The 55,576-nt window shown below is 64.9% G+C and carries 54 protein-coding genes (2 of these 54 running past the window's edge); 26 read left to right on the top strand and 28 right to left on the bottom strand.

What is annotated here, in order from left to right:
* The 5 genes from ACOYW5_RS18955 to ACOYW5_RS18935 form a co-directional block, all read right to left on the bottom strand.
* On the bottom strand, nucleotides 1-162 hold the 5' portion of the coding sequence (locus tag ACOYW5_RS18955; RefSeq protein ID WP_423066446.1) for a Flp family type IVb pilin. 42 nt of this gene lie to the left of the window's left edge; the window shows 162 of its 204 coding nt (coding positions 1-162); its start codon is at nucleotides 160-162; its stop codon lies off the left edge, out of view.
* 55 nt (nucleotides 163-217) lie between these two features.
* Nucleotides 218-616, bottom strand: coding sequence for a (deoxy)nucleoside triphosphate pyrophosphohydrolase (locus tag ACOYW5_RS18950; protein ID WP_423066445.1), 399 nt, complete (start codon nucleotides 614-616; stop codon nucleotides 218-220).
* Complete coding sequence (locus tag ACOYW5_RS18945; protein ID WP_423066444.1) at nucleotides 613-1,377, bottom strand: GNAT family N-acetyltransferase; 765 nt, start codon at nucleotides 1,375-1,377, stop codon at nucleotides 613-615. The genes ACOYW5_RS18950 and ACOYW5_RS18945 overlap by 4 nt, the downstream gene beginning before the upstream one ends.
* A complete protein-coding gene (argJ, locus tag ACOYW5_RS18940) occupies nucleotides 1,377-2,609 on the bottom strand; it encodes a bifunctional glutamate N-acetyltransferase/amino-acid acetyltransferase ArgJ (protein ID WP_423066443.1) in 1,233 nt (410 codons plus the stop codon). Before argJ ends, ACOYW5_RS18945 begins: the two co-directional genes overlap by 1 nt.
* Nucleotides 2,610-2,693: 84 nt before the next feature.
* Entirely contained in the window at nucleotides 2,694-2,984 is a 291-nt protein-coding gene (locus ACOYW5_RS18935; RefSeq protein ID WP_423066442.1) for a hypothetical protein, read from the bottom strand.
* Between the two features lie 119 nt (nucleotides 2,985-3,103).
* Between ACOYW5_RS18935 and ACOYW5_RS18930 the strand changes: the two genes are divergently transcribed.
* Nucleotides 3,104-3,706 carry a TetR/AcrR family transcriptional regulator gene (locus ACOYW5_RS18930; RefSeq protein WP_423066441.1) on the top strand — a complete coding sequence of 201 codons (603 nt, stop codon included), beginning with the start codon at nucleotides 3,104-3,106 and terminating at the stop codon, nucleotides 3,704-3,706.
* 46 nt (nucleotides 3,707-3,752) lie between these two features.
* Here ACOYW5_RS18930 and ACOYW5_RS18925 read toward each other — a convergent pair whose 3' ends face one another.
* Nucleotides 3,753-4,703 (bottom strand): peptidylprolyl isomerase, encoded by a 951-nt coding sequence (locus ACOYW5_RS18925; RefSeq protein WP_423066440.1) that lies wholly within the window; start codon nucleotides 4,701-4,703, stop codon nucleotides 3,753-3,755.
* A gap of 204 nt (nucleotides 4,704-4,907) precedes the next feature.
* On the opposite strand from ACOYW5_RS18925, the gene secA reads away from it, so the two are divergent.
* The 4 genes from secA to ACOYW5_RS18905 all read left to right on the top strand — a co-directional run bounded on the left by secA (nucleotide 4,908) and on the right by ACOYW5_RS18905 (nucleotide 9,638).
* Nucleotides 4,908-7,685: a preprotein translocase subunit SecA gene (secA, locus tag ACOYW5_RS18920; protein ID WP_423066439.1), complete on the top strand. Its 2,778-nt coding sequence runs from the start codon at nucleotides 4,908-4,910 to the stop codon at nucleotides 7,683-7,685.
* Between the two features lie 120 nt (nucleotides 7,686-7,805).
* Complete coding sequence (locus ACOYW5_RS18915; RefSeq protein ID WP_423066438.1) at nucleotides 7,806-8,108, top strand: ArsR/SmtB family transcription factor; 303 nt, start codon at nucleotides 7,806-7,808, stop codon at nucleotides 8,106-8,108.
* A 2-nt stretch (nucleotides 8,109-8,110) separates the two neighbouring features.
* Entirely contained in the window at nucleotides 8,111-8,617 is a 507-nt protein-coding gene (locus ACOYW5_RS18910) for an SRPBCC family protein (protein WP_423066437.1), read from the top strand.
* Between the two features lie 97 nt (nucleotides 8,618-8,714).
* Complete coding sequence (locus ACOYW5_RS18905; protein WP_423066436.1) at nucleotides 8,715-9,638, top strand: SRPBCC family protein; 924 nt, start codon at nucleotides 8,715-8,717, stop codon at nucleotides 9,636-9,638.
* On the opposite strand, the gene ACOYW5_RS18900 is transcribed toward ACOYW5_RS18905, so the two are convergent.
* On the bottom strand, nucleotides 9,635-10,489 hold the full coding sequence (locus ACOYW5_RS18900) for a DMT family transporter (RefSeq protein WP_423066435.1): 855 nt from the start codon (nucleotides 10,487-10,489) through the stop codon (nucleotides 9,635-9,637). The genes ACOYW5_RS18905 and ACOYW5_RS18900 overlap by 4 nt on opposite strands.
* A 177-nt stretch (nucleotides 10,490-10,666) precedes the next feature.
* On the opposite strand from ACOYW5_RS18900, the gene ACOYW5_RS18895 reads away from it, so the two are divergent.
* Nucleotides 10,667-12,238, top strand: a complete 1,572-nt coding sequence (locus ACOYW5_RS18895) for an ArnT family glycosyltransferase (RefSeq protein WP_423066434.1) — start codon at nucleotides 10,667-10,669, stop codon at nucleotides 12,236-12,238.
* Here ACOYW5_RS18895 and ACOYW5_RS18890 read toward each other — a convergent pair.
* The 6 genes from ACOYW5_RS18890 to ACOYW5_RS18865 all read right to left on the bottom strand — a co-directional run bounded on the left by ACOYW5_RS18890 (nucleotide 12,179) and on the right by ACOYW5_RS18865 (nucleotide 18,628).
* Nucleotides 12,179-13,090, bottom strand: a complete 912-nt coding sequence (locus ACOYW5_RS18890; protein ID WP_423066433.1) for a lysylphosphatidylglycerol synthase transmembrane domain-containing protein — start codon at nucleotides 13,088-13,090, stop codon at nucleotides 12,179-12,181. The genes ACOYW5_RS18895 and ACOYW5_RS18890 overlap by 60 nt on opposite strands.
* A complete protein-coding gene (locus ACOYW5_RS18885) occupies nucleotides 13,087-14,742 on the bottom strand; it encodes a hypothetical protein (RefSeq protein ID WP_423066432.1) in 1,656 nt (551 codons plus the stop codon). Before ACOYW5_RS18885 ends, ACOYW5_RS18890 begins: the two co-directional genes overlap by 4 nt.
* Nucleotides 14,743-15,759 carry a glycosyltransferase family 2 protein gene (locus tag ACOYW5_RS18880; RefSeq protein WP_423066431.1) on the bottom strand — a complete coding sequence of 339 codons (1,017 nt, stop codon included), beginning with the start codon at nucleotides 15,757-15,759 and terminating at the stop codon, nucleotides 14,743-14,745.
* A 63-nt stretch (nucleotides 15,760-15,822) separates the two neighbouring features.
* Entirely contained in the window at nucleotides 15,823-16,428 is a 606-nt protein-coding gene (locus ACOYW5_RS18875) for a hypothetical protein (protein WP_423066430.1), read from the bottom strand.
* 80 nt (nucleotides 16,429-16,508) lie between these two features.
* The gene (locus tag ACOYW5_RS18870) at nucleotides 16,509-17,543 is read right to left on the bottom strand and encodes a L,D-transpeptidase family protein (RefSeq protein WP_423066429.1); all 1,035 of its coding nucleotides are present in this window, start codon (nucleotides 17,541-17,543) and stop codon (nucleotides 16,509-16,511) included.
* A 125-nt stretch (nucleotides 17,544-17,668) separates the two neighbouring features.
* Complete coding sequence (locus tag ACOYW5_RS18865; RefSeq protein WP_423066428.1) at nucleotides 17,669-18,628, bottom strand: acetyl-CoA carboxylase carboxyltransferase subunit alpha; 960 nt, start codon at nucleotides 18,626-18,628, stop codon at nucleotides 17,669-17,671.
* A 199-nt stretch (nucleotides 18,629-18,827) separates the two neighbouring features.
* Between ACOYW5_RS18865 and ACOYW5_RS18860 the strand changes: the two genes are divergently transcribed.
* Nucleotides 18,828-19,154 (top strand): hypothetical protein, encoded by a 327-nt coding sequence (locus tag ACOYW5_RS18860; protein WP_423066427.1) that lies wholly within the window; start codon nucleotides 18,828-18,830, stop codon nucleotides 19,152-19,154.
* A gap of 17 nt (nucleotides 19,155-19,171) precedes the next feature.
* Here ACOYW5_RS18860 and ACOYW5_RS18855 read toward each other — a convergent pair whose 3' ends face one another.
* Together ACOYW5_RS18855 and ACOYW5_RS18850 are read right to left on the bottom strand one after the other, a co-directional pair.
* Nucleotides 19,172-20,083 carry a site-specific tyrosine recombinase XerD gene (locus ACOYW5_RS18855; protein WP_423066426.1) on the bottom strand — a complete coding sequence of 304 codons (912 nt, stop codon included), beginning with the start codon at nucleotides 20,081-20,083 and terminating at the stop codon, nucleotides 19,172-19,174.
* Nucleotides 20,080-20,382 carry a hypothetical protein gene (locus ACOYW5_RS18850; protein WP_423066425.1) on the bottom strand — a complete coding sequence of 101 codons (303 nt, stop codon included), beginning with the start codon at nucleotides 20,380-20,382 and terminating at the stop codon, nucleotides 20,080-20,082. The genes ACOYW5_RS18855 and ACOYW5_RS18850 overlap by 4 nt, the downstream gene beginning before the upstream one ends.
* Before the next feature lie 129 nt (nucleotides 20,383-20,511).
* On the opposite strand from ACOYW5_RS18850, the gene ACOYW5_RS18845 reads away from it, so the two are divergent.
* Nucleotides 20,512-21,105 carry a shikimate kinase gene (locus ACOYW5_RS18845; RefSeq protein ID WP_423066424.1) on the top strand — a complete coding sequence of 198 codons (594 nt, stop codon included), beginning with the start codon at nucleotides 20,512-20,514 and terminating at the stop codon, nucleotides 21,103-21,105.
* Nucleotides 21,098-22,213 (top strand): 3-dehydroquinate synthase, encoded by a 1,116-nt coding sequence (gene aroB / locus ACOYW5_RS18840; RefSeq protein WP_423066423.1) that lies wholly within the window; start codon nucleotides 21,098-21,100, stop codon nucleotides 22,211-22,213. The genes ACOYW5_RS18845 and aroB overlap by 8 nt, the downstream gene beginning before the upstream one ends.
* Before the next feature lie 89 nt (nucleotides 22,214-22,302).
* Here aroB and ACOYW5_RS18835 read toward each other — a convergent pair whose 3' ends face one another.
* Together ACOYW5_RS18835 and ACOYW5_RS18830 are read right to left on the bottom strand one after the other, a co-directional pair.
* Complete coding sequence (locus ACOYW5_RS18835) at nucleotides 22,303-23,349, bottom strand: OmpA family protein (protein WP_423066422.1); 1,047 nt, start codon at nucleotides 23,347-23,349, stop codon at nucleotides 22,303-22,305.
* Nucleotides 23,350-23,596: 247 nt separating this feature from the next.
* Nucleotides 23,597-23,857, bottom strand: a complete 261-nt coding sequence (locus ACOYW5_RS18830) for a BolA family protein (RefSeq protein WP_423066421.1) — start codon at nucleotides 23,855-23,857, stop codon at nucleotides 23,597-23,599.
* 50 nt (nucleotides 23,858-23,907) lie between these two features.
* Between ACOYW5_RS18830 and ACOYW5_RS18825 the strand changes: the two genes are divergently transcribed.
* From ACOYW5_RS18825 to ACOYW5_RS18790, 8 genes are all read left to right on the top strand, one after another.
* Nucleotides 23,908-24,549, top strand: coding sequence for a J domain-containing protein (locus ACOYW5_RS18825; protein WP_423066420.1), 642 nt, complete (start codon nucleotides 23,908-23,910; stop codon nucleotides 24,547-24,549).
* A 116-nt stretch (nucleotides 24,550-24,665) separates the two neighbouring features.
* A complete protein-coding gene (locus ACOYW5_RS18820) occupies nucleotides 24,666-25,223 on the top strand; it encodes a hypothetical protein (protein WP_423066419.1) in 558 nt (185 codons plus the stop codon).
* Between the two features lie 124 nt (nucleotides 25,224-25,347).
* Nucleotides 25,348-26,184 (top strand): hypothetical protein, encoded by an 837-nt coding sequence (locus ACOYW5_RS18815; protein ID WP_423066418.1) that lies wholly within the window; start codon nucleotides 25,348-25,350, stop codon nucleotides 26,182-26,184.
* Nucleotides 26,185-26,412: 228 nt separating this feature from the next.
* The gene (cobS, locus tag ACOYW5_RS18810; protein WP_423066417.1) at nucleotides 26,413-27,390 is read left to right on the top strand and encodes a cobaltochelatase subunit CobS; all 978 of its coding nucleotides are present in this window, start codon (nucleotides 26,413-26,415) and stop codon (nucleotides 27,388-27,390) included.
* 13 nt (nucleotides 27,391-27,403) lie between these two features.
* Entirely contained in the window at nucleotides 27,404-28,147 is a 744-nt protein-coding gene (locus tag ACOYW5_RS18805) for a class I SAM-dependent methyltransferase (protein ID WP_423066416.1), read from the top strand.
* 21 nt (nucleotides 28,148-28,168) lie between these two features.
* Complete coding sequence (gene cobT, locus ACOYW5_RS18800) at nucleotides 28,169-30,061, top strand: cobaltochelatase subunit CobT (RefSeq protein ID WP_423066415.1); 1,893 nt, start codon at nucleotides 28,169-28,171, stop codon at nucleotides 30,059-30,061.
* Nucleotides 30,058-31,086, top strand: a complete 1,029-nt coding sequence (locus tag ACOYW5_RS18795) for an esterase-like activity of phytase family protein (protein WP_423066414.1) — start codon at nucleotides 30,058-30,060, stop codon at nucleotides 31,084-31,086. Before cobT ends, ACOYW5_RS18795 begins: the two co-directional genes overlap by 4 nt.
* 12 nt (nucleotides 31,087-31,098) lie before the next feature.
* Entirely contained in the window at nucleotides 31,099-31,470 is a 372-nt protein-coding gene (locus tag ACOYW5_RS18790) for a YybH family protein (protein ID WP_423066413.1), read from the top strand.
* Here ACOYW5_RS18790 and ACOYW5_RS18785 read toward each other — a convergent pair.
* Nucleotides 31,467-32,153, bottom strand: coding sequence for a queuosine precursor transporter (locus ACOYW5_RS18785; protein ID WP_423066412.1), 687 nt, complete (start codon nucleotides 32,151-32,153; stop codon nucleotides 31,467-31,469). The two genes, ACOYW5_RS18790 and ACOYW5_RS18785, sit on opposite strands and share 4 nt — an antisense overlap.
* Nucleotides 32,154-32,260: 107 nt before the next feature.
* A complete protein-coding gene (gene rpmB, locus ACOYW5_RS18780; protein ID WP_423066411.1) occupies nucleotides 32,261-32,545 on the bottom strand; it encodes a 50S ribosomal protein L28 in 285 nt (94 codons plus the stop codon).
* Nucleotides 32,546-32,741: 196 nt separating this feature from the next.
* Here rpmB and ACOYW5_RS18775 point away from each other — a divergent pair, with 196 nt between their 5' ends.
* From ACOYW5_RS18775 to ACOYW5_RS18745, 7 genes are all read left to right on the top strand, one after another.
* Nucleotides 32,742-33,536 carry a DUF3108 domain-containing protein gene (locus ACOYW5_RS18775; RefSeq protein ID WP_423066410.1) on the top strand — a complete coding sequence of 265 codons (795 nt, stop codon included), beginning with the start codon at nucleotides 32,742-32,744 and terminating at the stop codon, nucleotides 33,534-33,536.
* 653 nt (nucleotides 33,537-34,189) lie between these two features.
* Nucleotides 34,190-37,309: a helicase-related protein gene (locus ACOYW5_RS18770; RefSeq protein WP_423066409.1), complete on the top strand. Its 3,120-nt coding sequence runs from the start codon at nucleotides 34,190-34,192 to the stop codon at nucleotides 37,307-37,309.
* Nucleotides 37,310-37,471: 162 nt separating this feature from the next.
* A complete protein-coding gene (locus ACOYW5_RS18765) occupies nucleotides 37,472-38,347 on the top strand; it encodes a hypothetical protein (RefSeq protein WP_423066408.1) in 876 nt (291 codons plus the stop codon).
* A 78-nt stretch (nucleotides 38,348-38,425) separates the two neighbouring features.
* The gene (locus tag ACOYW5_RS18760) at nucleotides 38,426-38,815 is read left to right on the top strand and encodes an RNA-binding S4 domain-containing protein (protein WP_423066407.1); all 390 of its coding nucleotides are present in this window, start codon (nucleotides 38,426-38,428) and stop codon (nucleotides 38,813-38,815) included.
* A 211-nt stretch (nucleotides 38,816-39,026) separates the two neighbouring features.
* A complete protein-coding gene (fdxA, locus tag ACOYW5_RS18755) occupies nucleotides 39,027-39,365 on the top strand; it encodes a ferredoxin FdxA (protein ID WP_423066406.1) in 339 nt (112 codons plus the stop codon).
* A gap of 363 nt (nucleotides 39,366-39,728) precedes the next feature.
* On the top strand, nucleotides 39,729-40,292 hold the full coding sequence (locus tag ACOYW5_RS18750) for a CarD family transcriptional regulator (protein WP_423066405.1): 564 nt from the start codon (nucleotides 39,729-39,731) through the stop codon (nucleotides 40,290-40,292).
* Between the two features lie 138 nt (nucleotides 40,293-40,430).
* Nucleotides 40,431-41,228 (top strand): class I SAM-dependent methyltransferase, encoded by a 798-nt coding sequence (locus ACOYW5_RS18745; RefSeq protein ID WP_423066404.1) that lies wholly within the window; start codon nucleotides 40,431-40,433, stop codon nucleotides 41,226-41,228.
* Nucleotides 41,229-41,303: 75 nt separating this feature from the next.
* Here ACOYW5_RS18745 and ACOYW5_RS18740 read toward each other — a convergent pair whose 3' ends face one another.
* The 7 genes from ACOYW5_RS18740 to ACOYW5_RS18710 form a co-directional block, all read right to left on the bottom strand.
* Entirely contained in the window at nucleotides 41,304-42,128 is an 825-nt protein-coding gene (locus ACOYW5_RS18740) for an ABC transporter ATP-binding protein (RefSeq protein ID WP_423066403.1), read from the bottom strand.
* Between the two features lie 4 nt (nucleotides 42,129-42,132).
* Entirely contained in the window at nucleotides 42,133-42,960 is an 828-nt protein-coding gene (locus ACOYW5_RS18735) for an ABC transporter permease subunit (RefSeq protein ID WP_423066402.1), read from the bottom strand.
* Nucleotides 42,961-43,009: 49 nt separating this feature from the next.
* On the bottom strand, nucleotides 43,010-43,975 hold the full coding sequence (locus ACOYW5_RS18730) for an aliphatic sulfonate ABC transporter substrate-binding protein (protein ID WP_423066401.1): 966 nt from the start codon (nucleotides 43,973-43,975) through the stop codon (nucleotides 43,010-43,012).
* Between the two features lie 26 nt (nucleotides 43,976-44,001).
* Nucleotides 44,002-44,574: an FMN reductase gene (gene msuE, locus ACOYW5_RS18725; protein WP_423066400.1), complete on the bottom strand. Its 573-nt coding sequence runs from the start codon at nucleotides 44,572-44,574 to the stop codon at nucleotides 44,002-44,004.
* Complete coding sequence (locus tag ACOYW5_RS18720; RefSeq protein WP_423066399.1) at nucleotides 44,574-45,941, bottom strand: LLM class flavin-dependent oxidoreductase; 1,368 nt, start codon at nucleotides 45,939-45,941, stop codon at nucleotides 44,574-44,576. Before ACOYW5_RS18720 ends, msuE begins: the two co-directional genes overlap by 1 nt.
* Nucleotides 45,942-46,178: 237 nt before the next feature.
* On the bottom strand, nucleotides 46,179-47,651 hold the full coding sequence (locus tag ACOYW5_RS18715) for a M48 family metalloprotease (protein ID WP_423066398.1): 1,473 nt from the start codon (nucleotides 47,649-47,651) through the stop codon (nucleotides 46,179-46,181).
* Nucleotides 47,648-48,433, bottom strand: a complete 786-nt coding sequence (locus ACOYW5_RS18710; protein WP_423066397.1) for a thermonuclease family protein — start codon at nucleotides 48,431-48,433, stop codon at nucleotides 47,648-47,650. The genes ACOYW5_RS18715 and ACOYW5_RS18710 overlap by 4 nt, the downstream gene beginning before the upstream one ends.
* Before the next feature lie 166 nt (nucleotides 48,434-48,599).
* Here ACOYW5_RS18710 and ACOYW5_RS18705 point away from each other — a divergent pair, with 166 nt between their 5' ends.
* The gene (locus tag ACOYW5_RS18705) at nucleotides 48,600-49,319 is read left to right on the top strand and encodes a hypothetical protein (protein ID WP_423066396.1); all 720 of its coding nucleotides are present in this window, start codon (nucleotides 48,600-48,602) and stop codon (nucleotides 49,317-49,319) included.
* Between the two features lie 133 nt (nucleotides 49,320-49,452).
* On the opposite strand, the gene ACOYW5_RS18700 is transcribed toward ACOYW5_RS18705, so the two are convergent.
* Both ACOYW5_RS18700 and trhA read right to left on the bottom strand, forming a co-directional pair.
* On the bottom strand, nucleotides 49,453-49,878 hold the full coding sequence (locus ACOYW5_RS18700) for an OsmC family protein (RefSeq protein ID WP_423066395.1): 426 nt from the start codon (nucleotides 49,876-49,878) through the stop codon (nucleotides 49,453-49,455).
* A gap of 119 nt (nucleotides 49,879-49,997) precedes the next feature.
* The gene (gene trhA, locus ACOYW5_RS18695) at nucleotides 49,998-50,678 is read right to left on the bottom strand and encodes a PAQR family membrane homeostasis protein TrhA (RefSeq protein ID WP_423066394.1); all 681 of its coding nucleotides are present in this window, start codon (nucleotides 50,676-50,678) and stop codon (nucleotides 49,998-50,000) included.
* Between the two features lie 648 nt (nucleotides 50,679-51,326).
* On the opposite strand from trhA, the gene ACOYW5_RS18690 reads away from it, so the two are divergent.
* On the top strand, nucleotides 51,327-55,576 hold the 5' portion of the coding sequence (locus ACOYW5_RS18690) for a DUF5801 repeats-in-toxin domain-containing protein (RefSeq protein WP_423066393.1). The gene runs 265 nt beyond the window's last position; only the first 4,250 of its 4,515 coding nucleotides appear in the window; it begins with the start codon at nucleotides 51,327-51,329; the stop codon falls past the right edge of the window.

Below are 55,576 nucleotides of genomic sequence, written 5' to 3'. Positions count from 1 at the left end.
GCTCGAGATGAAGTCGAACATGGTGCTAACGCCGCCACCCAGTGCGGTCATCGCCACGAGGATACCCACGGCGATGAGGCCGGCGATCAGGCCGTATTCGATGGCCGTGGCGCCACCCTCGTCGGCAGCAAACCGCGACAACTGGACCTGAAGAACGCTCATCCGCAACCCCCTGGCAGCACTGCGATCTGCAGCCTGTTCCGCCGTACCGCTCGCGCTACAGCAGATCGCAGAGCGGGGCGATCAGCGGCAGGTCGGCGGGTGGCATAGGGTAGTCGCGCAAGGATTGCGGGCGCACCCACTTCAGGGCGGCATGTTCGCGAGCCTGCGGCACTCCTTGCCACTTACGACAGACGTAAAGTGGCATCAGAAGATGAAAGCTTTCGTAAGAGTGCGACGCAAAAGTTAACGGTGCAAGGCACGCCGTCTGGGTGGAAATGCCTAGCTCCTCCTCGAGTTCGCGGATCAGCGCTACCTCGGGCGTTTCGCCTGCTTCAAGCTTGCCGCCGGGGAACTCCCACAGCCCCGCCAGCTGTTTGCCTTCGGGGCGCTGGGCGATCAGCACGCGCCGGTCGGCATCGATCAGGGCGCAAGCGACGACGAACAGGATCTTCACCCGCGGCCCCAGTCCGGCGCCCGCCGGTAGACATACGGGTAGACCTCGCCGAAGCCGAAGGACGAGTACATGTTGAGCGCCGGCGTGTTGCTGGCCAGCACCTGCAGCGCCGCATGCGTCGCTCCGGTCGAGCGCACCCAGTTGAGCGCGGCGCCCATCACTGCCCGTCCGTAGCCCATGCCGCGCGCGCTCGGATGGGTGACGACGTTGAGGAACACCCCGACCCCGCCCGACGCCGCCGCGAGCGTCGCTGCCACCGGCAGGCCGGCCTTGTGGTAGACGAGCACGCCCTGCGCCGGGCAGGCGATGGCGCCGACGATCTGCGCGACGACCTCGGTCGTCGTCTGGTCGTAGCCCGACATCTGCGCCTGCGCACGATACCAGGCCGGATCGGACGGATCGAAATAGCGGGCCTGGTAGTCGACCGGGAAATCCTGGTCGGGCATTTCCATTGCCATCACGAGGCTCGGCTCGAACTCCTCCCACTGCAGCCCATCGAGCACGTCGATGATTTCAGGGGCGGTGAGCGGGGTGACGCGGAACACGGGCGGAATGCCGTGCAGCCGGCTGAGTTCGGCCATCTGCCTGAGCCGCAACTCGGCATAGGCGCCGTCGGACGGATCTAGGCAGTGGATCGAGTTGCCGCGCTTGGTGTAGCCGCGCGCATAGCGCCACAGCCACAGCCCATCATGCGCCTGCCGCAGCGCGGGCCAGGCGGTGAGGGTCGCCCCCTCAATCTGGCTGACGTTGAGCGGAACCATCAGGACCGGTAGTCCCCGTTGATGGTGATGTAGCCGTGCGTCAGATCGCAGGTATAGACCGTCGCCGTACCCGAACCGAGCCCGAGGCCAACGCGGACGTCGATATCCTCGTTCTTCATGTACGCGCTGGTCTTGCTCTCATCGTAGGCCGGGTCGCGCTCGCCCTCGGTGGCGACGCGGATTTCGCCGAAGCTGATCTCGAGCTTGTCGCGATCGGCCGGCTCGCCGGCCTTGCCCACCGCCATAACGATACGGCCCCAGTTGGCGTCCTCGCCGGCGATGGCGGTCTTGACCAGCGGAGAATTGGCGATCGACTGGGCGATCCGGAAGGCGCTCTTGTCGCTCTCGGCGCCCTCGACGGTGACGGTCACCATCTTGGTGGCGCCCTCGCCGTCGCGAACGACATGGATGGCGAGCTCGTGCAGCACGTCCGTCAGCGCCTCGGCGAACACGGCAGCGCGCGGGTCGTCGGCCGAGGTGATCGGCTCGACTGCCGCCTTGCCGGTGGCGAAGACGAGGCAGGTGTCGGAGGTCGAGGTGTCGCTGTCGACGGTCACGGCGTTGAAGCTCGTATCGATCGCCGGCTGCAACAAGCCCTTGAGCACGCCGGACGCGATCGGCGCGTCGGTGAACACGAAGCTCAGCATCGTCGCCATATCGGGCGCGATCATGCCCGAGCCCTTGGCGATGCCCGAGATCACCACCGGCACGCCGTCGAACTCGACACTTGCCGTCGCGACCTTGGCGAAGGTGTCCGTGGTCATGATCGCCTTGGCCGCATCCATCCACGGACCGGGCGCGACTCGCCTGGCAAGGTCATCGGCGACGGCGGCGAATTTCTCGGCCGGCAGCGGTTCGCCGATCACGCCGGTGGAGGCAAGGAAGATTTCCGACGGCTTTACGCCGAGCGCCTTGGAGACGATGTCGGCCGAGAGCGCAACGGCCGCCTTGCCCTTCTTGCCGGTGAAGGCATTGGCGTTGCCCGAATTGACCAGCAGGGCACGAGCCTTGCCGCCCGGCAGGTTGTCGCGGCACCAGTCGACGGCCGCCGACGGACATTTCGAGCGGGTGAGAACCCCGGCAACGACGGTCCCCTCGTCCATCGAGACGAGCAGCACGTCGGTGCGGTTCTTGTATTTGATCCCGGCTTCCGCAGTCGCAAATCGCACCCCGGCCACTTCGGGCAGTTCCGGATAAGACTTGGGCGCGAGCGGGGAGACGGGATGGGCCATTTTACGTCCTCATGGCGACTTTTTAGGCCCATCCGTTTGCCTCAAGCCTCGATCACAAGCAAGCCGCAAACCTTAACGTCTGGTTCAGAACTTGCCTGTGGCGACGAAGCGGCCGAAGCGCGCCTGAATGGTCGGGATGATGAAGTAGACCATGGCCACGACCATCAGCGGCGCGACGATGAGATTTCGCTCCCACACCGGCCAGTCGGCAGTGATCGGAGCAACCAGATAGATGAGCCCGGTGATCACCGGATAGACCGCGACGAGGACAAGCAGCGCCATCCGGGTGCGGACGATGAAGGGAACACCGGCCGGACGGGCTGGTGCGGAGGCAGTGGCGGCCGGAGCGGCTGCGGTGGCGGATTGAACGGTCATTTCGAAACCCCATATGAACGGTACGGCTCGTTACATAACGAAACGGTACGTAACGTTCAAGTGGATTCACGCACCGTTTTGGTGTACCAGCCATGCATTGCCCTGAGGGCTCACGAACCATGTCCAGCACCGAGAACCTGTCCCGCAAATCGATCGGCTCCGCCCGCAATCCCGAAAGCCACGAGGCCATACTCGAGGCGGCCGAGGATGTGTTCTGCGAAGCCGGCTATGCGGGTTTCTCGATCGAAGCCGTGGCGCGTCGTGCGCGCGCCGGCAAGCCCACCATCTATCGCTGGTGGCCGAGCAAGGCGCACCTGCTGCTCGACGTCTATACCCGCCTTAAGGCCTCCCGCATGCCCGAACCCGATACCGGAACGCTCGAAGGCGATATCCGCACCTTCCTGACCGCACTGGCGCGGTTCTGGATCGGCAATACCGGCAACACCGGTGGCGTCTATAAGTCGCTGATCGCCGAGGCGCAGGCCGACGCCAGGGCCGCCGAGGCACTGCAGGCCTATTCGAAGGAGCGGACCGAGCACACCGCCAATATGTTCGATCGTGCCAAGGCCCGCGGCGAGATGCGCGCCGACGCCGACAGCCTAGCCGCCTCGGACCTGCTCTCGGCCTACGCCTGGAAGCTGCTCCTGACCGACCGGCTCGAGAACTCCGCGGACGCGATCGACAAGGTCACCACGATCCTGGTGCGCGGGCTCCTCAAATGAAAACCCCGGCCGGAGCCGGGGTTCGTATTTCGATCGCAATGGCAGCTTACTGGCCGGCAGCCTCGCCTTCGGCCTGCTTCTGAACTGCCGCGGCGAGCGTCGCGTCCGGAATGTTGACCGGCAGGTCCTTCTTCAGCGTGGCCATCGTGTCGTCGAAGGCCTTCATCATCACCTGCTGGCTGAGCTGCTGAGCAACCTGCTCCATCGGCGGCGGCGCGCTCATGCGCTTTTCCTCGACCTTGATGATGTGCCAGCCGAACTGGCTCTGCACCGGATCGGAAATCTTGCCGGGCTCGAGCGTGAAGGCCACGGCCTCGAACTCGGGAACCATCATGCCCTTCTGGAAGAAGCCGAGGTCGCCCCCGTTCTGCTTGCCCGAGGGATCGGTGGTCTTTTCCATGGCCAGCACCTCGAACGGCTTGCCGCCGTCCAGTTCGGCCTTGATCGCCTTGGCTTCTTCTTCAGTAGCGACGAGGATGTGGCGCGCATGCACCTCTTCGACCGGCACGAAGTTCTTCACCATCTCGTCATAGGCGGCCTTCACCGACGCTTCGGTGATGGCTGCAGCGACCTTGTCGGTAAAATAGTCGCGACGAAGCGTACGATCCTCGAGATAGCTGAGGCGACGCTTGAAGATGTCGTCATTGGCCATGCCGGCATCGCGGGCGGCCTTGGCCATCACCTTCATGTCGATCAGCACGTTGACGAGGAAGGCGCGACGCTCTTCGACCGGGATTTGCTGGAGCTGCTGCTGCAGATCCTCGGCGGCAAAGCCGAGGTCAGCCTCGGTGATCTGCATGTCGCCGACGGTCGCAACGACTGCAGCCGGATCGATCGGCGCGGGCGCTGCCGGGGTCGCCGGAGCTGCGGCGGCCGGGGCGGCGGCATCCTGGGCCTGCGCGGCAAACGGCAGGACGCTGAGGGCGGTCCCGAGCACGAGCATGCCGGCAAGGGTCTTGATGGTATTGCGGAAACCCTGCTTGGCAAGGTGGGTCATTAGGGAATTCTCCTCGATGGCGCTGAGCCCCCGGCCCGCGGCCGCGCGGAGCTTTGCCCCATTGGGGTTCCGTTGACAAGCAAAACACCCGCTCTTACATGTCGCACCACTTCAAAGAGTGTTGACGGGTGAGGACCCGCCGCCTGCCGGACGACATGAGGCGCCTTGCGCCGCCCGGCTCTGAACAATCAAAGGACGACACGAATGGTATTGGCTGCAATCGCCAAGGCGATCTTCGGTTCGGCGAACGATCGGCAGGTGAAGAAATACCTCCCGCGCGTCGCGGCGATCAACGCTCTCGAACCCGAGTTCGAAAAGCTCAGCGACGACGAGCTGCGCGCCAAGACCCAGGAATTCCGGGACCAGCTCGCCCAGGGCAAGGAGCTCGACGACATTCTCGAGCCCGCCTTCGCGGTGGTGCGCGAGGGTGCCAAGCGCTCCCTGGGCATGCGCCACTTCGACGTGCAGCTGATCGGCGGCATGGTGCTGAACAACCGCTCCATCGCCGAAATGAAGACCGGCGAAGGCAAGACCCTGGTCGCGACGCTCGCGGTCTACCTCAACGCCCTGCCGGGCAAGGGTGTCCACCTCGTCACCGTCAACGATTACCTCGCCCGCCGCGACGCGGCCTGGATGGGCAAGCTCTACAATTTCCTTGGGCTGTCGATCGGCGTCATCGTGCATGGTCTCGACGACGCCGAGCGCAAGGCCGCCTACGACGCCGACATCACTTACGGCACGAACAACGAGTTCGGCTTCGACTATCTGCGCGACAATATGAAATACAGCCGCGACCAGATGGTGCAGCGCGGCCATGAATACGCGATCGTCGACGAAGTGGACTCGATCCTCGTCGACGAGGCCCGCACCCCGCTGATCATTTCCGGCCCCTCGGCCGACCGTTCATCGCTCTATGAGATGGCCGACAAGCTGATCCCGCTGCTTGGCGAAGGCGACTTCGAGATCGACGAGAAGCAGCGCTCGGCCACCTTCACCGACGCCGGCATTGAAAAGCTGGAACTGGCGCTGAACGAAAACGGCCAGATGAAGGGCGGCGATCTCTACGACATCGAAAATGTCGCGCTCGTCCACCATCTCAATTCGGCGCTTCGTGCCCACAAGATGTTCCAGCGCGAGAAGGACTACATCGTACGCAATGACGAAGTGGTGATCATCGATGAGTTCACCGGCCGCATGATGCCGGGCCGCCGCTATTCGGAAGGCCTGCACCAGGCGCTGGAAGCCAAGGAACACGTCAAGATCCAGGCCGAGAACCAGACGCTCGCCTCGATCACCTTCCAGAACTACTTCCGCCTCTACAAGAAGCTGAACGGCATGACCGGTACGGCGGCGACGGAGGCCGAGGAATTCGGCGATATCTACGGCCTCAACGTCGTCACCATCCCGACCAACGTGCCGGTGAAGCGTATCGACGAAGACGACGCCATCTTCCGCACCGCCGCCGAGAAGTTCGACGAGATCGCCAACCTGATCGCCGAAGCCCGCGGTCGCGGCCAGCCGGTGCTGGTCGGCACCACCTCGATCGAAAAGTCCGAGATGCTGGCCGAAATCCTGCGCAAGAAGGGCATCGAGAACATCGCAGTCCTGAACGCCCGCTACCATGAGCAGGAAGCCTTCATCGTCGCCGATGCCGGTGTTTCCGGCGCCGTAACGATCGCCACCAACATGGCCGGCCGCGGTACCGACATCCAGCTCGGCGGCAACCTCGACATGCGCATCCAGCGCGAGACCGAAGGGCTAGAAGGCGCCGAGCGCGAGGCCGCGATCGAGGAAATCAAGCGCACCATCGCGGTCGACAAGGCCAAGGTGCTCGCCGCCGGCGGCCTGATGATCATCGGCACCGAGCGGCACGAGAGCCGCCGCATCGACAACCAGCTGCGCGGCCGCGCCGGCCGCCAGGGCGACCCCGGGCATTCCAAGTTCTTCCTGTCGCTGCAGGACGACCTGATGCGCATCTTCCCCGTCGAATCGATGGATTCGATGCTGTCGAAGCTCGGCCTCGAGCAGGGCGAGTCGATCACCCATCCATGGGTCACCAAGGCCATCGAGCGTGCCCAGGCCCGCGTGGAAGCTCGCAACTTCGACATCCGCAAGAACATTCTGAAATACGACGACGTGATGAACGACCAGCGCAAGGTGATCTTCGCCGAGCGCCTCGAACTGATGGACGCAGACGACGTCTCCGAGACCGTCAATTCGATGCGGCGCGAGGTTGCCGAGGACATCGTCGCCAAATCGGTCCCCCACGGCTCCTACCCCGAGCAGTGGAACGTCGAGCAGCTGACTGCTGCTGCCAAGACCTATCTCAACGTCGACGTCGACGTCGAAGCCTGGACCCACGAGGAAGGCATCGATCCCGAGATCGTGCTCGAGCGCATCACCAATGCCGCCGACGAGTTCGCCGCTGCCAAGGTCGCCCGCTACACCCCGGACATCATGCGCCAGGTCGAAAAGTCGATCCTCCTGCAGTCGATCGACGGCCTCTGGCGCGAGCACCTCGTGACGCTCGATCACCTCAGCAAGGTCATCGGCTGGCGCGGCCTCGCCCAGCGCGATCCGCTGACCGAGTACAAGCGAGAGGCCTTCGAGCTGTTCGAGCAGTTGCTGGCCCAGCTACGCGAGCTGGTGACCACCCAGCTCAGCCATGTCGAGATCCAGATGCGGCAGCCGTCCCCGCCGCCGGGGCTCGACCTCAGCGCGCTCCAGGATATCCACATCGATCCCACCACGGGCGAGAATGACGCTGAGAGCGACGTGACCGGCACCCTGCCGCGCAACCTCGGCCCCGCCCCGGCCCTTTCTGCCTTCGCCGCTGCCGGCGCAGCCGCTGGTGCCGGCGTGATCGAGGCGGACCCGGCGCTCCGCCCGATCGACCCCAAGCTGCTGGTCGGCGTCTCCCGCAACGCCCCCTGCCCCTGCGGCTCGGGCAGGAAGTTCAAGCACTGCCACGGCGCGTTCTGACGACTGACGCATTGCAGCCAATTCGAGAAGGCAGGGAGCAATCCCTGCCTTCTTCCATTTCATATGGCCGAACTGTTATATTCCTTGACATGCATATGATCGTAACGGCATATTCTCTCCATGACGATCTTCAATGCCATATCGGACCCCATCCGCCGCGATATTCTGGCCCTGCTGAGAGCGGGCGAGGTTCCGGCCGGCTCGCTGGTCGAGGCTCTCGACCTGCCCCAGCCCAATGTCTCCAAGCACCTGAAGGCGCTGCGCGAGGCCGGGCTGGTGCGCATCCGGGTCGATGGACCCAAGCGCTTCTACAGCCTCGACCCCGGCCCGCTGCTCGAACTCGACGCCTGGCTGCAGCCCTATCGGGAGTTCTGGGCAAACAAGCTCGACGCCCTCGGCGACCACTTGAGCCGGAGCGACTGACCATGCGCGACCTCGGCACCTACGAACGCCATGGCGACCATATCGACGTGCGCTTTGAGCGGCATTATCCGCGCCCGCCCGAAAAGGTCTGGCGCGCCCTTACCGACCCTGAACGGCTCGCCGACTGGATGGGCCTCTCGCATGTCGAGCCACATGTCGGCGGCCGGTTCGAGACCATGCTCGACGGCATCAAGCCGATGCGGGGGGAGGTGCTGGTCTGGGACCCGCCCAAGGCTCTGGAATTGCACTGGTCGAACGAGCACGCGCCCGATTCCACCGTGCGCTACGAGCTGACGCCCGAGGCGGACGGTACCCGGCTGATCTTTACCCACCGGCACATGCCGCATGCCACCTGCGCCCTCATGCTGCCGGGCTGGCACGTGTTCTTTGCCCGGCTGGGGCAGGCGCTGGAGGACGAAGAGCCGCCTGACTGGGTTACCCGATGGCGGCAAATGCAGACCGTCTACATTGAGCACTATGGCCTCGGCCACCTGCAGCTAGACCCCTAGACCCACCGACCCACGACCAATCCCCGACGCCAGACCGGCTGCGATGTGCGCTGCCGGCGACGGCACTGCCTTGCCCGATTTTCAACGGAGAAAGACCATGACCAACAGGAGCTACACCACCAGTTTTACCGTACCCCAGCCGCCCGAAGCGGTATTCGCCGCTATCAACAACCCACGCGCCTGGTGGTCCGATAGCATCGAGGGGACGACCGACAAGGTCGGCGCCGTCTGGCACTACCACTTCCGCGACATCCATCGCTGCACCATCAAGGTGACCGAGATGGCCCCGGGCCGCGTCGTCTGGCACGTGCTCGAGAACGACTTCAACTTCATCGCCGACAAGCGCGAGTGGGTCGACACCCACATCGTCTTCGACGTGACGCCGAAGGACGATGGTACGGAAGTCCGCTTCATCCATGTCGGCCTCGTGCCCGACTACGAGTGCTACGACATCTGCGAGAACGCCTGGGGCACTTATGTCGGCAGCCTCAGGAGCCTGATCACCACGGGCACGGGGTTCCCCAATATCGGCGAGCCGGTGACCGACGCCGAGGAGGAACTGGCGGCCAGCGGCAGCTTCACCCGCACGATCGTTGTCTCCGCCTCGCCGGCCGAGGCGTTTGCCGCCGTCAATGATCCGCGCGCCTGGTGGAGCGGCGCCTTCGAAGGTGGGACCGACAAGCTCGGCGACGTCTTCACCTACCGCTACAAGGACATCCACTATTCGAAGCAACAGGTGACCGAGCTCGTCCCCGGCAAGCGCGTCGCCTGGAAGGTGCTCGACAGCCAGCTGAACTTCATCGCGGACAAGACCGAATGGACCGGCACCACCATCACCTTCGACATCGCCCAGCGTGATGGAAAGACCGAAGTCGTCTTCACCCATGTCGGCCTGAAGCCTGCGGTCGAGTGCTACGACACCTGCTCGGATGCCTGGACGTCGCTGATCACGGGCAGCCTCAAGCAGTTGATCGACACTGGCAAGGGCATGTTGCCAATCCTGGATGCCTCGGTCGCCTAGGGCGCATCGACCAAACGGCTGCGCCCGCGATGCTCGCTCCAGGCGAGCAGCAGCCCAGCTGAAATCACCAGCGCCGCGCCGACGAACACCACGCCGGCCGGTTGCTCGCCCCAGAACAGGAAGCCGAAGACGAAGCTCCAGACGAGGGCAAAATACTCGACTGTGCCGAGCACGCTTGCCGGCACGAGGCGCGCCGCCTCGACGAGGATGTACTGCGCGGACCCTCCGACGGCGCCGACGGCGACGATGATCAGCAGCTGCAGCGGATCCATCGCCGTCCACAGCGGGATCGACGCGATGCCCATGGCGAGCGTGTAGAACAGGTTGAGTGAGAAGATCAGCACCATCGAGCTCTCGGATTTCGAGATCGAGCGCATCAGGATCATCGCGACCGACCAGAAGAACGCCGCGCCGAGCACCATCAGCGCAGGCACGCCGACGGTGAGCCCCGCGGGGTTGCAGGCGATCACCACACCGAAGAAACCGATCGCCGCTGCCCCGACGCGCGCCAGCGTCAGCCGCTCCTTGAGGAAGATCACCGCGAGGATGATCGTCAGCACCGGTGCGAAATAGTAGAGCGTCGTCATCTCGGCGAGTTTGAGCTCGCGCCCCGCCGAATAGTACATGCACCAGGCCGCCAGCGTCAGGATGGCACGGAGCAGCAGCATCGGCTTGTTGGGCGAACGCACCAGATTCAGCACCAGCTTCCGCTTGCCGATCACGAGGCAGATCAGCGTGACCACGAGGCTGCGCACGAACAGAATCTGCACCACCGGCAGCGCGTGGATGACCGACTTCACCAGCACGTCGTGCACCGAGAACAGCGTGTAGGCGAGGACGCCCAGCGCCATGCCCCGGAGCACGGCAGATTGAGGCAGGGCAAGGGGAGCGGACACGAGCGACCTGGAGGCAATAGGGTGAGGCAGTCGCCCGATTCTCTAGTTCGCCGCGCACCGCAATGCACCCTTAAACTTCAATGGACGAGCCCGGCGGGGATATGCCAAATCTATCGCCGCTTGGGGGCGACAATGACGAATGACCAGACTTCGGGTGGGAGATTACTCCGGCATGCTCCGGAGCTGGCAGTCTTCATAATCATACTGGCGCTGCTGGTATTGTGCGCACTGACCTTCAACAGCTACGGCTTCACGACCGACGAGCAGAACGGGTTGTGGCGGGCCAGTAACATCATCGACTTCTACATGAGCGGCGGTGAGGACTCGGCAGAGCTTACCGCCATCCGGCCGGAGAACTTCTATGGCGCCATGGCCGATGTGTTGGCGCTGTGGCTGCAGCGGCTGTTTCCCGCACTGGGCCTCGACAGCCGCCACCTCGTCTCGGGGCTCTTCGGCGTCATCGGCGTCTACTACACCTACCGGTTGGGCGAGCATCTCGGCGGCCGCTGGGTCGGCGTGGCGGCTGCGGCCTTTCTGGCCCTTTCGCCCATGTGGCTCGGCTACAGCTACATGAACCTCAAGGATGTGCCCTTCGGCACGGCGCTCATCGCGTCGAGCTTTTACGGGCTGCGGGTCATGGGCGAAGCCTCACCACCACGCTGGACCATTCTGCTGGGCCTCGGCATCTGGTGTGGAGCACTCGGCACCTCGAAGCTGACCGGCATCCTGCTGCTGGGCTTCTGTGTGCTGGTCCTGCTTGTCTTCTGGCTCATCCAGAATGGCTGGCTGTCGATCCGGACTCTGGTGCAACGCGCGTTCCTATGCGCCGGCGTTGGCCTGGTCGGCATCATCATCTTTTCGATCGCATTCTGGCCCCAGCTCTACCTCTATTCGCCGGTGCAGACCTTCCGGGCCGTGCTGCAGTTCCTGAATTACGATCCCTGGCGCGGCAGCGTGCTGCTCAACGGGGCCTTCTTCGATCAGGATAATGTGCCGAGGACCTACCTCGCGACCTACGTGCTGATCACCACGCCGCTGCTGGCGCTGGCGCTCTACATCTTCAGCATCCCTGCCTCCCTGCTCGACAGGCGCTATGCGATGCTGGGGGCCATCGCGCTGCCGCCGGCCTTCCTGGCCATCCAGTGGGCCACCGAGGCGCAGGTCTACAACGGCTCCCGCCAGTTCCTGTTCATCATCCCGTTCCTCTGCGTCGGCGCGGGTTACGGCCTCGTAGCCCTGAGCCGCATCGGCAACTCCATGTTGGCGAGATACGGGACACTGGCCGTGTTCGCCGTGTTTGCTGCATGGTCCGTCTACACCATCGCCTCGCTGTTCCCGTACCAGTACTCCGCCTACAACCTGCTCGTCGGCGGCACCAAGGGGGCGGAGAACCGCTACTACATCGATGTCTGGCGCTCGGCGGAGCGCGAGGGCCTGCGCGCCATCGACGCCCTGCTGCCCGACGACGGCAAGCGCTACCGCGTCTATGCCTGCGGCTCGCAGCTCAATTTCGAACGCTTCCCCCGGCTGCAGCCGGTGCTCGATCCCAACCAGCCGTGGGACTATGCGCTGCGTCTACCCCGCTGTTCGCTGACCAATCCGCCGGGGCTCGAGGTCATCGGCGAAATCCGCCGGCAGGGCATCCTATTCGCCGCGCTGCTGAAGCCGGAAAGAGCGGGTAAGGTTCCACCCGATCCCCAGTAGACCGGGGACCAGCCTCGTCCAGAAAAAGCTCAGGAAGAAGGCGGCGGCCGCGACTTCGGGCAGCACTCCCCCAGCTGGACCGAGGAGCGCCGCGAGCCCCTCGCGCAGGCCCAGCCCGCCAATGGTGATGGTGACGAGGTTGGAGAGGGTTACTGGCGGCAGGAGCAGCAGGGCGAGCGCGCTGTCGATTGGCTGTGATCCGGCGATGAAGGCAGCCACCGAGGCATAGGTGATGAGGTAGGTGACGAGCGAGATCAGCCAGTATGCAGCTGGCACCGCGATCACCGAACCGAGCACCTCGCGCAGCCGCGCCGGAGTTCGCTGCGGCAGCCGGGCCGCAATCTGACGGCGCAGCCACGGCACCTGCACCGCAAGCACGATCCCGACTGAGCAGGCACAGAGCCCAAGGCCGATCAATAGCCCCCAACCGGGCAGGAACACGAAAGCGGTCGGCGCGCAGAACAGCAGCACCGTCGCGAGTTCGCCGATCCGGTCGAAGACATAGGCGAGGATGGCGCGCGGCCGGTCCGCCGGAGTGAACGGGGCAATGGCGGCCACCTCGCCCACGCGTCCCGGTGTTACGATCCCGAGCGCCAGGGCAAACATCATCGCCCGGACCAGCTCGAGCGGCGGGGCCTGAAGACCGTTGGCACGGGCGAGGAATATCCACTTCAGCATGCGCGCCGCGACGAAGAGGAAGCAGAGCGCGATGCCGAGCAACATCCAGCCTGGATCGACCTGGAATATCGCCGCGGCGAAGCGCGACACATCGAGCGAGAACAGCAGCGCCGCGAGCAGCGCAACGGTCAGGGCGATCTTGAGATAGCGCTTGGCGTTGGGCGTCAGCTTCATGCCGTCTCGACCTCCACCTGGCCGCTCGCGAGGTCAACGACCTTGCGTACCGTCATGGGACCCGCGGCAGCGATCTCGTCGCCAGCGCCTGCAGCAAGGCCACTTCCTGCGAGCCGCAGGCGTATGCGCAACCCCGTCGAATCGATCCAGTCGCTGATCGTCACCCGTCCTTCAGCGATCTCGATATTTCTCTCGAGCCCGATATCGTGGCCGCCCTTCCCCACCGACGTCCCGGACTGGTTGATGGCGGTCCGCTTGCGCTGCCGGTACCAGTCGATCGCCTCCCGCAGGCGGCGCGACGACCAGCTGGTGGTCGAACCGAGCCTAAGGACCAGGCGCTGCAGGAATGAGGGATAGAAATACCCGGCAGGGGCGAGCTCGAACCGGGCGGTCATACCGTCGGACGTAGTGCTGGCCTTGCGGTCGGCGTCGTAGGTCATCGAGGTCACTGAGGCTCCATGGGCCTCTCCGTCGACACCAAGGTCGGCCAGTACCAGCCTGTCACCGTGGAAAACGCGCGTCACCGGTCCTCCGGCATAGGGGACGTGGATGTGGAGCGACCCCGAATGGAAAGCTGCCACGCCGGCCCTCGCGTTGACGGTCCAGCCCTGCGCCACTGACAGCGGTGCTGCCGCGCTGACATCGGGCATACGCTGGAACGCCAAGGCTCCGAGCAACGGCAATATCGACCACCGCGCAAGACGAAGGTCATCGGCGAGGTAGGCCAGGATACGGGCGCGGCTGGCCTCCGGACCCAACGCCGCCAGCCGGCCTGCAACCGCCGCCGCGCCCTCGATATGCGGTGCGAACAGCACGTAGCCAGCCTGCCCGGCATAAGGGTTGCGGCAAGTCCCGCCCTCGGCCGACAGCGTCAGGTCGGGATGGAAATGAGGCAGCAGGAAGTTCACGAGCCGCCCTACCGGCGCGACGACCTGATCCATCCCCACTAGCCGCCCATAGTGGCCGAGATAGTCGACGACCAGTGCCGAGTAGCCGAAATCCATGCCGCGCAGCTCGGGGAACCAGCCCTCCTCGGTCTGCGTCGCAAGGCTGCGGGCAAGCTTGTCGCGTGCGCCGGCTAGCGATGGGGCATCGCTGCAGAGCGTCCCGTAGGCCGCCAGCGCTGCGGCCGCGGCCACTTCGTGGTTGACCTTGACCAGATCCTCGCGTCCGAGCAGCCAGCGGGCGGCCGGGGCGAGCGTCTCCCTGAGAAGCCCGTGAATGTCGGCCGGGAGGACGTCCCCAAGCTCGATGGCGGCCGCGGCATAGGCAAAGGTCGTGAACGTCGTCGCCGCGAAGCCGCGTTCGCCCTTGTACCACTCGTCGTAGCTGCCCTCGGCATATTGCAGCCGCCTGAGGTTGGTGAGGCCGGCGCGGTAGGCCCTCAGCAGCTCCTCCGGCCCAGGCCACCCGCGGTCCCGGCCGATCTCCCGAAATGCCGGATGGGCCAAGAGCCCCAGCGCGGCGCCCGCCTCCTGGAAGCGCGCATCGGCAAACTCCGACGTTTTGTCGCGCCAATAGGGGTAGTGGAAGCTCCCGAACGAGGGCGACAGCGCGTCACCGTCCTGCATGGCGAGCAGGCGCCGGGCCGCATCGCCGACATACTGGAGCTGGTAGAGGTAATCGCCCGAGAGAGCAGGCCTATCGGGCATCTATGGATCTTTCCTCTCGGCCGCCGGCCTGACAATGGACCGCAACCGATAGTCAGCACTATCCGGTCCGAGGCTCTTGACCAACTCGCCGAGCAGCCCCGTCGCGATGAGGATGACCGAGGTGAAGATCATGGTGATCGAGGCATAGAGCATCGGCCGTGGCCGCAGCGGATCGATCTCGAAGAACGATAGGACGAACAGGTAGGCAAGTCCCAGTCCACCTAAAGCGCCCAGCACGACCGCTATATAGCCGAAGAAGTGCAGCGGCCGGCTGCGGAATTTCGAGGTCAGGATGACTGTCATCAGGTCGAACGCGCCATTCAGCAGCCGGCGGGCGCCGAACTTCGATTTGCCGGCAAAGCGCGGGCGGTGTGCCACGTCTATTTCGCCGACCTTGAAGCCTTCCCAATGCAACAGCACCGGAATGTAGCGATGCAGCTCGCCATAGAGCCTCAGGTCTGCCAGCGCCTCGCGACGATAGGCCTTGAAGCCCGAATTGAAGTCATGCAGCTCAAGACCGGAGACCTTCCGGGTAAACCAGTTGAACACCAGCGAGGGCAGCGTCTTGTCGATCGGATCGTGCCTGAGCTTCTTCCAGCCGCTGACCACGTCGCTACCGGCGTCGAGGGCCGCGAGGAACCGGGGAATCTCCACCGGATCGTCCTGCAGGTCCGCATCGAGCGTGAAGACGATCGCGCCCGCGGCCATCCGAAAGCCCAGGTCGAGCGCGGCTGATTTGCCGTAGTTGCGGCGCATATGCGCGACCACCACCCGGGCATCAGTCGCAGCAACGGAATCGAGCAGGGCCGAAGTCCCGTCGGTCGAACCATCGTCGATGTAAATGATCTCAGCCGATCGATCGAGTTGCGACAGCACTGCCGTCAGCTGAGCGTGGAACTCGGCGATGCACTCGACTTCATTGTAGGCTGGAATGACAAACGACAGGAGACCGGCTGGCCCGCTGCCCTCCGGCACCAAAGTCTCGCCGCCATAAACCGCACTCAAAACCTGATGCATCTAGCCCCCGCACAGCAACAGCGGCGACGCTATTGCACAACGGGCGACCCTGCCTAGTGCATCTCAGGTACAGGTGACGCGGACTTCACCGAATCCTGCTTCGTCGGCCTGGAATACCATGACCGTGCAGCTTGTGCCGGGGAGGCTGCCGAAGCCGGTCTCGACCACGGCGCCGGCACCGTCGAAATAGATCGTGTCGGCAGTGATCGCCCCGGTCTTGATCACGGCCTTCGACTGGCAGATCGGGTAGCTGTCATCCGGCAACACCATGAAACGGGTGCCGAGCGGAATGCAGTCGGTGGTGGGGAGGTTCGGGTCGATCTCGGCAGTTGTGGTGGTCGCGGCCGCAGCCGCGGGTGCCGCAACCGGCGTTGCCGCAAGAGCCGTCTTCTGGGCGTCCCATTCGCCCTGCAACTTGGTCATCCGGTCCTGGAGGGCCAGAAGGCCCGCCGCCGTGCCGTCATCGGCCGGGACGGCGAGGGCGGCCGTCTGCTGGCCCAACGCATCGACCGAACTGCGCAGCTCGGCCACAGCCGCGGTCACCGCTGCGGTCTTGGCATCGGTGCTGAGCTGCACCGACACGGCGCCGGCGAGCGCCACCAGCCCGACCACGGCGGCAAGAAACGGGATGATGCGGTCGATCAGGACCAGGCGGCGATAGCGGCGCATCCGGCCTCCTCAGCAAGCGTGCCGATCAATATCACGACCGTGCCCAAATGGTGGCAGGCAGCTCGCAACGCAAGGAGGGCTTAAGCAGCCCGATGGATGCGCGGCAGCGGCATCGGCGGCTTGATCGAGGGATCGATGACGCCCGTAACCTGCTCACCGCCGCCGAACAGCCCGCCGATAAAGCTGCCGATCGCCTCGCCACGTGCCTTGGCAGCAGCCTCGGCCTCAGCGGCCTTCTGCGCCTCGGCAGCCGCCTTGGCCGCCTTGTCGGCGAGATTGGCGACTTCCGTAGCCACGGCGGCCTCGTCGGCGGCCATCTTGGCCTTGACCGAGGCCGGAACGTTCTGCGCCACGGTCACCGGGCAAGCGCCCAGCGCGTCGAGTGCTGTGCCACCCGGCACGTCGAACACGTATTCCTTGTTGCACACGTCCCAGTTGACCGGCGCCTTGGAAATCTCGAACCGGTCGTAGCCTTCCTTGATGTCTTTCCAGAAGCTCATGTTCGGGCTGGCCGAGTGCTTGGCGAGGTTCGCCACCGTCATGCGGAACGGGTAGATCTGGAGCTGGAAGGACGGGTTGCCGCCTTTGAAGGTCTCGCGCGCCAGGGCGTAGATCTCTGCGATCGACTCATCGGTCATCGAATAGCAGCCGCGCGACGAGCAATCGCCGTGGACCATGAGGTCTGACCCGGTACGACCATAGGCGCGGTCGAACTTGTTCGGGAAGCCGGTGTTGAACGCCAGGTAGTAGTTCGAGTTCGGGTTCATCAGCCCGGGGGTGATCGTATAGAAACCCTCGGGCGATTGCCGGTCGCCTTCCTTGACCTTGGGGCCGAGTTCACCCGACCAGGCGCAGATTTCGTAGCTCTTGTAGAGCTTGTAGCCACCCGCCGTCTGCTTCCAGACCTCGAGTTCCGAGCTTTCCTTGAAGATGCGCACCATCATGCCGGCGCCGGGCGACGACCCCATGCTGGCGAGGCGCGACACCGTCTCCTGCTTCAGCGGCTGGTTGGCCTTGGCGTTGCTGGCCGGCTTGAACCCGCCGCAGCCCGCGAGCATGCCCGCGACCGCAAGACTGGCGCCGAGAAGAAGGATGGAGCGGAGTGTTCTGCCCAAAGTCATTACCCGAAAATCAATATCTGCCCGGGACCCGAGTTACGAGCGGACGGTTACCACAGCGTATCCGCACATGGTTAACCCGTCCCTTCCTCGGTTGTCTTGCGCTGAGCCGCCCTTGCGGATCAACTCAAATTGGTGCCGATGGCGAGGAATTTGTCGCGCCTGTGTTCCCGGATCTCCAGCCTTCCCCGGTTGCCGGGGAAATCAGTGAGGAACTGGCTGAGCGCGCGAGAAGTGGACGCCATCACCTCTTCGTGATGCCGGTGCGCTCCGCCGGCCGGCTCCGGGATGATGCCGTCGATGATGCCAAGCGACATCAGGTCGGTCGCGGTAATCTTCATGTTGTTGGCCGCGTCCTGCGCCTTGGCCGCATCGCGCCACAGGATCGAGGCGCCAGCCTCCGGCGAGATCACCGAGTAGATGGCGTTCTCGAGCATCAGCACGCGGTTGGCTGTGGCGATAGCGATGGCGCCACCCGAGCCGCCCTCGCCGATGATGATGGCGATGTTCGGCACGCCGAGCTCGAGCGACCGCTCCGTCGAGCGGGCGATGGCCTCTGCCTGCCCGCGTTCCTCGGCGCCGATGCCTGGATAGGCGCCGGCGGTATCGACGAACGAAATCATCGGAATGTCGAAGCGGTCGGCCATGTCCATGATGCGGACGGCCTTGCGATAGCCCTCGGGCCGCGCCATGCCGAAATTGTGCCGGAGCCGGCTTTCGGTATTGGAGCCCTTCTCCTGCCCCAGGATCGCGACGGGCTGGCCGTTGAAGCGGCCAAAGCCGGCCTGTAGCGCCGCATCCTCGGCGAACTTGCGGTCACCGGCGAGCGGCGTCCATTCGGTGATCAGCGTCTTGATGTAGTCGGAGAAGTGCGGGCGCTGCGGATGGCGCGCCACCTGCGTCTTCTGCCAGGGAGTCAGCCTCTTGTAGATGTCGACCAGCGCCTCGTCGGCCCGGGCACTCAGCCGGCTCACTTCCTCGTCGATGGACACGGCCTGGTCCGAAGTGGCGAGTGACTTGAGCTCGGCGATCTTGCCTTCGAGATCGGCGACCGGCTTTTCGAAATCGAGATAGGACTGCATCCAACCCGCCAGTTACATGGGGAAGGCGCGTCAGTCGCGCCCCAAAGTGGCCGGAAAGTGGCGATGGCACGCGCCCGAGTCAAGCATGGGCGTGAAGGCTGGTGAAACCGGTCTTTCTCTCGCCGTCACGGCGGATTAACCAATAGATGACGCTTCGATGACAAGCATTGTCCAACGGTGTTCGGAACTTGCGTCGACCATGACTGCCTATGCCCTGGTGAGTGTCGCCTGCCCCAATTGCCGCGGCCAGTTCCAGGAACGCGCCAAGCTGATCCGGCCCGGTGGCCAGGCCTGGTGCCCGCACTGCGAAGCACTGTTCCTGCTTGATGAAACCAGTGGCCCTATCCGCCGCACCCTTGCCGAGGCCAGGGACGCCCGCCGCCGGCGCAAGGAGCGCATCACCGAGCTCAGGTCCCGCTGGTCGGATGTGCCGGCGCCGCCAAAGCCGATGCTGATGAGCGATGTATTGCGCCGGCTCGACGAACTGCTGGAGCGCATGGACGGGCTGAACCAGAAGCCCGGCTAGCCAGGACGCGCGCCGGTCTATTCCTCAGCCAGTGGATGGTGGCCTTCCACCAGCGAGCGCAGCTTCTCGTCGAGGACATGCGTGTAGATTTGCGTGGTCGAGATGTCGGAATGGCCGAGCAGCGTCTGAACGACGCGCAGATCGGCACCGCCCGCCAGCAAATGGCTCGCAAAGGCGTGCCGTAGCACGTGCGGCGACACCCGCGCCGGGCTGATGCCGGCCCGTGCCGCGATACCCTTGAGCTCACGGGCGAAAACCTGCCGGCTCAGATGTCCCGACTCGCCGCCCGCCGGAAACAGCCACGCCCCCGGCTCGAGCTTGCCCAGATACGCTTTCACCGCATCCCGCGCCCGGTCGGTCAACGGCACGATCCGCTCCTTGCCCCCCTTGCCGCGCACCGTGAGGAATCCCGCGTCGCGCATCACCGCCGCGCGCTTCAGTTCCACCAGTTCGGAGACGCGCATGCCGGTGGCGTAGAGCAGTTCGAGCAGCAGGTAGAGTCGCCCCGACAGGGCCCGCTCGGCATCGGTGGCTTCGGGCCGCTCCACTTCTGCCTCGGCGGTGGTCAGCAGCCGGTCGATCTCGGCGATCGACAGCACTTTGGGCAGGCCGCGCCGCGCCTTGGGCGAAGCGACGATGCGGGTGGGATCATCCCCACGCACCGCGTCGGCGGCGAGGAATTTGTGGAACTGGCGGATGGCGGAGAGTTTTCGCGCGCTCGATGAGGCAGCGATCCCTTGGGCATCGAGGAAAGCTAGATACGCCGTCACTTCCTCGCGGCCGGCGCTGGTTGGGGACGCGTTCCGCCGCTCGAGGAAATCCTGGTAGTCGCGCAGGTCGCGCCGATAGGCCGCGATGGTGTTGCGTGCCGCGCCGCGCTCGGCGCTCATCATCTCGAGAAAGGCTTCGACCAGGTGGCCGGAGCTCATTCGGTCCCCGGCTGCAGCGTGACGACGCCGTCCTCACCGGCCGGCTCACCCTGAGGAGCCGGCGCCGCTTCGACAGGTGCGGGCTCGGCGGGAGGCGCCGGAGTCGTCGGCCGCGTCGTGTCGATTTCGCGACGGACCAGCGGATCGCGTTCTACCTGCGGCACCAGATCGCGCGCCGGAATGCGAATCGTCACGTCCTTCTCGCGCGGCTCGACGAACACCGTGAGGGCGAACATGGCACCGTAGCCGATACCGACAAGGACCAGCAGGATGACGATCAGGCGTATAAGGGTCGGCATGGCAATCCGCTTTTGTCACGCAATGTGCAGTGTCCCCTGTTTGGCAATGCCGATCAAGGGCGGCGAACTTTAGCAGCCATTGACTTTATGCTGCCCTAACGGTTCAAACCCGCCGAACGGGGAAAAGCCATGTCGCGCGACGGCAACAGCGGCCAGATCGACCGGCGCGAGGAATTGCTGCGGCGCCTCGGCCACCGCCCGATCGTCCTGATCGGCATGATGGGGGCCGGCAAGACCACTGTCGGACGCCGGCTGGCTGCCAAGCTCGGACGCCACTTCGTCGACAGCGACGAAGAGGTGGAGAAGGCGGCCGGCATGACCATCGAGGACATTTTCCGCACCCATGGCGAAGCCGACTTCCGCGCCGGCGAGGTCAAGGTCATCGCCCGGCTGCTCAAGGACGAAGGGATCGTGCTCGGCACAGGGGGTGGCGCCTTCATCAACCCCGAGACCCGCGCGCTGGTGAAGGCCTCGGCGATTTCGGTATGGATCAAGGCCGATTTCGACCTGCTGTTCCAGCGCGTATCGCGCCGGTCCAACCGGCCGCTGCTCAAGACCGCCAATCCGCGCGAGACGCTGCAGAAGCTGATCGACGTGCGCTACCCGACCTATGCCGAGGCGCACGTAACCGTGGTGTCGCGCGACGTCCCGCAGGACCAAGTGGCGGCCGAAGTCATCGACGCCGTACTCGAGTATCTCCAGAAGGCATCGATCGATGGCTGAGCCGATTACTGTCCACGTCCCCCTGCCGGGGCGCGAATACGACATCATCATCGGCGAAGGCCTGCTCGACGGCGCCGGCGCGCGCCTCGCGCAGATGTTTCCAGGCCGACGCTTCGGCATCGTGACCGATACCGAGGTGGCCCGCACCCAGCTGCCGCGCCTCCTCGCTTCGCTGGACACGGCCGGCATCGGCCATGCCGAGATCGTGCTGTCCAACGGCGAGAAGACCAAGTCGTTCGACAAGCTCGGCGAGGTGGTCGATGCGCTGCTCGCGGCGCGGCTGGAACGCGGCGACCTCGTCATTGCGCTCGGTGGCGGCGTAATCGGCGATCTCGCCGGCTTTGCCGCCGCGATCACCCGGCGCGGCATGGATTTCGTTCAGATCCCGACTTCGCTCCTGGCGCAGGTGGATTCCTCCGTCGGCGGCAAGACCGGCATCAATTCACCGCACGGCAAGAACCTGATCGGCGCCTTCCATCAGCCCAAGCTCGTTTTGGCCGATCTCGACGCGCTCAACACCCTGCCCGAACGGGAATTCGCCGCCGGCTACGCCGAGGTGGTGAAGTACGGCCTGCTCGGCGATGCCGAGTTCTATTTCTGGCTTGAAGAACACCGTCGCGCCATCTTTGCCGGCGACGCGGCCCTGCGCGCCGAAATGGTCGGCCGCTGCTGCGCCGCCAAGACCCGCTTCGTGCTCGAGGACGAGAAGGAGACCGGCGTCCGCGCCCTGCTCAATCTCGGTCACACCTTCGGCCACGCGCTCGAAAAGGCGACCGGCTATTCCGACCGGCTGCTGCATGGCGAGGGTGTCGCCATCGGCATGGTGCTGGCGCATGGCTTCTCGGCCAGGCTCGGCCTCGCCCCGAGCCAGGACACGGGCCGCATAGCCCAGCACCTGAGCGCTGCCGGCCTGCCGACCCGCATCGCCGATATTCCGGGCGAATTGCAGGACACCGACTATCTCATGAACGCGATCGCCCAGGACAAGAAGGTCGTACGCGGCGCGCTGACCTTTATCCTCACCCGCGGCATCGGCCAGGCCTTCATCGAGAAGAACGTCGATCCGGCTGCCGTCCGGGCCTATATCGAGGACATGCGCAGCGCGTAGAGCCCAGCGGGAACAGGAGAGGGGGTGATGCTTGCGCACCGTGGCCTCTAACCCCCTCTCCCCGCCCTCCCTGGGGAGAACGCGGCGCCCTAGGGCGCGACTGAAATGACCACCCGCCTGTTGGCCGAGAACGCGTTGCCGAACTGCTCGGTCGCGCCACCGCCCGTTGCGGTGGCCCGCTCGAAGCTGAGCCCGGCCTGCTTGAGATAAACCAGCACATTCTGCGCCCGCTCGATGGCGAACAGCGCATTGGTGGCGTGGTTGCCCTGCTTGCTCGAATAGCCGGTGACTAGCACCTTGCATTTCTGCTCGCCGATATCGGCGACGATCTGGTCGAGCCGTGCCTGCAGCCGGGGCGTCAGGTCGTTGGAATTCTCGTTGAAACCGATGACGTTGTAGAGTTCGTCGCGCGTGCAGATGCTCGCGGGGCTGCCCTCGGGATCCTGGTCGAGGCTGGCGGTCTGCACAGCCTCCCCGGTTTCCGCCGGCAGCCGCAGCGCCTGTACGGCCACGGGCGGCTTCACTGGCTTAGCCGACAGCTGGGCGGTCGCCGCAACCTCGGTGGTCACCGGTTTCTCGGTCGTCGGGGACGCAGCCGCGATGGTCACATCCGGCAGCGGCCAGCCGCCGGCCGGGGCCTTCGAGACGCCCTCCACATTGCCGTCACGCAGCACCAGAAACTCGCCCAGCACCTCGTTGCCGGTATCGGCCTTGGTGCCTTGGGTCGAAAGGCCGGAGACCGTCACTGCTCGCCCGTTCACCGACACGGCGGCGAGATAGAGATTCCGGTCGCGGTCGGAGCCGTCCCCGCCATAAGCCTCGTTGACCAGCCGCACGCGCACTTCGGCGCCCGGCTTGAACATCTCCTCGGGCACGTCGAACGAGAAGCTCTCGACATAGGCCGCCTTATCGGCCGCATCGGCGAAACGCCCTGCCGTAGCCGTATCGATCGCGGCGTTCACCGCGCCTTCGCCCAGCACCTTGCCGTCGAACGTCACCTCGAACTTGGGCGGCCCGTCATAGGCCTCGCCGCCGAGGATAAGCTGCAGCGTGCTCGACGCCGCCAATGCACTGCCGGGCAGCGCACACAGCAACAAGGCGGCCATCACGGCCGCGCGGCTTTTCTTCGCTGACATGGGTGCCCTCCGTGTCTGTCTGCTATGCAAACAGCTAGGGAAGAGCTGAGGCGATAATTCGGAGAGAACAGGGCCGACCCGCCATGCCTTCGCCGGGCTTTCGCCGCAAATCGCCGGTCGCATCGCCGATCCCGGCAGATTGCGCCATGCCGACGCGGACTTGCGGCCGTCACGGGATCGCCCAAGTTGCAGTCAGCGGCGCTCTGCCCCATATCCGAGACATCCGGCAACCAACAGAATCTTCGGCCTAGCGGCTCGTCACTTCGATGGCGAGTGCGTGGACGCCGCCTTTGAGCTCTGCGTCGAGCGTCTCCATGACGGCCCGATGCTGGGCGACGCGAGGCATTCCAATGAACTGCGGGGAGGCGATGCGGACGCGGAAATGGGTCTCACCCCCCTCGCGATAACCGCCGTGTCCCCTATGTTTCTCGCTCTCGTCGATCACTTCAAGGTGGCTTGGCGTGAATTTGACCGAAAGTTTTTCTGCAATCTGGTCGCGAACGGACATATGCATACCGGTTCAGTTTGGGGCGGGCGGCGAACCCGTAACTAGGATTGATGAAGCTGGATTCCAAGTATTTTGACCGCATCCGGATCAAGAACCGTCATCCGGAGCCAGAACCGAAGGCCAAGATCGAGGCCTGCGGGTGGGAGGGTTGCGACCAACCCGGCATCTACAAGGCGCCCAAGGGCAACCGTGCGATCGGCGAGTACCACCATTTCTGCCTCGAGCATGTCCGCCACTACAATCAGGTGTTCAACTTCTTCGAGGGCATGAAGCCCGAGGAGATGGCGTCCACCCTCAATGCCGAGCGCGAGACCGACGGCCGCCCCAGTTGGGGCTTTGGTGCCAAGCCCGGCGCCGGCCAGGGCCCGCACATGCCGCGCGGCGCGCCGCGTAGCCCCAACGCCAAACGCGTCAACGATCCGTTCGGCGTTTTTGCCCGCTACGCCCGGCATCAGAACAAGCAGCCTGCCGCCGAACGCGTTAAACCGCTGCACGAGCCGGACCGCCGCGCGTTCGAGACGCTCGGCTTCGTGGGTTTCGCCAAGGCCGACGACATCCGCGTCGCCTACAAGAAGCTGGTCAAGCTCCACCACCCCGACGCCAATGGCGGCGACAAAAGCTCCGAAGATCGCCTCCGCGCCATCATCGCCGCCTACTCACACCTCAAATCCAAGGGCTTCGTCGGGCGCTGATCCCACCGCGTAGGGATTATTGCTGAGCGTACGACACCGCACTGACCAACACCGGCGGCAACGCTCCATAGTCCCCCGAGAGGTTGGGGGACCGAACGATGAATCTGGGGAAGTTGATGCTGGCCGGCACGCTGCTGCTGGTCCTCGCAGGGTGTGCAAGCGCGAGTTTCAAGCCCTACGATAAATATGACACGACCACCGCGGGCATCCGAATCCCGGAGCGCAAGCCGCTCGTCGTACTGATGGGCAACACCGTGAGCATCCAGTGGGTCTGCAATAACGATCGCGGGCAGGCGCTGCAGTTCGGGTCGTTCCTCGCCAAGCACCATATGAAGATCGACTTCGATGGCTGCGGCGGCATCGATACTCTCGACAGCGAGCAGGACTCGACCGAAGTTCCGCTCAAGCTGATCGAGGTCATAAACGAGGCCGCCAAGGCGGCCTTTACTCCGGGCACCGGCACCTCGGGGACAACCGGAACGAACAACGAAGGCAAGCTAGCCTTCCAGATCTTCGATGTTCGGTTCGGCTATGAGGGAACGGTGACACTTCAGCCACTGGTCAAGCCCGGCGACGTGCTGCGCATCGATACCGGCACGGGCGTGGTCAGCGGCCAGGTCCCCGTCGGGAATGCCGGGAGTGATCCAACGACGCTTCCTATCAATGGCAACTGAGTTGGCAGGGCACACTCCCCGGATCGTGTTCGCGCGAAACCGTCCTGACGATACCGGGCGCCAAGTGGAAGAACTACGCCGATCCACGCGCCGGGCTGCGGCACGGGTTGCGCGAAAGCCCAACGTGGTCTCGGTCACAATCGGTGAGAAGCTCACCGCCGGGCAACCAACTGGAGAGTTGTCGCTTGTCGCCCATGTCACGCGCAAGGGCGACGTGGAGGCCGGAGACATGGTCCCGGCCACCATCGAAATCGCGATGGACAGTGGTAACTCACATCTGCGCACGGATGTCTGCGAGCTGCTCGGCCTGCCTCGCGCCCTCGCCGCACGTGCCGGCGACACGATCTGGAGCGCAGATGGCGATTTTGGAACGACCTGTCTCACGTTCGTCAAGAACGGCAATGGGTATGTCGCGACCAACGCCCACGTCGTCGCCAACATTGCGCAGGGCCGCTTCTTCCTGCCCAACGTCATGCGTCCAGCCGGCAGTGTCAGCCCGCTGACGCTTGGCGACATCGCCTACATGAGTCCATTTGGACCCGGGCGAACGGCCCGCGAAGACTTGGCCATCATCCAGACGACCCAAGGGAACGTGCAGCATCTCGGGATGGTTGGGCAGGCAGCACCCATAGCCCGGATCGACAGCTTCACTTCCCACCTCGGTGCGCCTTACTGGTACAACGTCAACGGGATGCGAGTGACGCTGAGATCGCCGCAGCCGTCACCGGTCGGCCTTCCGACTCCGATGCTCATCGATGGAATCTGGTACCCGTATGGCGGCTTTTGGATGCTGAACGTGACCGCCGGACAAGTGGAGCACGGCCACTCGGGCGCCGTGATCTGCAGGGGTGAAGGCAACGACATCTCCGCCTGCGGCATCCTGTTCGGCGGCGTCTTGCCCAACATCGCCTATGCCTTCCCGCTACAGCCAACCTTTCGCCGGGCCTACGACCAGATCTGACCCACGCGCTGCCGCGCGGTCATGAACTTTCGTTATGGGCCTATCGCCCGGCGCGATTGGCACGGCAAAGGCCGCGCGCTGCAGCGGTTTGCGGCCATGACAACACCGTCACACCGGTGACCCTGCCCCCACATCCGGCCCTACCCCCGCGCCCCCGATGCTGCTATAGAGCCCGCAATCCCCAAGGCAGCCGTCTTGACCTATTTTCACTCGAGAGCCTCGTGAAAGATGCCTGAATACACCAATTTGCCGAACAAGGAATTTTCCGTCCGCGAGACCTTCGGCATCGACAGCGACATGAAGGTGATGGGCTACGCGGAGACAGATCCGCATGTGCCGCCCGCCGACCCGGACTACCTGTTCGATCGCAACACCACGCTCGCCATTCTCGCCGGCTTCGCCTTCAACCGCCGCGTCATGGTTCAGGGCTACCACGGCACCGGTAAGTCGACCCATATCGAGCAGGTCGCGGCGCGCCTCAACTGGCCGCTGGTCCGCGTTAATCTCGACGCCCATGTCAGCCGCATCGATCTTGTCGGCAAGGACGCGATCGTCCTGAAGGACGGGAAGCAAATCACGGAATTCCGTGACGGCATCCTGCCCTGGGCCGTGCAGAACAACATTGCGCTCGTCTTCGACGAATACGATGCCGGCCGCCCGGACGTGATGTTCGTGATCCAGCGCGTGCTGGAGACCCAGGGCCGGCTGACGCTGCTCGACCAGAACCGCGTCATCACCCCGCACCCGGCCTTCCGGCTGTTCGCGACGACCAACACCATCGGTCTCGGCGATACCTCGGGCCTTTATCACGGCACCCAGCAGATCAATCAGGGCCAGATGGACCGCTGGTCGATCGTGACGACGCTGAACTATCTGCCGCACGACAAGGAAGTCGGAATCGTCCTCGCCAAGGCCAAGACCTATACCGGCGAGAAGGGCAAGAAGACCGTCAACAACATGGTCCGCCTCGCCGATCTCACCCGCCAGGCCTTCATCAACGGCGACCTGTCGACAGTGATGAGCCCGCGTACGGTGATCACCTGGGCCGAAAACGCCGAGATCTTCGGCGATGTCGGCTTCGCCTTCCGGCTGACCTTCCTCAACAAGTGCGACGAGCTCGAACGCCCAGTGGTGGCCGAGTTCTACCAGCGCGTGTTCGGCGAGGACCTGCCCGAGAGCGCCGCCAACCTCGCGGTGATTGCCTGATCCGGAGGCCACGTTGGCCCAGAATATCTACGATGATCCGGCATTCTTCGAAGGCTACAGCCAGTTCGCCCGCTCCAAGGACGGCCTGGCTGGCGCAGCAGAATGGCCGTCGCTCAAGGCAATGCTGCCGCCCCTGAAAGGCGCGCAGGTGCTTGATCTCGGCTGCGGTTTCGGCCCCTTCTGCCGCTATGCGGTGGAGCAGGGTGCCGCCGGCGTGCTGGGCGTCGATCTTTCAGCCAAGATGCTGGAGGACGCGCAGCGCCGCGGCCCCGGTCTGCCCATCCGTTACGAGCGCGCCGACCTCGAGACCTACCAGCCGCCGCAGGCCGCGTTCGACTTGGTGTTCAGCTCGCTGGCCGTGCACTACCTCGCCGATTTCGATGCCTTCGCGGCGCGGGTGCGCTCGGCGCTGAGGCCGGGCGGGCATTTCGTGTTCTGCATGGAACACCCGGTGTTTGCCGCCCGTGCCAACCCCGACTTCATGAAGGACGCCGACGGGCACCTGCTCGGCATCGTCGATGACTACCTGCGTGAAGGCGAGCGACTTACCAACTGGATCGCCAATGGCGTGGTCAAATACCACCGACTGATCTCGACTACGATCAACACGCTGCAACGCAACGGCCTGCGGCTCGACCACATCGATGAGTGGAGTGCGACCGACGCAGATATTGCAGCGCACCCCGAATGGGCCGAAGAACGCTATCAGCCGATGTTCCTGCTGATGGCGACCAGCCTCGCCCCTACCAACGCCTAGCCCCGTATCCGGACCCTTCTCATGGCCCCTCCCCCGCGTGGTTCGAAGCCGAACAAGCCCGACACGACCCAGCCGTTCAAGACGGCGATGGGCGCGGCGGTACGCGCCATCGGCGGCAAGCGTGAGCTCGAGGTCAGCTTTTCCGCCGATCGCCCGATCCTGACTACCGACAAGGCGCGGCTCGCCAACCTGCCGCGTCTGCCGACGATGCGCGACATCGCCATCGCCCGCGGCCAGGGCGACGCCATGGCCATGCGGCTCGCGAGCCACGACCCCGAGACACACCGCAAGCGCGCGCCGGCGGAGCCCGAGGCCCGGGCCGCCTATGACGCTCTCGAGCAGGCCCGCGTCGAGGCGCTGGGCTGCATCCGCATGCCCGGCATGACCGGCAATATCCACGAAATGCTGGAAGACCGGTTGTTCCGCCAGAATTTTGCTGAGGTCACCGACAAGGCAGACGCTCCCTTGGCAGAGGCTCTCGGCCTGATCCTGCGCGAGAAGGTGGCCGGCGTCGCCATCCCGCCGTCGGGCAATGCCATCGTCAACCTATGGAAGAAGGAAATCGAGGAGCGTGCCGGCACCTCGCTGACCACCCTCATGACCCGGTTCGAGGACCAGGAACTGTTCAGCCGCGCCACGCGGCAGCTGCTGCGCGACCTGAACCTCGTGCCCGACAGCGACATGGACGACGGCGAGAGCGACGACAGCGAGGGGGATGACGACCAGGATCCCGAGCGCGGCCAGGACGACGAGAAGACGCCGGAACAGGGCGAAGGCGAGAGCGAGGACGCCGAAGCCGACGAGGACCAGACCCCCGGCCAGTCCGAGGAGGAAGGCGAAGTCGACGGCGCCGAGATGGACTTCACCGATGCCGATGACGACGAATCGTCTGAGGCCGGCGAGGACCAGCCCAATCCGCCCCCACCAGGCGCCAACGCCAAGGAATTCCAGAACGTCTTCAACTACAAGATCTTCACCCAGAAGTTCGACGAAGTCGTTCGCGCCCCCGATCTCTGCCCCCCCGAGGAGCTCGACCAGCTTCGCGCCCTGCTCGACAAGCAGCTCGAGAACCTCGCCGGCGCCGTGGCGCGGCTGGCCAACAAGCTGCAGCGGCGCCTGATGGCGCAGCAGAACCGCAGCTGGGAATTCGATCTCGAGGAGGGCCTGCTCGACACGGCGCGCCTGACCCGCGTGGTCACAGACCCGCTGCAGGCCCTGAGCTTCAAGGTCGAGCAGGACACCGATTTCCGCGACACCGTGGTGACGCTGCTGCTCGATAACTCCGGCTCGATGCGCGGCCGCCCGATCACCATCGCGGCGATCTGCGGCGACATCCTTGCGCGTACGCTCGAGCGTTGCGGCGTGAAGGTCGAGATCCTCGGCTTCACCACCCGCGCCTGGAAGGGCGGCAAGTCCCGCGAGGCCTGGCTCGAGGCGGGGCGTCCGCCCAATCCCGGCCGCGTCAACGATATCCGCCACATCATCTACAAGGCCGCCGACGAGCCGTGGCGCCATGCCCGGCGCAATCTCGGGCTGATGATGCGCGAGGGCCTGCTCAAGGAGAATATCGACGGTGAGGCCCTGCAGTGGGCGCACAAGCGCCTGCTCGGGCGGACTGAAAATCGCCGCATCCTGATGGTGATTTCCGACGGTGCGCCGGTCGATGATTCGACCCAGAGCGTGAACGCCGGCAATTATCTCGAGGCCCATTTGCGCCAGGTGATCGAAGAGATCGAAACCCGCTCGCCGGTGCAACTGGTGGCCGTGGGTATCGGCCATGACGTGACGCGCTACTATCGCCGCGCCGTAACCCTGCTCGATGCCGAGGAACTGGCCGGGGCGCTCACCGACGAGTTGGCCTCGCTCTTCGACGAAGAGCCGCCCAACGCCTACCGCAAAAGCCGCTACGGATGAGTGCCTCGCGACGCGCCACGCGCTTCGCCGGAGCGGGCCTACTGATCATCAGCGCCTGCACTGCCCTGCTCGGTGCCGCGGCCCTCGGCGCTCGAGCCGAGGATTTGACGGTCACCGCCGTGCCGATCAACACTTTCCTGTCCGCCGGTATCGGCCAGCGCGTGCAAGGGCTCACCTGGCGCGGCGGCATCGAGATGCAGAGCCAGGCCGACACGTTCGGCGGCCTCTCCGGGCTGGGCTTTACCGGACCGAACCAGAAGCTGGTCATGGTCTCGGACCGCGGCAACTTCATCTCGGGCCAGTTGCTCTACGATGAGCAGGGCCGCCCGATCGGACTGATCGGCGTGCAGATCGACCCAATCCAGAACACCAAGGGCGCCGAGCTGCCGCGTGCCTATACCCGCGACGCCGAGGCCCTCACCGTCATCGTCCGCGACGGCCAGCCGAGCGCCGTGCGTGTCGGTTTCGAGAACCTGACACGCGTCGCCGATTTCTCCCTTCTCGATGGCCGCCCATCCGGCGCGGCGCGCGACGTGTCGATCCCCAAGTGGCTGAGCGATGTCCGCACCAACGAGACGCTGGAAGCGGTCTGCGTTGCACCGGCCGCTTCGCCCATCGCCGGTTCGACCCTGCTGCTCACCGAGGGCATCATCGACGATGACGGCCAGCACTCGGCGTACCTGCTCGGCAACAACGACAAGGGCCCGCTGAGCTACATCTCGGGCGACGGCACCAACCCGACCGACTGCGCCTTCATGCCCAATGGCGACCTGCTGGTGCTCGAGCGCGGCGTCTCGCTGCTCGCCTTCCAGATGCGCCTCGTCCGCATCCCCGCCGCCGAGGTGAAGGCCGGCGCCCACATGAAGGGCGAGGTGCTGCTCCATACTGCGGGCGGCGAGATCGACAACATGGAAGCCCTCGCCGTCCACGCGGCGCCCGATGGCTCGACCCGCATCACCCTCGTCTCGGACAACAACTTCAACGACTGGGAGCGCAACCTGCTGCTAGAGTTCAGCCTCGACTGATCGAGGTGAGACATGACAGCCAGAGATGTGCTTGCTGCATACGCCGACCGGATCAACCGACAAGACTTCGACCTGTTGACCGATCTCGTCGCGCCGGATGCGACCTTCTGGTTCTCGGACGGGACGCATCGCGTCATCGACGCGATCCGGGCCGCCTTCGAGGCGACCTGGCAGATAATGGGGCCTGACGAGCACTACTGGCTCGATCAGCACGAATGGATCGCCGAAGGCGATCACGCCGCCACCTGCATCTATCGCTACAACTGGCGGACGACGTTCGACGGCAAGCCCGCTTCGGGCTCGGGCCGCGGCACCACTGTGCTGAAGTGCGTGGACGATCGCTGGTGGATCGTCCACGAGCACCTGAGCGGCAATCCGGCTTAGGCGCGAGCCCCGATCGGGGGCAGCGGCATGATCCGGCCCATCAGCGCCCGGTAGGGCGCGAGCAGCAGCAGGGCAGCAAGGAACTTCACCAGGAAATCGCCGGTCGCGAGCGACAGCCATAGCGGCACTTCCGGCCCGAGGCTGAGGAACGGCGCTGGGAAGCCGAGCGAGTTGTCGGCGCTGCCATAGATCCCGTCGACAAAGGCGAAGCTGGGCGCGAAGGCGATCGTAAAGAAGATCGCCGTATCGAGCAGCGACCCCAGCAGCGAGCCGGCAAGCGGCGGCAGGAACCAGTTCTTGCTCGCGCGGAGGCGCGAGAACACCGAGATATCGAGCAACTGGCCGATGAGGAAAGCCGTGACCGAGGCGGTGGCGATGCGCGCTGTCGTCGCTGGAGCGCCGCCCACGTTCCACGGCAGCGGATTGAAGCTCAGGTAGAACGACAGCGCCACGGCAGCGACGAAGCCGACCACCACCACCTGCCGGGCGCGCGTCGCGCCGTCATAGCGATTGGTGAGGTCGGTGACGAGAAAAGCGAAGGGATAGGTGAAGGCGCCCCAGGTGAGGAGGTCCTTCAGGTTGATCGGCCCGAGCTGGGCCTCGACCGGGTAGAGCACGAGAATGTTGGACGCGGTAACGACCACGACCATGGCCGCGATAGCCGCGACGAAGCGAGCGAGCATGATCCTGCACCTCTATGTAGACCGCTGTCCGGCATCAGACCGGGGCGGCAAATGAAAACCGCGCGTCCCGGCGGGAACGCGCGGCCGAAACTTTAGGCCGAATTGGCTCAGGCCGCGAGAGCGGCGCGCACTTCCTTCTTCAGCGCCAGCGCGACAGGCGACAGGTCGGCGTCGTCGGCCTTCACGAGGAAGGCGTCGAGGCCACCACGGTGCTCGACGGTGCGCAGCGCGTTCGCCGAGATGCGCAGCTTGACCGTACGGCCGAGCACATCCGACAGGAGCGAGACGTTGAGGAGATTGGGGAGGAAGCGACGGCGGGTGCGGTTGAGCGCGTGGCTCACCTTGTTCCCGACCATGACGCCCTTACCGGTGAGTTCGCAGCGGCGAGCCATGTTGAATTCCTGTAAAATGTCCCTGGGCGCGGGACAATCCCACGCAACGGGCTGTAGTCTGTTCTTGATTGCGAGCGCCTCCATAGAGAAACGCCCCCTGCCCGTCAAGCTTGTGAACGGGGTTTGCCTTGCCAAGCGGCCGGTGCGGGCGGCATTTTGGCCGTTCTCAAGTGATTCGCCGTAAGGACCTTTGCCCGTGTTCAGCGCCACTTTCCGCAAAGGCCTGCGCCTTGCGACCCTGGCCCTTGCGCTCGCCGGCCTGCCGGCCATCGCACAGGAGACCCGCACCCGCGCCGAGTATACCGTGACCATGGGCGGCACGCATGTCGCCAACGTCACCATCATTCTGAGCGACAACGGCAGCCAGTACTCCCTCGCGCTCGACGCCAAGATCGCCGGGCTCGCGCAGCTGATCGCCAGCGGCTCGGCCAAGGCGACCTCGCTCGGAACTTCAGCCAAGAATGGCCTCAGGGCGCAGAAGTTCGACCTTCTGACGCGGGCTGGCGGCGAGGAGTTCACCTCGGCCATTACCTATGGCGGCGGCAGCGTCGAGTCGTTCAAGGTTACCCCGCCGATCATCGACAATATCGACCGGGTGGCCATCGAGCGGAAGCATCTGGCGGCGGCGACGGACATGATGGCGCCGTTCGTGTTGCGCGGGCCTGCGCTCGATAAAGCCTTGTGCAACAAGCAGATGCCGATCTTCACCGGCGTCGAGCGCTTCAACCTGTCGCTGAAATATGTCAAGGACGACACCGCCACGTCCAAGCGTACCGGCTACCAAGGTCCGCTGGTGCTGTGCAGCGTGCACTACACGCCGATCTCGGGGCATTACACCTATAATGAGATCACGACCTACCTCGCCCAGAACGAGCGCATCCTGATCTGGTTCGCGCCGCTGCAGCTCGCCGGGACCTACATCCCCTATCGCGCGCTGATCACCACCGAGGCCGGCGATCTGTCAATCGTGCTGACCGATCTCGCGCAATAATCTGAACGCCGATGAACGGTGCCTAAACGGCTGACTCACCACGCATTCAAGGCGCGGGCTGCATAACCACATCCATGATTTGACCGCCGCCCCCGAACCGTTGGCAACAGACCACGGTTCCCAGCGCCGGACGGCCTCCACGCGGGGCTGCCGGACGGGCGGCGGTAGATCACTTCCGGCCCGGCTCAGAGGCCCGGCGAAAATCATGGTTAACGCATCCCTAACAAAATCGGCGTGTCAGACCGGGACGGTCAATGGCTTTATTGCCAATGGCGCTCCGGCAAAGGCCCGGCGCCCGGTAGCAGCTTCGTCAATCTACGAAGAATCTTCGCAAGCCTCGTCTTCACACCTCGTTCACACCTTGACGATTCGGTAGTAAAACCAGCCAAAATCAATCACTTGGCAACAGTCATGAACGACAAACCGGTTGCTTTTCGCGAGCTGTCGCACGATCGCCGCCTGCTTGCGCCAGAATCAGTTGGGGACCACCACAGGCAGTGGTGAACAAACCCGGATTCGTGAGTCGCAGCCGATTCCTTTCCGGTTTGTTCCCTGTTTGGACCAATGGTTAACACGGGTGGCCGGAACGGGGACAGAAATGTGTCGCAACGAGACACTCGTTTGTTGGCGATCGATGACCTAAGTAGGACGTGATGACTGCCGCATATCCCTCCTCGCTCAAGGCGATTCTTGGGCCCACCAACACCGGCAAGACCTTCTTCGCCATCGAGCGGATGCTCGCGCATCGTTCGGGGATGATCGGCCTGCCGCTGCGGCTTCTGGCGCGCGAGGTCTACCACAAGGTGGTCGACCGGATCGGGGCCCAGCACGTGGCGCTGGTGACCGGCGAGGAGCGGATCGTCCCCGCGAAGCCTCGCTACTGGGTCTGCACCGTCGAAGCCATGCCGCTCGATGTGCCGGTCGAATGCGTCGCGATCGACGAGATCCAGGTGGCTACCGATTTCGATCGCGGCCACGTCTTCACCAACCGGCTGCTGCATGCCCGCGGCCTCAGCGAAACGCTGCTGCTCGGCTCAGGCACCATGACGCCGATCGTCAAGGCGCTGTTGCCGGGCGTCGAGATCATCCACCGGCCGCGCTTTTCCGAGCTGCTCTATGCCGGCTCGAAGAAGATTTCGCGGCAGCCCAAGCGCTCCGCCATCGTCGCCTTCTCGGCGTCCCAGGTCTACGCCATTGCCGAACTGATCCGGCGCGAGCGCGGCGGCGCGGCGGTGGTGATGGGAGCGCTGTCGCCCCGCACCCGCAACGCGCAGGTCGACATGTATCAGAACGGCGATGTCGACTTCCTGGTCGCCACCGACGCCATCGGCATGGGGCTGAACCTCGACGTGCACCACGTCGCCTTCGCCGACGACCACAAGTTTGACGGCCACCAGACCCGCCCCCTGACCCCGGCCGAATTCGGCCAGATCGCCGGCCGCGCCGGCCGCCACATGCATAACGGCACCTTCGGGGTCACCGGCAACGCGCCAGAGTTCGAGGAAGAGCTGATCAAGCAGCTCGAAATGCACGACTTTGAGCCGGTCCGCGTCATCCAGTGGCGCAACCACGAACTCGACTTCCGCTCGATCGCCGACCTCCGCAACAGCCTCGACAAGACGCCGCCGGTGAGGGCCCTGACCCGTGTGCCGGTCGCCACCGACCAGCATGCGCTCGAATTCACCGCCCGCAACGAGGCCGGCGAGTTGGCGCGCGGTGAGGATGCGGTCCGCCTGCTCTGGGAATGCTGCGGCATCCCCGACTATCGCGACATCTCGCCGGCCCAGCACGGCGAAATCATCACCCGCATCTACCTCGACCTCCGCCGGCACGGCCATGCCGACGCCGACTGGATTGCCGAGCAGGTACGGTTCTGCGACAATGTGACAGGCGACATTGATACGCTGTCGAACCGGATCAAGCAGATCCGGACTTGGACCTTTGTCGCCAACCGCAAGAACTGGCTTGAAGACCCCGCATATTGGCGCGAAAAGACCCGCGACATCGAGGATCGACTGAGCGACGCCCTGCACGAGCGTCTGACGCAGCGTTTTGTCGACCGTCGCACATCGGTGCTTATGCGCCACCTGAGAGACAAGCATATGGTATCGCCTGAAATCAACGACCTCGGCGAAGTGAGCCTCGAAGGCCACCTGATCGGCTCTATCGAGGGCTTCCGCTTCACGCTGGCCCGCTCCGAAGGCGGCGATGCCAAGGGCGTGGCGACAGCCGCCGCGCAGGTCGTTGCCCCCGAGATCGCCCATCGCGCCGAGCGCGTCGCCGGGGCGCCGAACGAAGAATTCGTGCTCTCGACCGACGGTTACGTGCGCTGGCGCGGCCAGGTGATCGCCAATCTCGCCGAGGGCGAGCAGTTGTTCACCCCGCGACTGATCATCCTTGCCGACGAGAACCTCACCGGCCCCGACCTCGAACGCGTGCAGGACCGGCTGAACCTCTGGCTCCGCCACCTGGTCAACACCCAGCTCGAGACCGTGCTGGCGCTCGAAGCGCCCGCCGATATCGAAGGGACGGCCCGCGGCCTCGCCTACCGCCTCTACGAAAACCTTGGCATCCTGCCGCGCAGCACCGTGGCCGAAGAGGTCAAGGGCCTCGACCAGGACGAGCGTGGCAAGCTCAGGAAACTCGGCGTCAAGTTCGGCGCCTTCCACATCTACGTGCCGGCGAGCCTGAAGCCCGCGCCCCGAGAAGTGGCGCTGATCCTCTATGCGCTGAAGCACGGCGGCGTGCGCCAGCCGGGCATCGCCGAGCTGCCGCAGATCGTCCTCTCCGGCCGCACCAGCTTCCTGATCGACCCCGAGGTCAACCCCAAGCTCTACGAACTCGCGGGCTTCAAGGTCGCAGGCAAGCGCGCCGTGCGCGTCGATATCCTCGAGCGCCTGGCAGATATCATCCGGCCGCTGATCGCGCTGAACCCGGTGACGCACCAGGGCGAACTGCCGCCCGGCGCCGCCGAGGGCAATGGCTTCCGCGTCACTGTCGAGATGACCTCGCTGCTCGGCACCGCCGGCGAGGATTTCGCCTCGATCCTTAATTCGCTGGGCTATCGCGTCCGCCGCACCCCCAAGGTTGCGGCTCCCGCCGTGGTCGCCGACGCCGCTCCTGCGTCGGAAGCGGTGGCCGCTGAAGCTGCTCCAGCCGACACACCCACCGCTGATGCCCCGGCTGACGATACGCCGGTGGCCGACGCGGCCGATGCAATCGTGAACGCGGCTGCCGCTGATGCCGTCGAAGGCGCAACGCCCGTCGCCGAAGCTGCAGCCGAAGAGATTGCGGCGGTCGAGACCGCTGCCGCCGAGCTCGGCGCCCCGGCGCCGGCAGAAGCCGAAAAGCCCGCCGAGCCCGAGTTCGACGAAGTCTGGTTCCCCGCCGGCCGCCGGCCCGACAACCCGCGCCACAACGGCAACCGCAATCGCGGCAACCGCCCTGACGCCGCCGCACCGGCGGCTGAGGCAGGCGCCGAAGGCGACAAGCCTCAGCGCAATTTCCGCCGGCCGGACCGTCCGGAGGGCGCCGATGGCAAGCCGGCCGGGCGTCCGCGCTTCGAAGGTCGCCGCGACGACAAGCGCCAAGGCAATGGTAATGCCGGCAAGCCATTCGACAACAAGGGTGGCAAGCCGGGCGGTAAGCGCTTCGACAAGCCGCGCGAGGATTGGAAAGAGCATCGGCCGCGCGAGGATCGCAAGCCCGCCCCGCTCGATCCCAACTCGCCATGGGCCGCGCTCGCGGCGCTCAGGAACCCCAAGTCGGAATAGGCCCCACGGCCACTGCATCGGGATCGGCGACCTTGCACGGCCGCCGATCATTGCCACAATTAAATCCACATTGCGCACGTTTCATGTGCCGGTCAGGGTCCGGAAAGCACGGCATCCCTATCTCTTCCGTCGAGCGACACGCTCGGCGGCCCGGAGAACCACATGACCCACCACCATGACGACGACCACTTCGACGGTGGTTTCAAAGAGGACCTGCCGCGACTGCTCGGCCGTCGGCGCCTGCTGACGCTGATGGGCGGCCTCGGTCTCGTGTCGCTGTCGGGTGTACCCGGCATCGCGCTCGACTGTGTCGCCCTGCCGTGGGAGACAGCCGGCCCTTACCCCGCCGATGGCAGCAACGTGAAGGCCGGCCAGGTGGTCAACGCCCTTACCCAGGAAGGGGTGATCCGCACCGACCTGCGTACCTCCTTCGGCGGCATGACGCCAACGGCCGACGGTCTGCAGCTCGACCTCGAACTCACGCTCGTCAATGCCGACGGCTGCACGCCGCTCGCCAACCACGCCATCTACGCCTGGCACTGCGATGCGACCGGGCTCTACTCGCTCTACGATACGACCGACCGGAACTATCTGCGTGGCGTCGGCGTGTCGGACGCCGAGGGCAAGGTGCGTTTCACCACCATCTTCCCCGGCTGCTACGACGGGCGCTGGCCCCATATCCACTTCGAAGTTTTCGAATCCGTCGAGGCCGCCATCAGCGGCGACGCATCCGTCCTGACCGCCCAGATTGCCCTGCCGGAAGCGGAAGCTGCCGCGGTCTATGTCGCCGACGGCAGGTATTCGAACGGCACGACCAATCTCGGCCGCATCACCATCGCGACCGACAACGTGTTCAGCGACAATAGCGAGGCCGAGATTGCCCAGCAGACCGTCGCGCTGACCGGCGACCCCCAGTCCGGCTACCAGGGCACGCTGACCGTTCCGGTCGATTTCACCGCCGAGCGAAGTGCCGGCAGGTCCGCTCCGCCCGACGGCGCGGGCGCCAGTGAGCCCCCAAGCCCGCCTCCCGGCCAGTAAGTCGGTGTTCCATATGGACATGTCCCCGCGACGAAGCGACACTCGGCGCTGGATCTGACGTGATGGAGTGCGCCGCGCTTGGATAAACAGCGGCTCGACAAGTGGCTGTTCTTCTCGCGTGCCGTGAAATCGCGGACCCTGGCGCAAAAGCTCATTGAAACGGGCGCCATCCGCGTCAATTCCGAACGCACCGACCGGACCGACCACAAGGTCGGGCCCGGTGATGTGCTGACCATGACGGTTCACACCCGCCTCCTGGTCTGGCGCATCCTCGATGCCGGCGAACGCCGCGGGCCGGCGACTGAAGCTGCGGCGCTCTACGAAGACCTGTCGCCACCACCGGTGCCGCGTGAAGCCGCGCCGCCAGTTCAGGCCGCCCGCGATCCGGGAGCAGGTCGTCCCACCAAGAAGGATCGCCGTGACATTGACCGGCTGCGCGGCGACGAGGGCGAGGACAGCGAGGACTAGGCCGGCATCTGCCTCCCGTAGCCGGCATCATCTGACGTGTCGCCGAGGCGCCGTCTGCCAATAGCACGTTAGCCCTGCTGCGAAAGGTGCGGGCCCTGTCCCTTGCGATCACCGGGAAAAAGGGCTAGCACGCCCCTTGGCTGCACGCGTCTCGCGTGTAGCCGGCCAAGACCCAGCGGCCCGACAACCCTGAGCAGGAACGCTCGCGAATATGACCTATATCGTCACGGACAACTGCATTAAGTGCAAGTACATGGACTGCGTCGAGGTTTGCCCCGTCGACTGCTTCTATGAAGGCGAGAACATGCTCGTCATCCACCCGGACGAATGCATCGACTGCGGTGTCTGCGAGCCCGAGTGCCCGGCCGAGGCGATCAAGCCCGATACCGAGGGCGGCCTCGACAAGTGGCTGGAGATCAATTCGAAATACGCCTCCGCCTGGCCCAACATCACCGAGAAGCGCGAAGCGCCGGCCGATGCCAAGGAGTGGGACGGCGTCGAGGGCAAGTTCGAGAAGTACTTCTCCGAAGCGCCCGGCGAGGGCGACTAGCCCCGCTAGGCGAGGGCGACTAGCCCCGGTTTCGCCACGCCTGGCCATCAAATGGCCGCGTCGATGAACGCATGCTTACCGCCGGGTTAACGAAATCCGGTGGTGGATGATTCGCAACTTTTGATTTTGCTGAATTTTTGTGCTAGGCTCTCTACATCGAATGGAGCTTGCCCGTCATCCATCGTGCCGCAAGGCACTTTTTTTATGACACCAGCAGATATTGGGGCGCAGTCGGTGGTCTCGCGGACCGCTGAAAGCGCGTGGGGATTTTGCTTACTGTTCGACGGGCGAAATGAGCAACAACAAGGGACGGCCTTTCCGCGAAGAGCGGTCCCGCGGCGGCGTTAATAGGAGTATCCCTTTATGGTCACCAAGAAGCCTCAGCAGCGGCTTGGATTCAAGACGGGCGAGTACATTGTGTACCCGGCTCACGGCGTTGGTCTGATCACTTCGATCGAAGACCAGGAAGTCGCCGGGCTGACCCTCGAGCTCTTCGTCATTTCCTTCGAGCAGGACAAGCTCACCCTCCGCGTGCCCGTGGCCAAGATCAAGTCTGTCGGCATGCGCAAGCTCGCCGAGGAAGACGAGGTCAAGAAGGCGCTGGAGACCGTGACCGGCCGGGCCCGCGTCAAGCGCACCATGTGGTCGCGCCGCGCCCAGGAATACGAAGCCAAGATCAATTCCGGCGACCTGATCGCCATCTCGGAAGTGGTGCGCGACCTGTTCCGCGCCGACGACCAGCCCGAGCAGTCCTACTCCGAGCGCCAGCTGTTCGAGCAGGCTATGGACCGCATGAGCCGCGAAGTCGCCGCCGTCAACAAGCTGACCCTCACCGAGGCCGTGCAGTTGATCGAGAAGAACCTCGCCAAGTCGCCTCGCCGCGGACCCAAGTCCGATGCCGCCGACACCGAGGAAGCTGCGGCGTAAGCTGACAGTCGTAAATCAGCGAAAAGCCGGCGGCAACGCCGGCTTTTTCATTTGTATCGATACCATCCACTGCCGTCGACTTGCTTTGCACCCACTTGCCGATAGCGTTCGCAGCGCGATCTAATTGAGAGAGAGTGAATGTCGGGCGCCGCGGACACAAACAACGCCAAGCAGTATGGGGACAGCCGCAAGCTCGCGGCACGGGCGCGGCTGAACCAGGAGTACACGATTGCCGAGGTGCCGTGGTTCGAGTGGGTGGCGGGGCAACTGCCGTTAGAGCCCGGCAGTTCGATCCTCGATATCGGCAGTGGGCCCGGCTGGTTCTGGGCTTCAGTCGCCAAGCACCTCCCTCAGGGGATCGACCTTACCCTCGCCGACCTGTCGCCGGGCATGGTGCGGGAAGCGGTTGAGCGCTGCCAGCCGCTCCCCTTCGCCGCCGTGCGCGGGCTCGAGGCCAATGCCACCGACCTGCCCTTCCCCGATGGCAGCTTCGATCTCGTGATCGCCATGCATATGCTCTACCACGTGCGCGACCAGGAAAAGGCGCTGGCCGAGATGCATCGCGTGCTGAAGCCGGGCGGCACGCTGGCGGTCACCACCAACGGCATCGGCGATACGAAGCAGCTCTACGAGCTGGGCACAGCCTTCGGCGGTCCGCCCTACAATATTGTCGCCACCTATTTCGGCTTTGACCATGCCGAGGAGAAGCTGCGGGCGCAGTTCGGCAATGTCACCGTGGCCGAGCATCCGGCCCGCATGCGCATCACCAATCCCGAGGACGTGTTCCTCGCTCTAACCTCCTATCCGCCGGGCGATTCCGCCGGAGAGCCGGAACTGGCGCTGTTCCGGGCCCGGATCGACGACGCCTTCGCGGCCGGGGGTGGCGTGCTCGAAACCGAGAAGCAAACGGGACTGTTCATCAGCCGCAAGGCGTGACCGCAGAGCAGACGGCGCTCTCACCGCCGATTCCCCCTGCCCGACCGCCCCGCCAGATCCTCGCCGCCGCCTTGCTCATCGGAAGATCGCGGCCAAAAGCCGACCTTCAAGCTCGGCCAGGTCGGCCGCGCCGCGCAACCGCGGGCGGGGTTGCGGGACTTCGAGGTCCAGTGCGACCCGGCCTTCGTCAAGGACGATCAGCCGGTCGGCGAGGACCACCGCTTCGCTCACATCGTGGGTGACAAATAGCGCGGTAAAACCCTGCTCGAGCCAGACCCGCTCGACCAGTCCCTGCATGGTGATGCGGGTCAGTGCGTCGAGCGCCCCGAGCGGCTCATCCATGGCAAGAAAATCCGGCCGGCTGACCAGCGCCCGCGCCAGCGCCGCACGCTGCCGCTGACCGCCGGAGAGACGGGCCGGCCATTCGCTCGCCTTCTCGGCCAGTTGCACCTCGGCAAGTGCCGCGAGCGATTTCGCCTCGGCTTCCCGCCGCGACACGCCGGGGCCAAGGCCCACACCGACATTCCCGGCGACGCTCTCCCACGGCAACAGCCGCGGTTCCTGGAAGACGATGCGGCCGTTCGGCGTCGTGGCCGCGCCGTCCGGACCTGAGAACGAGATTTGCCCGCCGGTGGGCTCATCGAGCCCGGCAAGAAGCCGCAGCAGCGTGCTCTTGCCGCAGCCGCTCTTGCCGACAATGGCGAGGAACTGCCCTGCCGGCACTTCGAGGTCGATGCCGCGCAACACCGGCACGCTGCCGAAGGACTTCTCCAGCCCCTCGATACGGATTCCCACCGCCTTGCCGGCCCCGGCGGCGGGCACTGGTGCCGGCACGCGGTACTCGGGCTCGATCTCCTTGCCCCAGGCGGTGAACTTGCGGGCGGGTTCGATATGGCTCATCGGATCAACCTTTCTCGGGCGTCTGGAACGCCGGGTGCCATTGCAGCGTCCGCCGCTCGAGAAACCGCGCGGTCGCATCAGCAAGCTTGCCGAGCAGCGCGTAGATGACGAGCGCCAACACCACCACGTCGGTCATCATGAACTCGCGCGCCGAGTTGGCCATGTGCCCGATGCCCGATGACGCGGCCATGGTTTCGGCGACGATCAGCGTCAGCCACATGATGCCGAGCGAGAACCTGAGGCCGACAAAGATCGACGGCAGCGCACCGGGGAAGATCACCTTGCGGAACAGTGTCCAGCCGCTCATGCCATAGACCCGGCCCATCTCGATGAGCTGCGGATCGACGGTGCGCACCCCGTGCAACGTGTTGAGGTAGATGGGGAAGAACACCCCGAGTGCCGTGAGGAAGAGCTTGGCTTCCTCACCGATCCCGAACCACAGGATCACCAGCGGGATCAGCGCCAGGTTCGGCACAGTGCGGATCATCTGCAGCGTCGTATCGGTGAGGGAGAAGCTGAGTTTCGACGTACCGTTGGCGAGCCCCAGCAGGAACCCGATCGAGCCGCCGACCAGGAGCCCCGAGATCGCCCGTTGCCCGCTGGCAAGGACGTCTACCGCCAACTCGCCCGAGACGGTCCTATCCCAGAAGGCGAGCACCACGTCGACCGGCGCCGGCATCAGCCGGTTGGAGATCCACCCGGCGCTCGCGGCCAGCTGCCACAATGCGATGATGGACACCGGTAGCAGTAGCGGTAGCGCCCCACTGAACTTGAGCTTGAGCCCGGCAAGCGGGTTTGGCACAGGTTTTGGCAGGTCTGCGACAAGGGTCATTTTCGGCCTCCTTGGGATGGAACGGGCGGCCAGCGCCGCCTGCCTTGTCTCACGCGTCCGGTGCGTACCAGACGATGTCGGAAATGTTGAGCTTGCGCGGGATGATCTTGAGCTCGAAGAACTCGTCCGCCAGACTCTGCTGGTAGGCGATCACCTCATCGGTGATGGGCAGAATCTGGCCCAGGTCCGCACCCTCCCGAGTGAGTACGATCCGCTGGATCGGCTCCGGCACGCCGGTGATCGCCGAAATTGCCTTGATCGTATCCTCGAGATCGGCCTGCGAAGCCTTGCCCACGTTGATGAGCTCGTCGATGGCCTCTGCGACGATGTTGCCGTTGGCCTTCGCGAAGGCCCCGTTGGCCTGGTAGAAGCCCCAGGAATCGACGATCCCGTCGGTGGTCACCAGCACCCGCGTCGTCGCGTCCTGCTGGGCGATGGCGTAATACGGGTCCCAGATGGCCCAGGCATCGACCTGCCCACTGGCAAACGCCGGCGCCGCGTCCGGGGGCCCGAGGTCGAGTTCCGTCACGTCGTGCAGCGTCAATCCGGCCGAGCGCAGCGCCTTCACCGCGAAGTTATGGGCGCTCGAGCCGCGCTTGAAGGCGAGCTTCTTGCCCTTGAGGTCGGCTAGCGTCTGGATCGGCGAGTCGGCTTTGACGAGGATCGCCGAGCCAGCCTTGCTGCCCTTGGTTGCCGCCACATAGACGAGGTCGCCACCCGCCGCCTGGGCGAAGAGCGGCGGCACGTCGCCGGTCGAGCCGAAATCGATCGCGTTGGCACCCAGCGCCTCGAGCAGCGGCGGCCCGGAGGTGAACTCTGCCCAGCTCACCGTCACGCCGCGTGGCGCCAGTCGCTTTTCGATCGCTCCGCTGGCCTTGGCGAGCGCCAAGACGCCGCCCTTTTGCCAGCCGATGCGGAATTCCTTGGCCGTATCCTGGGCCCGGGCAGTGCCCGGCAGTGCCGCTGCGATGCCCGCGGCGGCAAACAGTTTCAATGTCGATCTGCGATCGATCATGGTCGTCTCCATTCGAAAAAGGGGGGTCAGGCGATCTGCTTGAGCGGCTCGTTCGCCGCGAGGCGCTTGCTGCCGAACCGCCAGTTCAGTTCCTCGGCACACCGCTCGATCCGCGCCAGCAGCGCCGGACTGTGCGGTTGGTGCTCGACGAAATCGGGTTCGGTCGCATAGAGCCCGGTTGCGATGATGTCGGCCGAAAAGAACGCAAACAGCGGCCGCAACCCGTGATCGACCACCAGCGCGTGACGTTCGCTGCCGCCGGTCGCAGTCAGTACCACCGGCTTGTCCTTGAGTGCCTTGGGCTCGATCAGATCGAACAGGTGCTTGAACAGGCCCGTATAGGTGCCCTTGTAAACCGGCGATCCAACAATCAGCGCATCCGCCGCGGTGATCGTCGCGATCAGCTGTTCGAGGTCGGCCGGGGCCCGGCGCGGGTCGAGGGTCGAGCCCAGCGAGGGATGGATTTCGGTTAGATCGAAGATCGAGACTGCCGCTCCCGAGCGTCTGGCAGCGGCGTCGGCGACGGCTTCGACGAGGTTACGCGTACGCGAGGGCCGCGACGACGAGCCGGCAAAGCCGACGATACTAAGCTTCGCCATCACGCACTCCTCTGGGTCTGCGCCTGGGCGCGTTCGACGAACCGGTTCGCCGGGCGGACAAGCCCGAGATTCTCCCGCAGCGTGTGCCCCTCGTATTCGGTGCGATACCAGCCACGCTGCTGCAGGATAGGGACCACCTGGTCGACGAAGTCGCTGAGCCCCGTCGGCAGCACCGGCGGCATGATGTTGAAGCCGTCGGCGGCCCCGCCGTGGAACCACTCGCCGATAGCATCCGCCACCTGCTCTGGCGTACCGACCACCGTGCGGTGACCACGCGCCGTGGCGAGCGACAGGTAGAGCTGGCGCAAAGTCAGGCCGCGCGCCGCGAGGTCCGACACCAGCTTCAGTCGGCTCTTGTTGAGCTCGGTATCGGTGGGCAGTGGCGGCGCCTTGTCGTCGAGCGAATAGCCCGAGAGGTCGACGCCGACATAGTATTGCCTGAGGATCGACCAGGCGATCGTCGGGTGCACCAGCGACTGGATGAACTCGTAGTTCTCCTGCGCCTCTTTCTCGGTACCGCCCAGCACCGGGAAGATGCCGGGCATGATTACCAGTTCCTCGGCGAGGCGCCCGAATTTCGGCAACCGCCGCTTCACATCGGAGTAGAATTCCTGCGCGTCGGCCAGAGTCTGGTTGGCGGTGAAGATCACTTCCGCCGTCCGGGCGGCAAGTTCACGCCCCGGCTCGGAAGCGCCGGCCTGCACCACCACCGGCCGGCCTTGCGGCGAGCGGGCGACGTTGAGCGGTCCGGCCACCTCGAACACTTTGCCCTTGTGGCCGACCCTATGGACCTTGGCCGGATCGAGGAACACGCCGGACGTCTTGTCGGCGATGATCGCGTCGTCCTCGTAGGAGTCCCAGAGGTCCAGCACCAGATCGACGAATTCCTCGGCACGCTCGTAGCGGTTGGCATGCGCCGGATGCCCGGGGATCGAGAAGTTCTTCGACACGTCCGCCCCGGTGGTGACGACGTTCCACGCCGCCCTGCCCTTCGAGATGTGATCGAGCGAGGCGAACTTGCGGGCGAGCAGGTACGGATCCTCGTAAGTCGTCGAGGCGGTGGCGACGAACCCGATCCGCTCGGTCACCTGCGACAGCGCCGACCACAGCGTCACCGGCTCGAAATGCGCTGAATGGCTGACCCGGCTGCGCGTCTCGGGGTCCTTGTCGCCGTCCCAGCCGGCCGGGCTGTCAGCGACGAACACCAAGTCGAACTTGCCGCGCTCCGCCGTCTCGGCGAGCCCCCGGTAGTGATCGATACTGTGCCCGGCATCGGCATCGGCGTCGGGGTGCCGCCAAGCGGCGATATGGTGGCCGGTCGCCATGATGAAGGCGCCGAGCTTCAGGTTGCGCTGTGATGTGCTCATATCGGCATCTCGCGGGTTCGGCCGCGCTCTATGCGCGACCTCGATGCCAATACAATGATTATCTCTATCGATTTAGTCGAGTAATTGCGTTTGCCTTTTGGCTCGCGACTTGAGTTTTGCGTTGCGCCAATTGCCCACCCGGCAGCAAGTCCGCACCGTGGGAAGACTGTGTCAGGTTCGAAGCATATTCATCTTCGGGGTCGGCCAGCAGGACGCGGGCCACCCGACGCCCAAGTCCTACTCGACCGTGACGATCTTGTAGCGCTGGCCGGTGACCAAGGTGTCGCCCGGGTAGAGGTTGTTGAGGATGTAGAACAGGTCCGTGCCGCGGCTGAGCCCGTTCATCTTGCGCGCCAGCGAGTCCGCCGTATCGACCGGCCCGGCCGTGATGGTACGAACCACGAGCTTGCGGACCTGGGCAATGTCCCTGGCGGTCGCCACCCTGAAGCTCTTGAGCGTCTGCTCGGCCGCCTTGGCGAAGGTGTCGCTGTCGAAGCGCGAGGCGAAGATGAAGCGGTAGACCTTGCCCTCGTGGCGCACCACGGCGACGCGGAAATTCCACTGCGGCGTCACCGCCACGCCGGTCGCCATGTCGTAGCCGTTGGCGCTCTCGCGCTTGACCGTCTGCGGCTGGAGGCCGGCGATCCAGCCCGATTTCAGATAATCCTCGAGCCCCATCGTCGTCGGCACTTCGGCGCTGTCGAAGCGCACGGCCTCGCCCTCGCCGGCTACACCCACCACGGCGCCCTTCGAGATCTGCAGCGTGTAGTTCTGCGGCACCTCGAAGGTGAATTTCAGCGCCGGATTGACGTAGCGACGGCCGTTGACCGCGCCCTGCGCCGGGCTGTCGCCGAAGGCGAGGCCCTCGATGCCGGCCATGTAGCCCACGCGATCGGTCTCGCCGAGGCCCGGGGCGCCAAAGAAGGCGCGCGCTGTCTCGATGGCTTTCTGGATCCGGTCGGGGGTCGAGGGGTGCGAGGAGAGGAAGTCACCTTCCTGATCGGCATCGCCCTGCGAGAAATGCGCGAAGCGGCCCATGGCGCCGAGGAAACGCGCCGCCGCGTGCGGATCGAACCCGGCGCGCCCCGCGGTCAGGATGCCTTCCTTGTCGGCGGCGAGTTCCTGCTGCTGGCTGAAGGCGGCGAGCGACATTTTCGAGCGGTTCGAGGCCTGGTCGGTCGCCGTGTCGGCGCCGAACACGCCCGAGACGACCTTGTCGACGATCTCGTTGGTCTTGGCCCGGTTGGTGCGGGCGCGGGCGTGTTTCAGCGTCACATGCGCGATCTCGTGCGCCAGCACCGCTGCGAGTTCCGACGTATCCGAAGCGAGCGCCAGGATGCCGCGCGTCACGTAGACATAGCCACCCGGCAGCGCGAAGGCGTTGACCTCGGCGGTGTCGAGAATGGTGACGGTGAACTTCTGGTTCGGCTGGTCGGCGGCGGCGAGCAGCCGGCCGACGATCCGCGCGATCATGATTTCGGCCTGCCGGTCCGAATAGATGCCGCCGTAGGAGGCGACGATGCGCGGATGCTCGCGCGCCCCGATCGCGTCTTCTTCGCTATCCTCGGTGCTCACCGCAACGGCCGGCGCGCTGCCATCCTGCGTGCGGCTGACCGTGACGCCGGGCAGGCTCGTACAGGCCGCGAGCAGCACCAGGAGCGCCGCGGACAGCATGGCGCCGAGCGCCCTAAACTTCGGTCTCGTGCTCATGGAGCGCGCAAAACCTCTATCTGCTCGGGGTGGGTGATCTCGACCCGCGGGCCATCATTCTCATCCACCCAGCCACGTATCCGAATCAGGGCGCCTTCGAGCTTCAGCGGATCGAGTCCGCCCTTCGAAAACAGCCCCAGCGCCGCCTTGTCGATGACGGCGGTAAAGTCCGACTTCCACGACCGGCCAAAATTGAGATAGACGCGCCCCTGCGCCTTTTCGGCGAGCAGCACGCGACCTTCCACCAGCTCGTAATATCCCTGGCGCCCGGCAAAATCGTCCGGCCGGTCCGCCCGCCGCACGAGATAGTAGGGATCGGCCCAGATGCCAAGCTTGTCGAGGCGTGCCTGCGTCTCAACAGCCAGCAACTGTGTCACGCATGCACGATTGTCGGGGAACGAATAGACCCGCGCCCAGCCTGCGGCGATCATCTGCTGCTGCACCCACGCCTCGGTCGCGCCGGTGACAAAGAGCTGGCCCAGCGTTCGCCCATGCCGGTCGATACGCTCGCCGCCATGCCGGACGCGCACCGGCTGGCCCAGCACCAGCGCTTCGAGCGCCACCTTGGCGGCATCGGCCTTCGGCCACTCGGCAAAATCCTCGCGGCCGAGCGCCAGCTTGGGCGCCTGCGTGCCGATGAGGCGGATGACGAGGCCGTTATCGAGAACGACCGTGTCGCCGTCGGTGACCGAGGCAACCACGCCCTTGGGGCCATCGACCAGGTCCTCGCAGGCCGCCGCCGGACTCATCGGCATGGCAAGAACTACCGTGGCCACGGCCATTTTGACGACTTCTCGAACAAGCAAGTTCCGCCCCTTCCGACACAGTTGGAAACTGCACGAAATTGCGGCGAAATTCTTCCCCGGACCCGTCGGTGATCGAACAATCTTGCGGTGGCGGCAGCACGCAATACGATCACGCCGATTCTCCAGCCGGGCCCCTGCCACGATGCTCGCCGAACTCCGCGTCCATGCCGCGAGCCGCCGGATCACCCCACCGGCCTTCCAGCCCCATCTGCCTAGCGCGGTGCGCTACTGGGCCCTTGGCCAGCGCCAGACGCGCGCCTGGGCGCCCCACCTCGCCAATGCGCGCGGGCTGATCGACACCACCATCGACGACATCCCGGTCCGCCGCACCGTCGCCGTCCTCGGCTCCGGTCCGCTGTTCGAAGTGCCGCTCGAATCTCTCGCCCGGACGTTCGAGCGCGTCCTCTTGATCGACCGCGCCCATCTCAGCGCCATTCGGCCGCGTCTCGGGCGCTATGCGAACATCGAACTGCAATGGCGCGACCTTGCCACGGGCGACACGCTCGATCTTGCCTTCCTCGCTGCAATCGACGGGCTCGACTGGGTGATCTCGTCTAACCTCCTCGGCGAGATGGCGGCAGCCGCGCCGCCCGGGCAATCGCGCCGCATGATCGAGCGGCACCTCACAGCCCTCGCCGCCCTGCCCTGCCCCGCGACGCTGATCACCGATATCGACTATCGCGTCTTCAACCGCCACGGCGTGGTGCTCGACAGTGCCGACCTCATGCAGGGCCACGTGCTACCGCGTTCAGGTTTGCGCTGGAAATGGGAAGCTGCGCCCTTCGGTGCGGAACACCGCCACACAAGGCGCGTGCACACGGTTTCGGCCTGGGCCGACTGGCGCGTGGCGAGCAGCATATGAAAACGGCGGGAGCGCTGATTTTCATCTGCGTTCCCGCCGCTTTTGCAATCTCACTGCTCTTTCGAGTGGTGTGACTACACACCAATAACGGAGCTCGCCGGCAGCGGTTCCACCGCATGCAACTTTTTCTGGCTCAGACGAGGCGAGCGTCGAGTGTCACATTGATCGCGCCCAGCGCCCGCGACACCGGGCATTCGGCTTTCGCCTTCTCCGCCAGCTCGGCGAACTTGGCCGCATCGATCCCGGGCACCTTGCCCAGAACCGTCAGCGCACTGCCGGTGATGCCGGTGCCGGGAATAAGCTCGACCACCGCGGTGACGTTGAGGTTCTCGGCCGTCGTGCCGTTGGCGGCAAGGAAGGCACTGAACTGCATGGCGAAACACCCCGCATGGGCGGCGCCGATCAATTCCTCGGGATTGGTCCCAGACTTGCCCGTCTCATCGACGAACCGGCCCTTGTACGTATAGGGCAGCGCCGCGAAGGCCCCGCTCAGCACATCGAGCGTACCCGAACCTTCCTGCAGGGTACCCTGCCAGACTGCCGTTGCACTACGCTTCATTGGAAACTCCTAGCCTCGGAAATGCCCGAGCCTAGCAAGCGGCTGCGACAAGCAAAAGTTCCGCGAGCGAGATGACACGCGGTCGCAGGTGTGGCGGGCACCCGGTTGCGCCGCGTCGCTCACAGCCGCTTGATGACCATGCAGTCGAGGATCGCCCAAAGGTGCAGGCTGGCGCCGGCGACGACGAAACAGTGCCACAGCACATTGTGAAAGTGGAGACGCTCCCAGAGATGGAAGATGATGCCCGAGCAGTAGGCGACACCTCCCGCCAGCAGCAGCCATAGCGTGCTGGGCGGCAGCGTTGCCGCCAATGTCTGAAAGACCAGCAGGCCACTCCAGCCGATGCCCAGGTAGAGCGCAAGCGCCAACCGTCCAAAGTGCTGTGGCACCAGCAGTTTCAGCGCAATGCCAATTAGGGCCGCCCCCCAAACCAGGGTCAGCGCCAGGGGTCCGATGGGCGTGCCGCCGAGCAGCGCCAGAATGGGCGTGTAGGTGCCGGCGATCAGCAGGAAAATGGCGGCCTGGTCTAGCCGCGCCAGGAAGCGCTTCGTGGCATTCACCGGTGCGATGTTGAAGGCCAGCGATATGGCCAGCACCAATACGAGCGAGCCGACATAGACGGCGATGGCCGGCAGTTCGGCCTGCGCGGTTGATGCGGCTGCAAAAACCAGCAGTGAGCCACCCGCCCCCAGCGCAACGAGCAGGCCGAGGGCGTGAACCACCCCGTCGAGGAGCAACTCCACCGATGAGTACGGCCGTCCCCGGTGCCACCAGGTTCGCTCATCGAAGCTCTCGAACATCGCCGGTGGTATCATCTGAGGCTCCATGGCTCGACCCATGCTCCTCAACGCAGAGGTGGCGGTTCGGATGCGTAGGATTCGTTCGAGGCGGCCTAGACCCCCACGAAGAACGACAAGGCTAGTGACCGCGCCGGCCCCCGGGTCGGCGCCTGCTCCACCTAGCGCACGCAACACGCCCTTGCAGCCAGATGCGATCAGCCCGCGGGCCGTTTGCGCATCGAAGAGCGAGCGGCACCTCGCGTCCCTCGCCGCCCTGCCCCAGCAAAAGCCCCCACCCCCCGACCAGCCCCACCCCCGCCGACCCGACCATAGCCGCCATTGCAGTCTCAGCTGGATTTTCGTAAATCTCGATACAGAATGCGTATTTCGGCGTGAACCAAGAGTACCGAGAGAGCGCCTGGCGCTTGCTTTGCGGAACGAGTGCAGGACGCGCAAATAACCTCCTGGTCGCACCATCCGATCCGCGCCGGATGTATTCCTGACAATCCCGAGGCCACAACTGAAATGCAGTTCCGGCGCTGATCATATCAGCGCCGGGCAAAGCTCTATTTTCTGTAGTCTTCTGAATACCGAGCACACGACATGACTACCAAGCGTCAACACATGAGCCGGGGAGCAATCACGCTAGCGCTTTAGGGAGCAGTCATCATGGCAATCGTTCTAACAGACGACCAGTACGTCACGCTCGACGAGTCGTCCGGTCTGCAAACCAGCGGAACACCAGCGGCCAATGAGGACAACAACGACAACGACATCGTATACACCGACCTGCCGGCAGCATTTGCCACGCGCCTCTTCGACGCCGGCCAGCTCAGCCTGAGCAATACCTTTGCCCTGGCGAACGGCGCGGCCCGCAACGACTTCATTTCACTCACCGAAGGTTCGACGCTGACCGGGTTCGTCATGAGCAACGGCGATCCGCTGCCGGTTTACGATGCCAGCGGCCCCACCGACCCAACGACCGGCGTCCTCGCCAGCTTCACCACCGTTGACGGCGAGGCAATCTACCTGTTCGCCGACATGGCCACCGGCGGCGGCCTCGGCGCCTTCATGTTCTTGGGCGTCGATGCGAGCGGCGAAATCGTCCTCGCCGGCCACCTCCAGTCGGACGGCACCATTTCGACGGTCCAGTTCGAAGCCATCACCAACCCCGATAGCGGCGATCATGACGATCCGGTCGATCTCAGCGGGCTGCTCGATGTCGCCGCCAGCGGCACAATCGAGTTCGATTTCAACACGCTGCCCTCGGGCAACAACCTGTTCGACATCCTCGGCCCCTCTCCGACCGACCCGGCGATCATCATTCTCGGTGAGAACATCCTGATGAAGGAGGATGGCAGCCTCGACAGCGGCAGCGACAGAATATTCACGTCGCAGGCCGCCACCGGGGACGATGCCACGATCGGCATGAACAACCAGATGTTCAATCCGGGCGATGCTGCATTCTTCGTCTACATTGAGGACCCCGTCGCAAGCTTCCTGTCCGGTTGGCCCGACGGCCTCGACTCCACCGAGGCCGACGATGCCGACAATATCCAGTACAACGGCGGCACGCTCGACGTGACCTCCGCCAAATTCACGATCTCCCAGATCCAGGGCAACAGCACGGGCTCGCTCAGCCTGACCACATACCTGGGCAACGATGACCAGGGCCGGACTTTGGCTTCTGATCCCTCGGGGGGAGGCGCCTCGCCCAACATTATCCTGGTGAAGGTCACGGTCGGTGGCACGACCTATGAGTTCGACAGTGATGCCGATGCGGCCCAAGCCGGAGTGGACGTTTCGGGCCTGGGCACCGCCACCGTGACGATCAGCGGTGTCGACGATGGCCACGCCATCGAGTTCTTCACCGACGATCTGCACAACCGGGTCAAGATCGAGGGTGTCGAAGGCAAGTTCGACATCGGCGGCTTCGCCATCACCCAGGGCATCACGATCCATGAGCCGGTCGGCGACCGGATCGTGTTTGAGGATGATGGCCCGGTCGTTGGCGATGGCGAAGGCACGCCTGGCCTTACGGTCGACGACAGCGATTTCGTCACCGACGACTCCGTCAGCTATGCCAACCTGTTCGATGTCGATTTCGGCACCGACGGCGGCAAGGACGCCGACAATGACGGCACGGTCGACGACGACGCGGTTGCCTATACGCTGGGGATAAGCGGGGACGGTGACGACAGCGGTCTCGTCGACACGCTGAGCGGCGAAGCCGTGCTGCTGCACCTCGACGGCGACGACGTGATCGGCACCACCGCGATTGGCGGCGACGAGGTGTTCCGTATCTCGGTCAACGTCGACACCGGCGAGGTCACGCTCGACCAGAGCCGCGCGGTCGTCCACGACGATCCGGAAGATCCCGAGGAGGATGGCGCCGGCGAGCCCTCCAAGCTCACTTCGGCCGATCTGATCACGCTGACCGCCACGGCCACCGATGATGATGGCGACACCGACGACCACACGGTCGGCATCGGCGACACGTTCAGCTTCGAGGATGACGGCCCGACAAACGCCCTCTCTGAGGAATCCGTCCCAGGCCTCGTCACCGACGACACCGACACCCCCACGAGCAGCGACAGCGCCGACTTCTCTGTCCTGTTCAACCCAGACTTCGGCAATGACGAGGAAGGTGACCCGGCGGCGACCTATGCGCTCGGCGTCAGCGGAATCGATGCCGACAGTGGGCTGATCGACACGTTGACCGGCGAAACCGTCGTGCTCAACCTCGACGGCAACGATGTGGTCGGCACAAGTGCCACTGGCGGAGAGGTGCTGCGCATCTCGGTCGACGACACCGGCACGGTGACGCTCACTCAGCTCCGCGCGGTCGTTCACGACAATCCGGGTGATCCCAGCGAGAGCACCGAGCCGTCAACACTCTCGGCGGCAAATCTCGTGACGCTCATCCAGACCGTCTATGACGGCGACGGCGACCACGACGACGCGACCGCCGATATCGGACTCGCCTTCAACTTCGAGGATGACGGCCCCACGATGGACCTCGCCACCGTCGACCCGCCGAGCCTCACAACCGACGACACCGAAATCACTGACAGCGACACGGCCAGCTATGCAGGCCTGTTCGACGCGGATTTCGGCAAGGACGGTGAGGCCTCCGTAGGTGAGATCACCTACGCCCTCGGCGTCAGCGGATCGGATGCCGATAGCGGCCTGACCGACACGCTGACCGGCGAAGCCGTGTTGCTCAATCTCGACGGCGACGACGTGGTTGGCACAAGTGCCACCGGCGGAGAGGTCCTGCGCATCTCGGTCGACGCGGACGGCAACGTTACCCTGCAGCAAAGCCGCGCCGTCGTTCATGACGATCCAGAGGACCCCGAAGAAGATGGAGCTGATGAGCCATCCAAGTTCTCGGCAGCCAGCCTCGTGACCTTGACGGCTGTCGCCTATGACGGCGACGGCGACCATGACGACGCTATCGCAGACATCGGGTTGACCTTCAACTTCCTCGACGATGGTCCCTCGATCGAACGGAACGCGGAGCCGGCTCCGACCCTGACGGTCGACGAGACTGTGTTCGGCTTTGCCAATGCCGACTTCTCCGGCCTGTTCACCACGCTCTATGGCAATGACGGGCCAAAGGATGAGGACGGCAACGATCTGCCGGACGACGACGCCATCACCTACGAGCTGTCGATCAGCGGCGCGGGTGACGATACCGGGCTCGTCGACTCGCTGACCGGCGACTCCGTGCTGCTTGGCCTCGATGGTCTCGACGTCATCGGCGTAACTGCTATCGGCGGCCTTGAAGTGTTCCGCGTCTCGGCCGACGAAAACACCGGAGAAGTGACATTCACTCAGAGCCGGGCGGTCAAGCACGACGATCCGCTCGACCCCGACGAGTCAACTTCGCCGGCTGTTCTCAGCTCGCCCGATCTGGTCCAACTGACGGCGACCGCCCATGACGGCGACGGCGACCACGGCAGCGCCACCATCGACATCGGTGGCACGCTGCTGTTCGAGGACGACGGACCGGCAATCGGCGATATCAGTAGCGACATCGTCGATTTCTCCACCTCCAGCTCCGTCAGCAACCCGCTCGGCGCCGTGCCGGGCAATGACGGCGCAAGCGTCAAGATCACCGACTTCACCCCGAGCGTCGATCTCGGTTTCACCACGGTGACTGGTGTGCAGGAGGACGACCAGACGGTGGTCTACTACGAGAACACGAACGGCAACGGGACCATCGGCGATGCCGGGGACACCGCGTTCTTCCAGCTAGCGCTGGATGACAGCGATCCGGACCCCGCTAACTGGAACTACGTCTTCGACGTGTTGCAGGACCCGAACCTGGTCAACATCGACTTCGACTTCGACAACCTGCCTTCCGGCGCCAACCTCTTTGGTGTCGTGGGCGAATCCGCGACCGATCCTGCCATCATCGTGTTCGGCAAGAATCCGGTCTTTAACGCCGCCGGCAACTACACCAACAAGAGCGATGTGATCCACACTTCGCAGGGCGGTACCGGAGCGACCATCGGTGTGAACAACCAGATGTTCGACGCCAAGGACGCCGCGTACTTCGTCTATGTCGACGATCCGGTGGCCAACTACCTCTCCGGAGTACCGGGAGGCCTGACCGCAACCGAGGCGGACGATGCGGACAACGTCCAGTACACGGGTGGCACCGTGGATGTGCATACCGCATCGATCACCGTCTCGCAGACCCAGGCCGGACCCAAGGTTCTGGCCGGGATGAAGATCACGACATGGCTCGGTGACCCTGACCAGGGCCGTGACCTGCTGAACGATCCCACCAGCGGTGGGCCTTCGCCTGACATCGTCCTGGTCCGCGTCTTCGTGCCGGGCCAGGCCGACCCCATCGAGTTCGACGCGGACGCCGATCCGGCCGTGATGGGCATCGATGTTTCGGGCCTGGG

Source organism: Devosia sp. CN2-171 (assembly GCF_049354815.1).
GTDB lineage: Bacteria > Pseudomonadota > Alphaproteobacteria > Rhizobiales > Devosiaceae > Devosia_A.
This window is presented reverse-complemented; position numbering and strand designations above follow the sequence as displayed.

Coding starts and splice junctions, on each gene's coding strand:
- rpmB (WP_423066411.1), bottom strand. CDS start 32,545: ATGGCTCGCCGCTGCGAACTCACCGGTAAGGGCGTCATGGTCGGGAAC.
- ACOYW5_RS18875 (WP_423066430.1), bottom strand. CDS start 16,428: ATGCGCCGCTATCGCCGCCTGGTCCTGATCGACCGCATCATCCCGTTT.
- ACOYW5_RS18785 (WP_423066412.1), bottom strand. CDS start 32,153: ATGCTCGCTCGCTTCGTCGCGGCTATCGCGGCCATGGTCGTGGTCGTT.
- ACOYW5_RS18915 (WP_423066438.1), top strand. CDS start 7,806: ATGACGATCTTCAATGCCATATCGGACCCCATCCGCCGCGATATTCTG.
- ACOYW5_RS18705 (WP_423066396.1), top strand. CDS start 48,600: ATGCTCGCCGAACTCCGCGTCCATGCCGCGAGCCGCCGGATCACCCCA.
- aroB (WP_423066423.1), top strand. CDS start 21,098: ATGGCTGAGCCGATTACTGTCCACGTCCCCCTGCCGGGGCGCGAATAC.
- ACOYW5_RS18925 (WP_423066440.1), bottom strand. CDS start 4,703: ATGACCCACCTTGCCAAGCAGGGTTTCCGCAATACCATCAAGACCCTT.
- msuE (WP_423066400.1), bottom strand. CDS start 44,574: ATGGCGAAGCTTAGTATCGTCGGCTTTGCCGGCTCGTCGTCGCGGCCC.
- ACOYW5_RS18850 (WP_423066425.1), bottom strand. CDS start 20,382: ATGCCGACCCTTATACGCCTGATCGTCATCCTGCTGGTCCTTGTCGGT.
- ACOYW5_RS18730 (WP_423066401.1), bottom strand. CDS start 43,975: ATGATCGATCGCAGATCGACATTGAAACTGTTTGCCGCCGCGGGCATC.
- trhA (WP_423066394.1), bottom strand. CDS start 50,678: ATGTTCGAGAGCTTCGATGAGCGAACCTGGTGGCACCGGGGACGGCCG.
- ACOYW5_RS18880 (WP_423066431.1), bottom strand. CDS start 15,759: ATGCATCAGGTTTTGAGTGCGGTTTATGGCGGCGAGACTTTGGTGCCG.
- ACOYW5_RS18835 (WP_423066422.1), bottom strand. CDS start 23,349: ATGTCAGCGAAGAAAAGCCGCGCGGCCGTGATGGCCGCCTTGTTGCTG.
- ACOYW5_RS18710 (WP_423066397.1), bottom strand. CDS start 48,433: ATGGCCGTGGCCACGGTAGTTCTTGCCATGCCGATGAGTCCGGCGGCG.
- ACOYW5_RS18900 (WP_423066435.1), bottom strand. CDS start 10,489: ATGGCGCTGGGCGTCCTCGCCTACACGCTGTTCTCGGTGCACGACGTG.
- ACOYW5_RS18700 (WP_423066395.1), bottom strand. CDS start 49,878: ATGAAGCGTAGTGCAACGGCAGTCTGGCAGGGTACCCTGCAGGAAGGT.
- cobT (WP_423066415.1), top strand. CDS start 28,169: ATGGCCCCTCCCCCGCGTGGTTCGAAGCCGAACAAGCCCGACACGACC.
- ACOYW5_RS18740 (WP_423066403.1), bottom strand. CDS start 42,128: ATGAGCCATATCGAACCCGCCCGCAAGTTCACCGCCTGGGGCAAGGAG.
- ACOYW5_RS18770 (WP_423066409.1), top strand. CDS start 34,190: ATGACTGCCGCATATCCCTCCTCGCTCAAGGCGATTCTTGGGCCCACC.
- ACOYW5_RS18720 (WP_423066399.1), bottom strand. CDS start 45,941: ATGAGCACATCACAGCGCAACCTGAAGCTCGGCGCCTTCATCATGGCG.
- ACOYW5_RS18945 (WP_423066444.1), bottom strand. CDS start 1,377: ATGGTTCCGCTCAACGTCAGCCAGATTGAGGGGGCGACCCTCACCGCC.
- cobS (WP_423066417.1), top strand. CDS start 26,413: ATGCCTGAATACACCAATTTGCCGAACAAGGAATTTTCCGTCCGCGAG.
- ACOYW5_RS18935 (WP_423066442.1), bottom strand. CDS start 2,984: ATGACCGTTCAATCCGCCACCGCAGCCGCTCCGGCCGCCACTGCCTCC.
- ACOYW5_RS18860 (WP_423066427.1), top strand. CDS start 18,828: ATGACTGCCTATGCCCTGGTGAGTGTCGCCTGCCCCAATTGCCGCGGC.
- ACOYW5_RS18905 (WP_423066436.1), top strand. CDS start 8,715: ATGACCAACAGGAGCTACACCACCAGTTTTACCGTACCCCAGCCGCCC.
- ACOYW5_RS18895 (WP_423066434.1), top strand. CDS start 10,667: ATGACGAATGACCAGACTTCGGGTGGGAGATTACTCCGGCATGCTCCG.
- ACOYW5_RS18750 (WP_423066405.1), top strand. CDS start 39,729: ATGGTCACCAAGAAGCCTCAGCAGCGGCTTGGATTCAAGACGGGCGAG.
- ACOYW5_RS18820 (WP_423066419.1), top strand. CDS start 24,666: ATGCTGGCCGGCACGCTGCTGCTGGTCCTCGCAGGGTGTGCAAGCGCG.
- ACOYW5_RS18765 (WP_423066408.1), top strand. CDS start 37,472: ATGACCCACCACCATGACGACGACCACTTCGACGGTGGTTTCAAAGAG.
- ACOYW5_RS18790 (WP_423066413.1), top strand. CDS start 31,099: ATGACAGCCAGAGATGTGCTTGCTGCATACGCCGACCGGATCAACCGA.
- ACOYW5_RS18885 (WP_423066432.1), bottom strand. CDS start 14,742: ATGCCCGATAGGCCTGCTCTCTCGGGCGATTACCTCTACCAGCTCCAG.
- ACOYW5_RS18825 (WP_423066420.1), top strand. CDS start 23,908: ATGAAGCTGGATTCCAAGTATTTTGACCGCATCCGGATCAAGAACCGT.
- argJ (WP_423066443.1), bottom strand. CDS start 2,609: ATGGCCCATCCCGTCTCCCCGCTCGCGCCCAAGTCTTATCCGGAACTG.
- secA (WP_423066439.1), top strand. CDS start 4,908: ATGGTATTGGCTGCAATCGCCAAGGCGATCTTCGGTTCGGCGAACGAT.
- ACOYW5_RS18930 (WP_423066441.1), top strand. CDS start 3,104: ATGTCCAGCACCGAGAACCTGTCCCGCAAATCGATCGGCTCCGCCCGC.
- ACOYW5_RS18715 (WP_423066398.1), bottom strand. CDS start 47,651: ATGAGCACGAGACCGAAGTTTAGGGCGCTCGGCGCCATGCTGTCCGCG.
- ACOYW5_RS18830 (WP_423066421.1), bottom strand. CDS start 23,857: ATGTCCGTTCGCGACCAGATTGCAGAAAAACTTTCGGTCAAATTCACG.
- ACOYW5_RS18735 (WP_423066402.1), bottom strand. CDS start 42,960: ATGACCCTTGTCGCAGACCTGCCAAAACCTGTGCCAAACCCGCTTGCC.
- ACOYW5_RS18910 (WP_423066437.1), top strand. CDS start 8,111: ATGCGCGACCTCGGCACCTACGAACGCCATGGCGACCATATCGACGTG.
- ACOYW5_RS18865 (WP_423066428.1), bottom strand. CDS start 18,628: ATGCAGTCCTATCTCGATTTCGAAAAGCCGGTCGCCGATCTCGAAGGC.
- ACOYW5_RS18845 (WP_423066424.1), top strand. CDS start 20,512: ATGTCGCGCGACGGCAACAGCGGCCAGATCGACCGGCGCGAGGAATTG.
- ACOYW5_RS18795 (WP_423066414.1), top strand. CDS start 30,058: ATGAGTGCCTCGCGACGCGCCACGCGCTTCGCCGGAGCGGGCCTACTG.
- ACOYW5_RS18855 (WP_423066426.1), bottom strand. CDS start 20,083: ATGAGCTCCGGCCACCTGGTCGAAGCCTTTCTCGAGATGATGAGCGCC.
- ACOYW5_RS18890 (WP_423066433.1), bottom strand. CDS start 13,090: ATGAAGCTGACGCCCAACGCCAAGCGCTATCTCAAGATCGCCCTGACC.
- fdxA (WP_423066406.1), top strand. CDS start 39,027: ATGACCTATATCGTCACGGACAACTGCATTAAGTGCAAGTACATGGAC.
- ACOYW5_RS18745 (WP_423066404.1), top strand. CDS start 40,431: ATGTCGGGCGCCGCGGACACAAACAACGCCAAGCAGTATGGGGACAGC.